Here is a 56,707-nt window from a genome sequence, read left to right on the forward strand (position 1 = left end):
TACGGGCTGTCTTTATCCAGCGCTTCACGAAACCAGGCGTGCTGAGTTGAGGTGTGGTTAAACACCATATCGAGAATAATACGGATACCGCGCGCTTTTGCCTGCGCTACCAGTTCGTCAAAGTCTGCAAGCGTACCGTAGGACGGATCGACAGACATGTAATCTGCGACGTCGTAGCCGTTATCAACCTGCGGCGAAATATAGAACGGCGTCAGCCAGATGGCATCAACCCCCAGCTTTTGCAGATAGTCGAGACGCTGCGTTACGCCGCGTAAATCGCCGGTGCCGCTGCCGGTGGTGTCCTGAAAACTCTTGGGGTAAACCTGATAGATAACGCCGTTTTGCCACCAGTGGGGAATATTCATGGTTGTTTCCTGGAAATACGTTGGGGCGCAACTGCGCCCCGAAGAAAAGTTAGACAATTTGTAATGTACCCAGACGGTATTTACGCTGGTAAACAAATGAGGTCAGTACCATTGGAATAACAATCGCAATGACCATCGCCATACCAAAGACCTGCCAGTAAGTCGGCTGGATAGAGAGGATGCCCGGCAAGCCGCCGACGCCAATCCCATTCGCCAACACGCCGTTCAGGCCGCAAAGCAGTCCGGCGAGACCGGAGCCGATCATCGCGCATAGCATCGGGAAGCGGTATTTCAGGTTGATCCCGTACATTGCCGGTTCAGTTACCCCGAGATAAGCGGAGATTGCGGCAGGAACGGAGATTTCACGTTCGTTGTGTTTACGACTGGAGATAATGATCCCGACCACCGCAGAGGCCTGGGCGATATTCGACAGTGCGATCAGCGGCCATACCGGCGTACCGCCCATGCTCTGAATCATCTGCATGTCGATAGCCAGCGTGGTCTGATGCACGCCGGTGATCACCAGCGGTGCGTACAGGAAGCCGAACAGCGCCGCGCCGATCGGGGCAAAGCTGCCGGTCAGCAGATGCCGGACCGCAAACGCGACACCGTCGCCGATCATGCGGCCAAACGGACCGATAAAGGCGTGCGCAAGGAATACCGCAAGGATCAGCGAGCACACCGGGACGATCACCAGATACAGATAATCCGGCACGATGCGTTTCATGCGCGTTTCAATAAATCCGAGCGCCAGTCCGGCCAGCAGTGCCGGAATAACCTGCGCCTGATAGCCGACTTTCTCAATGCTGAACAGGCCGAAGTTCCACACTTCAGGCACCTGCTGGCCGAGCAGATAGGCGTTCATTAACTGCGGAGAAACCAGGGTCACTCCCAGTACAATTCCGAGGATCGGCGTACCGCCCATTTTTTTCACCGCCGACCAGCAGATCCCGACCGGCAGATAGAAGAAGATCGCTTCGCCAATCAGCCACAGGAAGTCATAAAGGGTTTTCAGCGAAGGATGCATCTGCGCCAGCGTCTGCCCGTTGCTCATGGGCAGATCGCCGATCACGTTACGGAAACCTAAGATCAGGCCGCCGCTAATCAGCGCAGGCAGCAGCGGAAAGAAGATCTCCGCAAAATGAGAAATGAGCTGTTCGTGCCATTTCATATTCTGTCGCGCGGCCTTTTTCGCCTGCTCTTTGTCGGCGCTGGCCTGCCCGGTTGTCGCCAACAGCGCCTGGTAGTAATCGCCCACCTCGGTGCCAATCACCACCTGAAACTGTCCGGCGTTGGTGAAGCAGCCTTTGACCATCGGCAATTGTTCGATCTCTTTCGGCCTGGCATTCGCAGGCTGATTCAGCACAAAACGCAGGCGAGTAATGCAGTGACTCACCGTGGCGATATTGTCGCGCCCGCCTACCAGCTCAATCAGCCGGTCGATGTCTGCTTGTTTTATTTTGCTCATGATGATGTGTGTTCCCCGTAGACCGGAAAAGACGCTGTAGCGTCGTCATTCGGCAACTCTCTCGTTGTTGGCGCCAGAGTATATCGTCGATGAAATTTTAAAAATGGGAACGTTCCCGAAACGCAGCGAAGATCACAAATTAACGCTCAGAAAGCGATCAGGAGAGGGCGGAAGGTATAACGATTTGTCGTGGTTCGCTACGGCCGTTGATCTGCTCGATCAGCTGTGAGGCAGCTTGCCGTCCGGCTTCAGCGTATCCTGGATCGACGGTGATAATTTCCGGATGGAGGAATTTCATCAGCGGCGTGCTGCCCACGCTCGCCAGCTGCAGGTTCTCTATTCGCTGCTCCTGCAAATATTTACTGACCCCAAGGGCGAGGGTATCCGTCGCGCAGACTAAAGCGGTGGTTTCTGGGGTGATGACGTTGGCGGCCTGCTCATAGCCCTGCTTCATGGCCAGACCCGGCAGCGCGGCGACGGGGTGCAGTTTGTGTTTCTTACAGAACGCCAGGTAGGCTTCATGGCGGCGCTTACCGGTGGTTACGTCGCTATGAGGAACGCCAAGAAAGCTGATCTGGCGATGCTCGCGATCGTATAAACGCTGCATCAGGGTGCGAATGGCGCCCTCATCGTCATAGCAGACCGAGGCAAAGCCTTTCGCATCTCTTGCCAGCAGCACCAGCGAATCCTGCCAGGAGGCGAGCATGGATTCAGTAATGCCGGTAAAACCAAACAGCACCACGCCGTCAATATTGCGGCGTCTGAGCATGCCGAGGTGCTCCTCAACCAGCTCGGGCGAGAACTGGCTTTCCATCATGATCGGGTCGTAGCCCTGCTCATAAAAGACCGGTAGCATGGTTTGCACCGCGAGATTTTCCGAAAGCGAGTCCAGACGCGTGACGATAATCGCCACCACCTTATCACTTTGACCGCGCATGGCGCGTGCGGAGCGGGAAGGGGAAAAACCGTGCTGGTTCATCACCGCTTCAACGCGTTCGCGCGTGCGTTCGCTCACGCCGCTTTCATTGTTAAGCACACGGGAAACGGTCGATTTTCCCACGCCGCTTAAGCGGGCGATGTCTTTAATTGTCAGCCGGTTTTGCATCCTGTTTTCCCGTGTTGCGTGTGAAGTTATGCCAAATAGAGAATAACTTTACTCAAGCGCGGTGCAATGGGCAAAGTCTGGTATACGTTTGGTTTAGTTTCCATGGTTTATCATATCGCCATAATTGCCACAAACCTTATGGTTTTCTGCGTATAATCCGCAGCGCAAATCATTCACTTACCGGAGGCTATATGGATCCCGATCCCACCCCTCTCCCGAGACGGAGAAACAACCCTTTCCGGTAAGCCTGTCTTTCACTGTCTTACCGGAACAGTAAGACAGTGACGTTCTGACGTCCCTGTTGTGATTTAATAATTGCCATCAGGCAAGGCCTTGCCACGCCTGAAGGATTTACTGCGCCTGTTTATACTGGTGCAGAGGGACTGCCTATGTTCAAAAATATGACTCGCCAGTTGTTTGCCCGACTAAACCGCCATTTACCGCATCGTCTGGTGCATCGCGATCCGTTGCCTAATGCCCAGACCGTTGCCAGCACGCCGATCCCGCCATCGCTGAGCGAACATTGCCTGAAAATGGCCCTGATGGACGAAGAAGCGCTGTGGAAAACGTTCGGCACGCACCCGGAAGGGTTGAACGCCGCGGAAGTGGAAAACGCTCGCGAATTACATGGCGAGAACCAGTTGCCGGCGCAGAAGCCGTCGCCATGGTGGGTGCATCTGTGGGTCTGCTACCGTAACCCGTTTAACATTCTGCTGACCATCCTCGGTGCGATTTCCTATGCCACCGAAGATCTGTTTGCCGCTGGCGTCATCGCGCTGATGGTCGTCATCTCTACGCTGCTGAATTTTGTGCAGGAGGCGCGTTCCACCAAAGCGGCAGATGCGCTGAAAGCGATGGTCAGCAACACCGCCACGGTACTGCGCGTTATTAACGAGAAAGGGGAGAATGGCTGGGTTGAACTGCCGATCGACCAGTTGGTTCCCGGCGATATTATCAAGCTGGCGGCAGGAGATATGATCCCGGCCGATCTGCGCGTGGTGCAGGCGCGTGACCTGTTCGTGGCCCAGGCTTCGCTGACCGGTGAATCGCTGCCGGTGGAGAAAGTTGCAACCAGCCGCGACCCGCAGCAAAGCAACCCGCTGGAATGCGATACCCTGTGCTTTATGGGCACCAACGTGGTGAGCGGCACGGCACAGGCCATCGTGATTTCAACCGGAGCTAATACCTGGTTTGGGCAACTGGCGGGCCGCGTCAGCGAGCAGGAAAGCGAGCAAAATGCATTCCAGAAAGGGATCAGCCGCGTCAGCATGCTGCTGATCCGCTTTATGCTGGTGATGGCGCCCATTGTGCTCATCATCAACGGCTATACCAAAGGCGACTGGTGGGAAGCGGCGCTGTTTGCCCTGTCTGTGGCAGTGGGACTGACCCCGGAAATGCTGCCAATGATCGTCACCTCGACGCTGGCGCGCGGGGCGGTGAAGCTGTCAAAACAAAAGGTCATCGTCAAACACCTCGACGCCATCCAAAACTTTGGCGCAATGGATATCCTGTGCACTGATAAAACCGGTACCCTGACTCAGGATAAAATTGTGCTAGAGAATCACACGGATATCTCAGGAAAGCCCAGCGAACACGTCCTGCATTCTGCGTGGCTGAACAGCCATTATCAGACCGGGCTGAAGAATCTGCTGGATACGGCGGTGCTGGAGGGGGTGGACGAAGAATATGCCCGCCAGCTCTCAACCCGCTGGCAGAAAATCGATGAGATCCCGTTTGATTTCGAACGCCGCCGCATGTCGGTGGTGGTCGCAGAAGAAACCGATGTGCATCAACTGGTATGTAAAGGCGCGTTGCAGGAGATCCTCAGCGTCTGCACCCAGGTGCGCCACAACGGCGAGATTGTCCCCCTGGATGAGGGCATGCTGCGTCGGGTGAAACGCGTCACGGACACGCTGAACCGCCAGGGGCTGCGCGTGGTAGCGGTGGCGACGAAGTACCTGCCTGCGCGTGAGGGCGATTACCAGCGTATTGATGAGTCGGATCTGATCCTCGAAGGCTATATCGCGTTCCTCGATCCGCCGAAAGAGACCACTGCGCCGGCGCTGAAAGCGCTGAAAGCCAGCGGTATTACGGTGAAAATCCTCACTGGCGATAGCGAGCTGGTGGCGGCGAAAGTGTGTCATGAAGTGGGGCTGGATGCGGGCGATGTGGTTATCGGCAGCAGCATTGAGGGGTTAAGTGACGATGAGCTGGCCCGACTTGCCCAGCGTACCACGCTGTTTGCTCGTCTGACGCCGATGCATAAAGAGCGCATTGTCACGCTGCTCAAGCGCGAAGGTCATGTGGTCGGCTTTATGGGCGATGGCATTAACGACGCCCCGGCGCTGCGCGCTGCGGACATCGGTATCTCCGTTGACGGCGCGGTTGATATTGCGCGTGAAGCTGCTGATATCATCCTGCTGGAAAAGAGTCTGATGGTGCTGGAAGAAGGGGTGATCGAAGGACGCCGTACTTTTTCTAACATGCTGAAGTACATTAAAATGACGGCCAGTTCTAACTTCGGTAACGTGTTTAGCGTGCTGGTGGCGAGCGCCTTCTTACCGTTCCTGCCGATGTTGCCGCTGCACTTACTGATCCAGAACCTGCTGTACGATGTATCCCAGGTGGCGATTCCGTTTGATAATGTCGACGAAGAGCAGATCAAAAAGCCGCAGCGCTGGAATCCCGCTGAATTAGGCCGCTTTATGATCTTCTTTGGACCGATCAGCTCGATCTTCGACATTCTGACATTTTGCCTGATGTGGTTCGTGTTCCATGCTAATACGCCAGAGCATCAGACATTGTTCCAGTCTGGCTGGTTCGTGGTGGGCTTGCTGTCACAAACGCTGATTGTGCATATGATCCGAACCCGTCGCGTGCCGTTCATCCAAAGCCGCGCCGCATGGCCGTTGATGCTAATGACGCTGGTGGTAATGGTGGTGGGCATTGCATTACCGTTCTCGCCGCTGGCCAGCTATCTGCAGTTGCAGGCGCTGCCGCTGAGCTACTTCCCGTGGCTGGTTGCGATTCTGGCGGGTTACATGACATTAACCCAGCTTGTGAAAGGTTTTTATAGCCGCCGCTACGGCTGGCAGTAATCCTCAACTTCTCTTCTGCAGGATGGTGTTAATACCATCCTGCATTTCTCTTTTTCATTCGAAAGATATTCTCCGGAAATATTGGTGTTTTATTTTTATTGAAATACCAACGCGGGCAATTAGTATCAAATCCCCTTCTTTGCGTTGCTTTTTTATCAATAAAACGATCTGCGTTGCAAAAATGAAACAGTGTGCTAAAAATTATAAGCATCTGCGATTTTTTGTGAACACAGTCATCGAAATAAATTGTTACACCAGTTAGTCTGCGCAGGTAACGTCGTTAAGAAAGTTTCTCGCTGCCCGTTTTTAATTCCGGCAGTCATTTGCTCTGCAAGCTATTCCTGTTAATGGATATTATGAACTTCTGGAGAAGGACAAATGAAACTGACAAAAAACCTGTTAAGTCTGTGTATTGGCGCGTCTGTATTACTGGCGAGTCATGCCACGCTGGCACAAACCTTTCGCGCCGCAGATGTGCATCCGGCTGATTACCCGAACGTTGTTGCCGTCAAACATATGGGGGAGAAACTTAGCGCCGCGACCGACGGTCGTCTGGAGATTAAAACATTTCCCGGTGGCGTGTTAGGTGATGAAAAACAGATGATTGAACAGGCGCAATTGGGCGCTATCGATATTATTCGCGTTTCAATGACGCCGGTTGCCGCCATTCTCCCTGAAATTAACGTCTTTACCCTGCCGTATATTTTTCGTGATGAAGACCACCTGCATAAGGTTCTCGACGGCATGATCGGTCAGGAGATTGGCGACCGTCTGACGGCCAACACCAAATCGCGGCTGGTGTTCCTCGGCTGGATGGATGCCGGAACGCGCAATCTAATCACCAAAAATCCGGTGGTGAAACCGGAAGATTTACACGGTATGAAAATCCGCGTTCAAGGAAGTCCGATAGCGCTGGATACCCTGAAAGCGATGGGCGCTAACGCCGTTGTGATGGGCGTCAGTGAAGTATTTAGCGGCATGCAGACCGGTGTTATTGATGGCACGGAAAATAATCCGCCAACGTTTGTTGCGCATAACTATTTGCCGGTCGTGAAAAACTATACCTGGAGCAAACACTTTATTATTCCTGAGCTTTTTCTGTTCTCGAAAGCTAAATGGGATAAGTTGAAAAAAGAAGACCAGGATCTCATTATTAAACTCGCTAAAGAAGCCCAGGTAGAGCAACGCAAACTTTGGCAGGATTATAATGCGAAATCGCTGGAGACCATGAAAGCCAATGGCGTTCAGTTCCACGATATTGATACGGACTATTTCTATAAAGCCACGCAGTCAGTGCGGGATAATTACGGTAAAGACCACCAGGATTTGATCAAACGTATTCAGGATGTGAAGTAATTCATCAGGTGGAGGATATCAACCCTCCGCCTGAATCTTTTGATTAATTCGAGGTGATGATTATGGGTGAATGCTATTCATCGGTAATGGATTTTCTTTATCGAGTGTCAATGTGGATTGCCGGTATCGCATTATTGGTCATGGTCGCCATTATCCCTATTGGCATATTCGCGCGTTATGTTCTGAATAACGCCCTGTCATGGCCAGAACCCGTCGCCATTCTTTGTATGGTGACATTCACCTTTATTGGCGCGGCGGTAAGCTATCGTGCAGGCTCGCATATCGCGGTGAGCATGGTGACTGACCGTCTGGGTGATGCTTCCCGCCGTTATTGTTCGGTAATCGCAGACGTTATGCTGGTGGCGATAAGCTTGTTTATCCTCTGGTACGGAACCAATCTCTGTCTTGAACTGTGGGACCAGCCCGTGGCGGAATTCCCGCTTTTAAGCGCCGGGCAAAACTATCTTCCGTTGCCGATTGGCTCTGCCATAACGCTGCTGTTTATCGCAGAAAAGATTTTCCGTGGTCCGCAGTACCAACGTCCCGTTGTCATGCTGGGATCGACCAGCTAGTTACCGCCCCCATTTTAGAAAGGAAAGCAGATGGATGCATTTATTCTCGTCTTTACGCTCGGCATTATGCTGGCGATTGGGGTACCGGTAGCGTACGCGGTTGGCATTAGCGCCATCATTGGGGCCTGGTATATAGATATTCCGCTGGAAGCAGTAATGATCCAACTGACCAGCGGGGTGAATAAGTTTTCGCTGCTGGCGATCCCATTCTTTATTCTGGCCGGGGCTATTATGGCCGAAGGAGGAATTGCGCGGCGACTGGTGAACTTTGCCTATATTTTCGTTGGCTTTATTCGCGGTGGGCTGTCGCTGGTAAACATTGTGGCATCGACCTTTTTTGGCGCCATTTCCGGATCGTCCGTGGCCGATACCGCGTCCATCGGTTCGGTAATGATCCCAGAGATGGATAAAAAAGGCTATCCGCGCGACTTTGCCGCGGCGGTCACTGCCAGCGGCTCGGTACAGGCGATCCTCACACCGCCCAGTCATAACTCAGTTATCTACTCGCTGGCAACGGGGGGGACGGTGTCGATTGCCGCGCTGTTCATCGCCGGGATCCTGCCGGGCCTGCTGTTAAGCTTCAGCCTGATGGTCATGTGCGTGGCTTTCGCGCACAAACGCGGTTATCCAAAAGGGGAACGCGTACCGTTTCGCCAGGCGCTGAAGATTTTCGTCGATACGCTGTGGGGATTGATGACGGTTGTGATCATCATGGGCGGCATCCTGTCAGGTATCTTTACCGCGACGGAGTCTGCGGCGATTGCCTGCCTGTGGGCCTTCTTTGTCACCATGTTTATCTATCGTGACTATAAATGGTCTGAGCTGCCGAAGCTGATGTTCCGCACGGTGAAAACGGTCACTATTGTCATGATCCTGATAGGCTTTGCCGCTGCGTTCGGTGCCGTCATGACCTATATGCAGTTGCCGATGCGTATCACTGAAGCCTTCACCAGCATCTCGGACAACAAATACGTCATTCTGATGTGCATTAACATCATGCTGCTGCTGATCGGTACGCTGATGGATATGGCGCCGCTGATTCTGATTTTGACGCCGGTTCTGCTGCCGGTGACCAACGCGCTCGGTATTGATCCGGTCCATTTTGGCATGATCATGCTGGTGAACTTAGGGATCGGCCTGATTACGCCGCCGGTAGGGTCGGTGCTGTTTGTGGCCAGTGCGGTGAGTAAGCAGAAAATAGAGCAGGTGGTAAAGGCGATGTTGCCATTCTACCTTGTGCTATTCCTGGTGCTGATGCTCGTGACGTACATTCCGGCGATTTCGCTGTTCCTGCCGAAACTGTTTGGTGTGATGTGATAAATGCCCGGTGGCGCTCGCGCTTACCGGGCCTGTAAACTACCCGTGCGTTGGCCGGACGAGGCGAAGCCGCCATCCGGCGCAAGGAGACTTAGCGACGAACGGCGATCGCTTCAATCTCGATTTTCACGTCTTTCGGCAGACGGGCAACTTCTACGCAAGAACGCGCAGGGAAAGTCGCGTTGTGCTCGGTGAAGAATGCTTCGTAGGTCGCGTTTACGGTTGCGAAATCGTTCAGGTCTTTAACGAAAACGGTCGTTTTTACGATGTCGCCCACTTTCAGGCCTGCTGCTTCAACGATAGCTTTTACGTTTTCCAGCGACTGACGTGCCTGAGCGGACACGTCTTCCGCTACGGCACCGGTTTTCGGATCGACCGGGATCTGACCGGAAGTGATTACCATGCTACCCAGGTCAACGCCCTGAACGTATGGGCCGATTGCTGCTGGTGCATTTTCCGTCGCGATAGTCTTGCTCATGATTTCTCCTGAATTACAGCGGTAGTAGAATGTTCCCGGCCATTATAGAGAGGCCACATTTCATAACCAACCCCAATTAGTTGGCCAGCACCACATAATGCGAAAACTCTTTTTCACAGTATTTGCATTTGAGTGCGATGTCATCAGCGCGCTTTTTCACTGCAAAACTGGAAGATACTGGTTCAGCATGGCTGATGCAGTTGCTGTTCGGGCAAACCAGCACGTTGTCGATACGATCAGGCAGGCTCGGGCGCGATTTACCCACGACATCATAATCGTCAATGCGGTTTACCGTTGCCTGCGGGGCATACAGAGAGAGCTGGTTTACCTGCTCGTCGGTCAGGAACGTATTTTCAATCTTTATCAGATCCTTACGGCCCATCTCGCCAGACGGCAGGTTCAGACCGATGGTGATGCGTTGGTCGGTTTCCGTCAGTTTGAACAGCGTCAGCAGCTTAAAACCAACCTGCGCGGGAATATGGTCAATCACGGTGCCACGTTTGATGGCTTCAACCTGCAGTTTGTTATCGTGTGTCATCTCTTTTTCTCCCTTACAGTGCCAGTTCGCTATTCAGTACCAGTGCCAGTAACGCCTGGCGGGCGAAGATGCCGTTGCCAGCCTGCTGAAAATACCAGGCGTGCGGCGTCTTATCGACGTCGGTGGTGATTTCATCGATGCGCGGCAGTGGATGCAGCACCTTCATGTTCGCTCTGGCGCCGTTCAAATCGCTGGCGCGCAGGACAAACTGTGCTTTCACGTTGGCGTATTCGGACGGGTCCAGACGCTCTTTCTGTACGCGGGTCATGTAGAGGATATCGACCTCCGCCATCACCTCTTCGATAGTGCCGTGCAGGCTCCAGGCGATACCTTTTTCGTTCAGCATATCCAGAATGTATTGCGGCATGGCCAGCGCGTCCGGGGCGATGAAGTAGAAGCGGTTACCTTCGAACTTCGCCAGCGCCTGGGTCAGGGAGTGGACGGTACGGCCATATTTCAGGTCACCCACCATGGCGATTTGCAGATTGTCCAGGCGACCCTGAGTTTCCTGAATGGTAAACAGGTCCAGCAGCGTTTGGGTGGGATGCTGGTTGGAGCCGTCGCCAGCGTTCAGTACCGGAACGTTGCCGGAGAACTCCGTTGCCAGACGTGCGGCGCCTTCCTGCGGATGACGCATGACGATGGCGTCGACATAGGTGCTGATGACGGAAATGGTATCGGCCAGGGTTTCGCCTTTTTTGCCCAGCGACGTGTTGCTGCTGTCAGAAAAACCCACCACGCTGGCGCCCAGGCGGTGCATGGAGGTTTCAAAGGATAAACGGGTACGGGTTGACGCCTCAAAGAAGCAGCTGGCGATCACCTTATGCTTTAACAGCTCCGGCTGCGGGTTAGCTTTTAATTTCGCCGCCGTCGCGAGGACCAGATTGAGGTCGTCGCGGCTGAGGTCGTTTATGGAAATGATGTGTTTTTGATAGAGCGGGTTAGCCATGTTTATCTCCTGACGCCTGGGCAAAAAAAAAGCCCCTCAATTGAGGGGCTCGGAATGGGTGATCAACGGAAAGAAAAACGGCAGGCCAGCGTCCTTTTTCAGACGCGGTAAGACAAAATGTCGTACACACTGAACCATACATCCTCCCGGCAAATTGTCCGCGATTATACTCAGCTCCGTTATGGGATCAAGCGGAAAATGCACAATTTATTCACCGCAAACGGTTCTTATGAATTTTAATTCATTTTAAATAGATAGTTAATCTGTTTGTGCACTAGCCCCGTGCGCTGCACTACTCGCGGCGCAACCCAGACAATACTGCTGCCAGCGATGACCCCCAGAATCTCTGGTAACGCGTGGTAATCGAGGATTCTGGCAACGGCACGGCCATAACCTGCTGCCGTGTGAATGAGGATAAACTCGCTATTATGTTCCACGCTGACCACCATTTCAGCAATCGATCGGGCAGCATCGGGAGCGGGTCGTGATTGCGGATTTACAGAATAAATTTTTTGCCCTTTTGTATTTCTTATTTTTATAGCCCCGAGCAGTTTCAGCAGACGGGATACCGTTGACTGGCTAATTCCGGTAAAACCATGCTGTTGGAGATCGCGGCGAAGCGCTTCCTGGGACAGGTAGCTTTTTTCAGTAATCAGGCGCTGACAAATCGCCAGTTGTTTCTGCTCTTTGGTCGAGTAATCATCGAATTCCTTCATAAATACACCCTAAATTTATCATTTGTATCAATGTGATGGCGAAATTCACCACATTTGCAGTATCAATAACGGCTCAAACGGGCGGTTGTGCAGAAAAACGAGAGTGCGCTCAAAAAAGCCGTCGGGATCCGACGGCTAAAAGGGCTACAACATCGCGCCGATACTCAGAACGGCCATGTTCAGTAACGTCAAAATGAGCAGGAGCGGGGCGACCCATTTCAGGTATCGCACGTAAGGAACGCGGGCGATGGCCAGCCCGCCCATCACAACTGCTGAGGTGGGCGTAATCAGATTCACAATGCCGGAAGCGGATTGATACGCGGTGACGACCAGATCCCTGGGGACATGCGCGAAGTCGGCCAGCGGGGCCATAATGGGCATGGTGAGGACCGCCAGACCCGAAGAGGAAGGGACCAGGAAGGAGAGCAAAACTTCCAGCCAGTAGGTCACATTGATGAAAATGGTGGTGGAAAGTCCGGAGACGACATTTTCCGCACTGTGCAGGATAGTATGGGTGATCATGCCGTTATCCATCACCACTACGATGCCGCGTGCAATACCGATAATTAGCGCGACGCCAAGCAGGTCACGTGCCCCGTCAATGAATGTGCCAGTAAATTCCTCCTCACTCATGCGGGCGATGACGCCGACGATAATCGCAGATGCCAGAAAAACCCCGGAAATTTCTGCCATCCACCAACCGAGCACCGCCACCCCATAGATCATAACCGCAAAGGCAGCGGCGAAAATCAGCAGGATCCATTTACGCGTTGTTGTGAATTCAAGATTGGTATTGGCGCGACTACCGAGAAAATGGACGCGGTTTTCCTCCATTTTATCTGCCACGATGGAAAGTTCAGGATGGCTGCGAACTTTCCGTGCATAGCGCATGACCCACACCACGCAGATAACATAGCCGACGACCAGCAGCAGAATGCGCATCAGCATTCCCTGGGTGAAGGGGATCCCGGCGGCGTTAGCCGCGATAACCGTTGCGAAAGGGTTGATTGTCGAGCCGAGTGTGCCAATGCCTGCGCCGAGCAGAACGGTGGCGGCGGCAACCAACGGATCAAAGCGTGCGGCCATCATTACCGGAACCAGCAATGTGTAGAATGGGAGTGATTCCTCCGCCATCCCGTAAATCGTACCTCCGGCGGCGAAAAGTCCCATCAGAATGGGGATCATCCACTCCTCTTTACCGTTCAACCTGACCGTCACGCGCTCGATACCTGCGTCGATGGCGCCTGTTTTATTTACTACGCCGAGAAACCCACCAATAATCAGGACAAACAACGCCACATCAATTGCGCCTGCGGTATAGGTTTCGTGGTTGTAAAGACCGTCAATCGGGGCCAGCAGTACAGCGGTAAAACCTTGCGGGTGCGCTTCTGTGGGGGCATAAGTCCCGGCAACCGGCACTTCTTTACCCAGGGTCGCATTCATCGCCATCTGGTATTTCCCTGCCGGGACTATCCAGGTCATAACCGCGACGAGCGCAATGAGAATAAACAGGATGGTATATGCACTGGGAAATTTGAATTTGCCCATGATGTTCTCCGGATAGCTTGGGCATATGCCGTCAGGCGACATATGCCCGCTGGGGTTAGTCGCCGAGGGTCGCTACCATTACCGCTTTAATGGTATGCATCCGGTTCTCTGCTTCGTCGAAGACGATTGAATGCGCTGACTCAAAAACCTCTTCCGTGACTTCAAGCCCTTTCAGGCCGTAGGCCATTTCAATTTCACGTCCAACTTTTGTGTGCTCGTTATGGAAGGCGGGCAGACAGTGCATAAATTTCACATTGGGGTTACCGGTTGCGTTGATGACCCGTTGGTTAATCTGATAGGGCGTCATCAGACTTACGCGTTCTGCCCAGGCTTCTTTGGGTTCGCCCATAGAGACCCAGACATCGGTGTAAAGGAAATCGACGTCGTATACGCCTTCCTCGACATCCTCTGTGAGCGTAATACGCGCGCCCGTCACGCCGGCGATTTCACGGCATTCGGCAACTAATGTCTCGTCCGGCCAGAAGGATTTAGGGGCGACGAGGCGGATGTCCATCCCCATTTTCGCCGCGCCTACCATCAGCGAATTACCCATGTTATTGCGGGCGTCACCGAGGTAGGCGAAGCTCAGTTCAGGTAAGGTTTTGCCCGGCGCGTGTTCCAGCATGGTCATCAGATCCGCGAGGATCTGCGTAGGGTGAAATTCATTGGTCAGTCCATTCCATACCGGAACCCCGGCAAATTGCCCCAGTTCCTCGACAATGTCCTGACCGTATCCGCGGTACTCAATGCCGTCGTACATGCGGCCTAGCACGCGGGCGGTATCTTTCATCGATTCTTTGTGACCGATCTGCGATCCGCTTGGGCCGAGATAGGTCACCTGTGCGCCCTGATCGAAAGCGCCGACTTCAAAGGCGCAGCGGGTGCGGGTTGAGGTTTTTTCGAAGATCAGCGCGATATTTTTACCCACCAGCGTCTGTCTTTCGCGCCCGGCCTTTTTTGCCGTTTTTAACTCGATAGCCAGATCGATCAGGTACTGGATTTCCGTCGGGGTGTAGTCCAGCAGTTTGAGAAAATTGCGATTCTTCAGGTTAACAGTCATGAAAATGTCCTTATGTAGGCCGGATAAGGCGCAGGCGCCGTCCGGCAAAAAAGCCCTAAGCGTTAGCCTCGGTGGTTTCGAGCCGAATGAGCGTGCCTTTGTCTCCGGCGAGGATGGCCGAACCGTCAGCCAATGAGCCGATGCCTGCTATTGCGTGACAGCGAGAGACAAATTCCGCGCAGGCGGTGACTTTGGGGCCCATTGAACCGGCGTCGAATTGCATTTCACCGAGCAGTTCCGGCGTAACCTGGGTCAGCGGGCGCTGAGTAGGTTTGCCCCAGTCGAGGTACACGGCATCAGCGTCAGTCAGGATCAGCAGCGCATCGGCGTTGATTTGGCTGGCGAGCAGGGCAGCGGAGAGATCTTTGTCGATCACCGCTTCAATACCGTGGTAGCCATCGGCTTTTTCCACCACCGGTACACCGCCGCCGCCGTTGCAGATAACCAAATGATCGCGGGCGATCAGTGTGCGAATAGCGTCACTTTCAACGATACGTTTGGGTTGTGGAGAGGGCACAACGCGGCGGAACGCTTGACCATCAGCTTTGAAAACCCAGCCTTTTTCCGCCTGCAGGGTGCTGGCCTGGGGGGCATCGTAAATCGGCCCGATATATTTAGTGGGATTGCTGAAAGCCGGATCGTGAGCATCGACTTCAACCTGAGTCAGCAGCACACTAATTTCACGCTGTGGAAGCTGGTTTTTCAGCGCCTGTTGCAGCATATAGCCAATCATTCCCTGACTTTCCGCGCCGAGAATGTCGAGCGGATAGGGGGTGACGCTGGCATACGCGCTGTTTTGCAACGCCAAAAGTCCAACCTGAGGGCCATTGCCGTGTACCAGGATCACGCGCCACTGCTGCGTGAGCTGAGCGATAGTTTTTGCTGCCAGCTCAATATTCTTGCGTTGGATGTCAGCTTCCAGCGGCTCGCCGCGTTTAAGTAATGCATTGCCGCCCAGAGCCACAACCAGGGTAGGTTTGTTTTCCATGACTTTTCCTTAAATACCGTCGCGTTCCAGTGGGCAGCTCATGCAGCGTGCGCCGCCGCGTCCGCGTCCAAGTTCGTCGCCAGGAATGGGTAAAACGGTGATGCCGGCTTTGTCGTATTTCTCGTTGGTCCAGATGTTGCGCTCGTAGCCCACGACTACACCGGGGCGAAGCGTCAGGACGTTGTTGGCGTCATTCCACTGTTCACGTTCGGCTTCGAAGGCATCGCCACCGGTGGTGATCAGGCGAATTTGGTCGAGGCCCAGCGCTTTCTCGAGAGCATGGAGCAGCGTATTTTCCGGCGTCCTTTTCAGGCCGCCGCGCCCGTCTGGTGTCAGGGTCCAGCACTGCACATCAGGGCGCACGACTTCCGGGTAGACGGAGAAGGTATCGATATCGATGTGGGTCATTACGGTATCGAGATGCATGCAGGAGCGATGTTTAGGCAGTTCGACCGCAATGACGCGTTCTGCCTGGCGATGGCTGAATAGCGACTGGGCAAGGAACTCGATTCCTTGCGGCGTTGTGCGTTCCGACATACCGATGAGGACCGCGCCGCGACCAATGACCAGCACATCTCCACCTTCTAATGTGGCGTGGTCGTAATTAATATTTTCATCGCCGAAATATTTAATAAATTCACCATCGGCAAATTGGGGGTGCCAACGGTAGATCGCCCGCAGGTTATTGGTTTCTCTTTGTCGCGCGGTTTTAGCCATTGGGTTAATGGACACACCGTTATATATCCAGCATGAGGTGTCGCGGGTAAATAAGTGGTTTGGTAATGGCTTCATAATGAAATCATTAATATCGTGAGTATCGACCACCATATTTTTGATTGAGGCAGGAATTTCTCCGTAGGTTAGCCCACCGCTTAAATGCCGGGCGAGTTCCCGATGCTGCATATCTGCAAGCCAGGCGCGAATATCCGTGGCGAAAGCGGGGCCAAGGCGATAATCAGAAATTTGTGTATCCAGTAGCCAGCTTTTGGCATCTGGGATATCCAGGGTTTGTGTCAATAAATCAGTCAGTAACAGAACCTCAATTCCCTGTTCACGCAACGTGTTGGCGAATATGTCATGCTCTTCTCCTGCACGTTCTACCGAAAGAACATCATCAAAAAGCAGTTCCTGACAATTTGATGGCGTCAGCCTTTTTAGGCTGAGGTTAGGGCGGTGTAGCATCACGCTACGTAATTGACCGATTTCAGAACCGACATAATGCTTTTCCATCATTATTCCTTTAATACTATTTTAAAAAATAAAGAGGAGATGCCTGCAAATAATATTTATCGCAGTCATGATTTTTCAGCTGATTTCAGAATCTATATTTAGATCTTATTTGATGAGGAAACGTGATTTATTTCACAGTCAGGTCGATATTTGACTTTTGATGTTTAATTTATGATATGGCTCGGAGAATTAATAAAATAAAAATGCGAATAATTGAATTACTACGCGGGAATATGTCTTGTTATTTATTGGTGTTAATTTTATGTACACTTTTAGAGTGTTGCAATATAAGTAATTTATTGATTTATTTGTTCTTTTTTCTGCATGGTGAATTATTATGCGAATATATGATTTTATTATTTGCGCGGTAAAGTTTATTTCAAAATAAATATGACGATGAAGAAGGATAACGAAGGAGAGGTGAACTGTGACCGATAGCTGGTTTTTCTAATAAAACTTTCAATAACAGTAGGTTGCTGATGGGGTTGAAAAAGGGTAGCCGAAAGTTATGCAAAGTTTATGCATAACCTGTTGCTGAGAGTTAGCAATTATTTAACATCATCAGCGATAAACATGCGTTGACGCAAAATATCGGCAAATAGCAGTGGTATGGCAGAGCGTTTTTTCGTATAACAACTAAAATGAAACGATGTTTTAATTAAGGGGTTTGAGATGATTGTCGGCAATATTCACAACCTGGATGCCTGGCTGCCGGAAGAGCTACGTCAGGCGATTGAACACATTAAAGCGCATGTGACGGATGCGACGGAAAAAGGTAAGCACGACATCGACGGCGATCGTCTGTTTTATCTGATTGCTGAAGATATGACGGAGCCGTTTGCGCAGCGCCGCGCCGAATATCACGCCCGCTATCTGGATATTCAGATCCTGCTCAAAGGCCAGGAAGGAATGACTTTCAGCACCCAGCCTGCAGGCGCGCCGGAAACTGACTGGCTGGCTGACAAAGATATCGCCTTCGTGGCGGAAGGGGTACAGGAGAAAACGGTCGTGCTGAATGAAGGTGATTTCGTGGTGTTCTATCCGGGCGAAGTGCATAAACCGCTGTGCGCGGTCGGTGCCCCAGCGATGGTACGCAAAGCCGTAGTGAAAATGCGGGTGGAATAAGCGTATTTGCCGGGGGCGGCTTCACCTTGCCCGGCCTACGGGAGCGCGGTTGTAGGCCGGATAAGATGCTTAGCATCACCATCCGGCATTCTTTTCATCCATGCTCTCACTTCACTAATGTCGCCACCATCACCGCTTTGATGGTGTGCATCCGGTTTTCCGCCTGATCAAATACGATGCTGGCGGGTGATTCAAAGACCTCATCGGTCACTTCCATACCGCCGTGCAGACCATATTCCTGCGCCATTTGTTTGCCAAGCGTGGTTTGATCGTCATGAAACGCGGGCAGGCAGTGCAGGAACTTCACCTGCGGATTGCCGCTCAACGCCATCATCGCGCTATTAACCTGATACTTACGCAGTAGCGCAATACGTTCGGCCCACTTCTCTTTCGCTTCACCCATTGATACCCAGACGTCGGTATAGATAAAGTCCGCGTCTTTCACGCCCGTGGCGACATCTTCGGTCAGCGTAATATTGCCGCCGTTTTTCAGCGCTTGCGCTTTGCACTCCGCGACCAGGCTTTCTTGCGGCCAGCAGGCCTGCGGCGCGACCAGACGCAGATCCAGCCCGGTTAACGCGGCGGCTTCCAGCATGGAATTGCCCATGTTGTTGCGGGCATCGCCGGTGTAGACCAGCGTCATCTCATTAAACGCTTTCCCCGGCAGGTGTTCCTGCATTGTGAGCAAGTCGGCCAGCAGCTGGGTAGGGTGAAACTCGTTGGTTAATCCGTTCCATACCGGAACGCCGGCATATTCCGCCAGCGTCTCGACAATATCCTGACCGTGGCCCCGATACTGAATACCGTCGTACATACGACCGAGCACGCGGGCGGTATCTTTGATCGACTCTTTATGACCAATCTGACTGCCGCTCGATCCGAGATACGTTACGCGCGCGCCCTGATCGTATGCGGCAACTTCGAAAGAGCAACGGGTACGGGTTGAGTCTTTTTCGAAGATGAGCGCGATGTTCTTACCGGTGAGTTTAGCGACCTCAGTACCGTTTTTCTTCTCCGCCTTCAGCTGTGCGGCGAGCTTGAGCAGTGATGTGAGTTCAGAGGAGGTGAAATCAAGCAGTTTCAAAAAATGTTTCTGATAAAACGTAGACATGGTTCCCTCACATGGCTTAGGCCATTTATTGAATTAAAATTCAATTTATATGGATGTTTATTCATTTGCAACCTTGTTTAACAAATCTTTCCTGGAAAGGTGGAGGCAATGTCAGCGGTATGTGACAATAAGAGTATCGGCAGGACATTATGAGGAACGAGCCATGGCAAACCCGGAACTACTGGAAGAACAGCGTGAAGAAACGCGCTTGATCATTGAAGAGCTACTCGAAGATGGCAGCGATCCAGACGCGCTGTACACCATTGAGCATCACCTTTCCGCGGATGACTTTGAAACCCTGGAAAAAGCGGCTGTAGAAGCCTTCAAGCTGGGTTATGAAGTGACCGAGCCGGAAGAGCTGGAAGTGGAAGAAGGCGACACGGTTATTTGCTGTGACATCCTGAGCGAATGTGCTCTGAATGCCGAGTTGATTGACGCTCAGGTTGAGCAACTGATGAACCTGGCTGAAAAATATGATGTGGAATACGACGGTTGGGGCACCTATTTTGAAGACCCGAACGGCGAAGAAGGTGAAGACGGCGACGATGAAGATCTCGTCGACGAAGATGATGACGGCGTGCGTCACTAAGTCATCTGCTGACCTACGGTGGCATTTGCTGCCGTAGGCCAAGGACTACGTATGGATTACCTGCAAATACTCTCCCCAATCCACAACTTCCTGCACTGTAAAACGCCTCAGGCCTGGCTTGATAAAGCGCGAGATCCGGCGAATCTTCCACTGTTACTGACCGATCATCTCGTCTGTGAGCTGAAAGCGGCGCAAACGGCCATGCTGCTGGTGCGTAAGTATGTCGCAGATAAACAGGGATCGCAGGCGCTGCTGGACTGGCTGAAACCCTATGAGGCGTATGCTTTCAGAGAAGGGGATGAACCGGATTTTATTGCGCTGAATAAACAGATAAGCAAAAGCGTGATGCCGCAAACCGACGACCCGTGGGGACGCAAGCTTATCGACAGTATGGTTTTGCTGATCAAAGAAGAGCTGCACCACTTCTGGCAGGTGCGTGAGGCGATGATGAGCCGCAACATTCCCTACGTCAAAATTACCGCCAGCCGTTATGCCAAAGGCATGCTCAAAGAGGTGCGCACCCACGAGCCACTAACGCTAATCGATAAACTGATTTGCGGGGCTTACATTGAGGCGCGTTCCTGTGAACGGTTCGCCGCGCTGGCGCCGTACCTGGATGAGGATTTACAGGCGTTTTACCTGTCGCTACTGCGATCCGAAGCGCGGCACTATCAGGACTATCTGGCGCTGGCGCAGCAGGTTTCGGCTGATGATATCAGTAGCCGGGTGCGGTTCTTTGGCGAAGTCGAAGCCGCGCTGATTACCTCTCCCGACGATGAATTCCGTTTTCACAGCGGCGTACCGGCTTAGCACCCTTCTGAGACGCGCGGTGCCTATCGCCGCGCGGTTTAATCCTTCCTGTTTCTGTTAGCAAAATCTGGTGGCTGGAAATCACTCGCTGCTGCCGTGATAATCAAAAGACGCGAAGGGGAAATATATCCCCATAACCGAGACGATTTGGCAAAAGGATGGTTAATGAACTGGGCACACGTATTGTTGGCAGGTTATATCGGGGCGGTGATTGCTATCGTCGTCGGCATGTTTCGCAAAAAAGGCTGGTTGGGCAAGATTTCCGGCGCGGTAATTTTTGTGGTAGCAATTATCGCGTGGAATCTGTTTGATGTGCACTACCTGATCCCCCGTGAAAGCCCGGATTATGGTCTGACTGAAAAGCAGCAGTTTGAAAAGGCGATGCTCTCTAATCCGGCGTTTCAGGTCATTAAGGAGCAGGAACCTGAACTGACACAAAAAATTATCAGCCAGGCAGCGCAGATGAAGAAAGCAGGGAGCAGTGAACAGCAGGTCATCGACGCGATACAGCCGCAAATTCTTCAGCTACAAATGGCAAGATTGCAGCAGGCGCCAGATGCCAACGTCATTGAATATATGAAAATTAACCTTGAGCAGATCGCTGCTGTGGCCAAAATAGGTGATGACGAATGCTTCCGCTTTCTGTTTCCGGCGGTAAAAGGTGGGATTAACCCGGCGCGTCTTGTTCCGCGTGAGATCATGGATCGTCGTATGGCGAGTGATATGAGCATGATGTATGCCTCACACGGCCCAAAAAAACATACGGTCACGGCAGAAGAGAAGCAGCTGGCGTTGCAGGATCTGCAAGCAATAAGCCCTGGGCTGGTACAGCGCTACGGGGATGATATTCAGATCATGGCCGATCCGACGAAAGCGATCGGCAAAGAGAAGATTGCTTGTGAGATAGTACAGGATCTCTGGTCACAGGTGCTGAAGCTGCCAACCGCTCGCGCGGCTGGCGTAATTCGCCTGATGCTTTCAACTGAGATGCAGTAAGGCCGACATGGCCCCTCGGCGTGAAGTCAGAGGGGCTTTAACATCCGCACTTCGCAATCCACGTGCCCGGTACAGCCGAGCGCTTCGCTGATATGCTCAAAGCCTAAATGTTCATACAGGCGGATAGCCTCGGTCAGAAACGCCGTGGTCTCCAGATAGCACTGCTTAAACCCCTGCTCGCGGGCGTGATCCAGCGCCATTAGCGCCAGCTTTTTCGCCAGCCCCTGACCGCGTGCGCTCGACAGAAAGTACATCTTTTGCAGCTCGCAAATGTCCGGTTCGCTACAGCCTAACGGCGCGACGCCGCCGCCGCCCACTACCTGACCATTCTGCTCAACCACCCAGTAGGCCGCGCCCGGCTGGCTGTAAACCTGGAACAGCTCATCCAGATTCGGATCGGCCACCGTGTAACCTTTATCGGCGGTCAGGCCGTGTTCGGCAGAGACCTCGCGGATGACGTGGGCGATAGCGGCGTTATCGTCGGCGGTAATGCGGCGTAGCGTCGCAGAAACAGGGGTAATGACACTCATAGCGAACTCATGACATAAACGTGGAACATATGCAGTTAATACCACTGCGGTGAGGGGAAGCGCAAGCGAGGATAATTCAATAAAAAGCCTCTGAGCGAGGACGCCAGAGGCTTTTTAATCGTCAGTAGTGTCGGATGCGTTACGCTTATCCGACCTACGTTGACGGTGCTGTAGGCCGGATAAGCGCAGCGCCATCCGGCAAACAGCTTTACAGCGCGGCGATGACCGCCTGCTGCTCAATCAGCTTCGCTTTTGCTTCTGCGTAACCGTCCAGCTTCTCACGCTCTTTAGCGATGACCGCTTCCGGTGCGCGAGCGACAAACCCTTCGTTGGAAAGCTTGCCTTCGATACGGGCAATCTCACCTTCGATTTTCGTCACTTCTTTCGCCAGACGCGCCAGTTCATCTTCTTTGTTGATGAGGCCCGCCATCGGGATCAGCAGCTCGGCGCCGTCGATGATTTTGGTCACCGAAACCGGACCTTTGTCATCGGCTGGCAGCACGGTGATGCTTTCCAGACGTGCCAGGTTCAGCAGGAAGCTGCGGTTGTCGTTCACACGACGCTCCGCATCGGAGCTCGCACCGCGCAGCAACAGCTCCAGCGGTTTGCCCGGTGCGATGTTCATTTCCGCACGGATGTTACGTACGGCAACGATCGCCTGTTTCAGCCATTCGGTATCAGCAAGCGCGGCTTCATCAACCTGTGCAGCGTTATATTCCGGGAACGGCTGCAGCATGATGGTATCTGCGGTGTTGCCGCAAATCACTTTCACGCGCTGCCAGATGGTCTCGGTGATGAACGGAATAATCGGGTGCGCCAGGCGCAGCAGACCTTCCAGCACGGTAACCAGCGTATTGCGGGTGCCGCGCAGTTCAGACTCGGAACCACCGGTCATTACCGGCTTGGTCAGTTCCAAATACCAGTCGCAGAACTGGTTCCAGGTGAACTCGTACAGGATGCCCGCGGCGATGTCGAAGCGGAAGTTATCCAGCGCTTCGCGGTACGCTTTAACGGTCTGGTTGAATTCAGCGAGGATCCAGCGGTCCGCCAGCGACAGGGTCATTTCGCCGCCGTTGAAGCCGCAATCATTTCCTTCGGTGTTCATCAGCACGAAGCGGCTGGCGTTCCACAGCTTGTTACAGAAGTTACGGTAACCTTCCAGACGCTTCATATCCCAGTTGATGTCGCGACCGGTAGAGGCCAGCGCCGCCAGGGTGAAACGCAGGGCGTCGGTACCGTGTGGCTCAATGCCGTCCGGGAACTGCTTCTCGGTACGTTTGGCAATCTTTTCTGCCAGTTGCGGCTGCATCATGTTGCCGGTACGTTTCTCCAGCAGGTCCGCCAGCGAGATACCGTCGACCATATCCAGCGGGTCAATCACGTTACCCTTGGATTTGGACATCTTCTGGCCTTCGTCGTCGCGGATAAGACCGGTCATGTAGACGGTCTTAAACGGTACCTGCGGCTTGCCGTTTTCATCTTTGATGAAGTGCATGGTCATCATGATCATGCGGGCAATCCAGAAGAAGATGATGTCGAAGCCGGAAACCATCACGCTGGTTGGGTGGAACTGACGCAGCGCGTCGGTGTTTTCCGGCCAGCCGAGGGTAGAGAAGGTCCACAGCGCGGAGGAGAACCAGGTATCGAGAACGTCTTCGTCCTGACGCAGCGCAACGTCGGCGCCGAGGTTGTTTTCCTGACGCACTTCGTCTTCTGTACGGCCAACGTAGACGTTGCTGTCGTTGTCATACCATGCCGGGATACGGTGACCCCACCACAGCTGACGGGAAATACACCAGTCCTGAATGTCGCGCATCCAGGAGAAATACATGTTTTCGTACTGTTTTGGTACGAACTGAATGTCGCCGTTCTCAACCGCTTCTACCGCCGGTTTCGCCAGCACGTCGGCACGGACGTACCACTGGTCGGTCAGCATCGGTTCGATAACTACGCCGCCACGGTCACCGTAAGGTACGGTCAGATCGTGCGGTTTAATTTCTTCCAGCAGGCCCAGCGCGTCAACGGCTGCGACGATCGCTTTACGCGCGGCAAAGCGTTCCAGCTTCTGGAATTCAGCCGGGATAGCGTTGGAGTAAACGTCAGACTCTTCGCCTTTGGTGTCGTACACTTCTGCGGTTTCGCGGATGTCGCCATCAAAGGTTAGAATGTTGATCATCGGCAGGCCGTGACGTTTCCCGACTTCGTAGTCGTTAAAGTCGTGCGCAGGCGTGATCTTCACGCAGCCGGTGCCTTTTTCCATATCGGCGTGTTCATCGCCCACGATCGGAATACGGCGGTCAACCAGCGGCAGAATAACGAACTTGCCGATCAGATCTTTATAACGCGGATCTTCCGGGTTCACGGCCACGCCGGTATCGCCCAGAATAGTTTCCGGACGGGTGGTGGCGACGACAAGGTAATCTTTACCGTCTGCAGTTTTCGCGCCGTCGGCCAGCGGATAGCGGATGTGCCACATGGAGCCTTTAGACTCGCGGTTTTCCACTTCCAGGTCAGAGATGGCGGTGCGCAGTTTCGGGTCCCAGTTCACCAGGCGCTTGCCACGGTAAATCAGGTCTTCTTTGTACAGGCGAACGAAAACTTCTTTCACGGCATTGGAAAGGCCTTCGTCCATGGTGAAGCGCTCGCGCTCCCAGTCAACGGAGTTGCCGAGACGGCGCATCTGACGGGTAATGGTGCCGCCGGATTCCGCTTTCCACTGCCAGATTTTGTCGATAAACGCTTCGCGACCGTAGTCGTGACGGGTTTTACCTTCTTCAGCGGCAATCTTACGCTCAACCACCATCTGGGTGGCGATACCCGCGTGATCGGTACCGGCCTGCCACAGAGTGTTTTTACCCTGCATGCGCTGGTAGCGGATCATGGTATCCATGATGGTTTGCTGGAAAGCATGACCCATATGCAAACTGCCGGTGACGTTCGGCGGCGGGATCATGATGCAGAAGGACTCTTTGCTTTCATCGCCGTTAGGTTTGAAATAGCCCTGCTTTTCCCAGTGCTCGTAAAGCGGCTGTTCGATATCTTGTGGGTTGTATGTCTTTTCCATTATTTCCAGGTTGCCGTATTCAGGTTAAAACCAGCCACGCGGTAAGCTTTGTAGCGATCGCGTGCCGATTGTTTCAAAGAATCTTCGTAAGGAACGAAGTCTATCACTTCTGTGAAAGCGGTGGCAAAATCTGCAAAGCCAACGCGCAAACTGATCAGCAGGTCGCGCGGGCTGCTGTTGCGTTTCTCCGGCCAGGCTATTTCTACCGGCGCGCCGCCTCTGGGGCCTTCACCCGCCAGATTATGTGGAACAAAGCTTTCTGCCGGTCTTGCCCACAGGGCTTCATCCAGTCGAAGAGCCTGCTTTTCGTTTTCACAGGCGATCAGCACGCGCTTGCCAGCCCGCCAACGTTCTGCGGCAATTTCACACACCAGTTGCTCAACGGCGCTTAAGCCATCTTGTTGTGTGTCGTTGTCCAGAAGATAGAACGTCGCATTCTTCATATATGGGGCTTCTTGTGGTGGATTTAAATGCGTTGCCATGAGCACACCGTAGGCCTGATAAGGCGCAATAGCGCCGCCATCAGGCGTTTTGCCGGATGGCGCTGCGCTTATCCGGCCTACGGGGCAATCTCAAACTTACTCTTCGCCGTTAAAACCGGCGCGATTGAGCAGGAACTGCGACAACAGCGCCACCGGACGACCGGTTGCGCCTTTGGCTTTCCCTGAACGCCATGCGGTACCGGCGATGTCCAGGTGCGCCCAGTTGTACTTACGGGTAAAGCGTGACAGGAAGCAGCCTGCGGTAATGGCTCCGCCAGGACGTCCGCCGATGTTCGCCATATCCGCAAAGTTGGACTCTAACTGCTCCTGGTATTCATCACCCAGCGGCAAACGCCATGCGCGGTCGCCAGCCTGCTCGGACGCGCCGATCAGCTCATGCGCCAGCGGATTGTGGTTCGACATCAGGCCGGTGATATGATGGCCCAGCGCAATCACGCAGGCGCCGGTCAGGGTTGCAACGTCAATCACCGCCTCCGGCTCAAAGCGCTCGACGTAAGTTAACACGTCGCACAGCACCAGACGGCCTTCGGCGTCGGTGTTGAGCACTTCAACGGTCTGCCCGGACATGGTGGTCAGCACATCGCCTGGGCGATACGCGCGACCACCCGGCATGTTTTCGCAACCCGCCAGCACGCCGACGACGTTGATTGGCAACTGAAGCTCAGCCACCATGCGCATCACGCCGTATACCGCTGCCGCACCGCACATGTCGTACTTCATCTCATCCATGCCTTCGGCAGGTTTGATGGAGATACCACCGGAGTCGAAGGTTAACCCTTTACCGACCAGCACAATCGGACGCGCGTCTTCGGACGGATTACCTTTGTACTCGATGACCGACATCAGCGACTCGTTCTGCGAGCCGTGACCGACGGCCAGATAAGAGTGCATGCCCAGCTCTTTCATCTGCTGTTCGCCGATCACGCGGGTCACAACATTTTTGCTGTAGCTGTCTGCCAGCTGGCGCGCCTGAGAGGCCAGGTAGGCGGCGTTACAGATGTTTGGCGGCATGTTGCCGAGATCTTTTGCCGCTTTAATACCGGCGGCGATCGCCAGACCGTGCTGGATAGCACGCTCACCGCTGGTCAATTCGCGGCGGGTCGGTACGTTGAAGACCATTTTACGCAGCGGGCGACGCGGCTCGCTTTTGTTGGTCTTCAGTTGATCAAAGCTGTATAGCGTTTCCTGTGCCGTCTCAACGGCCTGGCGCACTTTCCAGTAGTTGTTGCGCCCTTTGACGTGCAGCTCAGTCAGGAAGCAGACGGCTTCCATTGAGCCAGTATCATTCAGCGTATTGATGGTTTTCTGAATGACCTGCTTGTACTGGCGCTCATCAAGTTCGCGCTCTTTGCCACACCCAATGAGGAGAATTCGCTCAGACAGAACGTTAGGAACATGGTGCAGCAACAGGGTTTGACCCGGTTTGCCTTCCAGTTCACCACGACGCAGCAGTGCGCTGATGTACCCGTCGCTGATCTTGTCGAGCTGCTCTGCAATCGGAGAGAGGCGGCGTGGTTCAAAGACACCCACGACGATGCACGCACTCCGCTGTTTCTCCGGGCTACCGCTTTTTACACTGAACTCCATGCACTACGCTCCTGAATCTTAAAGACAACGGCGGTGGCTACGGATAGAATTGCAAGCTTTCGTAACTCATACCCGCTGTTGCGGTGACTTCGTGTTAATCTTAACGTTATTACGGCATTGGCACGTCAGAACAATTTCTGAGAGGTGGATCCGTTGAGTATAATGATCTTAGCGACGATTTCGACGACTCAAGAGAATAAATGACGTTTAAGCCATGAAACAAGCTAAATTCCGGCAAAAGACGGGTTTTTACGGGCGTATTTAAAGTGATAATCATAAGATATCTGGTTCGGGAAACGCTCAAAAGCCAACTTGCGATCCTATTCATCCTGCTTTTGATCTTCTTTTGTCAAAAGCTGGTCAGGATCCTTGGTGCGGCGGTTGACGGTGATATCCCGGCGAATCTGGTGCTCTCGCTGCTGGGGCTGGGCGTGCCAGAAATGGCGCAACTTATCTTGCCCTTAAGCCTGTTCCTCGGGCTGCTGATGACGCTGGGCAAACTGTATACCGAAAGTGAAATTACGGTCATGCACGCCTGTGGGCTGAGCAAGGCTGTATTAGTGAAAGCGGCGATGGTGCTGGCGCTGTTTACCAGTATTATTGCGGCGGTCAACGTGATGTGGGCTGGACCGTGGTCCTCCAGACATCAGGACGAAGTGCTGGCGGAGGCGAAAGCGAACCCCGGTATGGCGGCGCTCGCTCAGGGCCAGTTCCAACAGGCGACTAACGGCGGTTCGGTGCTGTTTATCGAAAGCGTTGATGGCAGCAACTTCAACGATGTGTTCCTCGCGCAAATCCGCCCGAAAGGTAACGCCCGTCCTTCGGTGGTGGTAGCGGATTCCGGACATCTTACCCAGACGCGCGATGGCTCTCAGATCGTGACGCTTAACCAGGGTACGCGCTTTGAAGGGACCGCGCTGCTGCGCGATTTCCGCATTACTGACTTCCAGGATTATCAGGCGATTATCGGTCATCAGGCCGTGGCGCTGGATCCAAACGATACCGACCAGATGAACATGCGTACGCTGTGGACGACCGATACCGATCGCGCCCGCGCGGAGCTGACCTGGCGTATCACGTTAGTATTCACCGTATTTATGATGGCGCTGATGGTCGTACCGCTGAGCGTGGTGAACCCGCGTCAGGGTCGCGTACTGTCGATGCTGCCAGCCATGCTGCTCTATTTGCTGTTCTTCCTGGTGCAGACATCGCTGAAGTCGAACGGCGGTAAAGGTAAGCTGGATCCGGTATTCTGGATGTGGACGGTTAACCTGGCGTATCTGGCGCTGGCGATTGTGCTTAACCTCTGGGATACGGTTCCGATGCGCCGCTTGCGTGCCCGTTTTATGCGTAAAGGAGCGGTATAATGCAGCCTTTTGGTGTACTTGACCGCTATATCGGTAAAACCATTTTCACCACCATCATGATGACGTTGTTCATGTTGGTGTCGCTCTCCGGGATCATCAAGTTTGTCGACCAGCTGAAAAAAGCCGGGCAGGGGAGCTACGATGCGATGGGCGCGGGGCTGTATACCCTGCTCAGCGCGCCGAAAGATATCCAGATCTTCTTCCCGATGGCGGCGCTGCTGGGTGCTTTGTTGGGTCTGGGCATGCTGGCCCAGCGCAGCGAACTGGTGGTGATGCAGGCTTCCGGTTTTACCCGTATGCAGGTGGCGTTGTCGGTGATGAAAACCGCGATTCCGCTGGTGCTGTTGACGATGGCCATCGGTGAATGGGTGGCGCCGCAGGGTGAACAGATGGCGCGTAACTACCGTGCGCAGCAGATGTACGGCGGCTCGTTGCTCTCCACCCAGCAGGGGTTGTGGGCGAAAGATGGCGACAGCTTTGTCTACATCGAGCGGGTGAAAGGCGACGCCGAATTAGGCGGGATTAGCATCTACTCCTTTAACGACAAACGCCGTCTGCAGTCCGTTCGCTATGCCGCAAGCGCGACGTTTGACCCGGAACAAAAGGTCTGGCGTCTGGCGCAGGTGGATGAATCCAACCTGACCGATCCGAAGCAAATCACCGGATCGCAAACGGTGAGCGGTACCTGGAAAACCAACCTTACGCCCGACAAGCTCGGCGTCGTGGCGTTGGATCCTGATGCGCTGTCGATTAGCGGTCTGCATAACTACGTGAAGTACCTGAAGTCGAGCGGCCAGGACGCCGGACGCTATCAGCTCAATATGTGGAGCAAAGTCTTCCAGCCGCTGTCTGTGGCGGTCATGATGCTGATGGCGCTGTCGTTTATCTTTGGTCCGCTGCGTAGCGTCCCGATGGGCGTGCGCGTGGTGACAGGGATTAGCTTTGGCTTTGTGTTCTATGTGCTGGACCAAATCTTTGGCCCGCTGACGCTGGTGTACGGCATTCCGCCGATTATCGGTGCGCTGTTGCCAAGCGCCAGCTTCTTCTTGATTAGCCTGTGGCTGATGCTGCGTAAGTCGTAATATCTACCCCTCCCGCTGTGCGGGAGGGGCTTCCTGTTAACGTTTTCTCCCGCCCATCAAACTTCCCAACATACCGCGGATTATCTGATTGGTGACCTGGCGCGCCGCGCTTTTAGCCACGCTCTGTACTACGCCATCGCGCTTGCCGCCACGTGGTCCGGTGCTGCCAAACAGAATATCCTTCAACCCGCCGAGAATACCGCTGTCCACCTCAACCGCTTTACCGTTGGCGGGAGGCGTATTTTGCTGCTCGGTGCTGGCCTGCACGCCTTGCTGCAAACGTTCATAGGCGGATTCACGGTCGACCTCTTCCTCATATTTGCCGTACAGCGAAGAGTGATTAATCAGCCCGTTGCGCTCGTCATCTGTCACCGGTCCCATCCGTGAGTACGGCGCAATGACCATCGCTCGCTCAACTACTGACGGGCTGCCTTTGGCGTCCAGAAACGACACCAGCGCCTCGCCGGTTCCCAGTTCCTGAATGGCTTTTTCGGTATCAAATGCCGGGTTGGCGCGCATGGTTTGCGCCGCGGTCTTCACCGCTTTCTGGTCTTTCGGCGTGAACGCGCGCAGGGCGTGCTGCACACGGTTGCCCAACTGGCCGAGCACGTTGTCCGGAATATCCGACGGGTTTTGCGAGACGAACCACACGCCGACCCCTTTCGAGCGAATCAGACGGATCACCTGCTCGATTTTATCCAGCAGCACCTGCGGGGCATCGTTGAACAGCAGGTGCGCTTCATCGAAGAAGAACACCAGTTTTGGCTTCTCCAGATCGCCCGCTTCCGGCAATTGTTCGTACAGTTCGGAGAGCATCCACAGCAGGCTGGCAGCGTACAGTTTGGGCATCTGGTAGAGCTTCTCGGCGCTGAGGATGTTGATCATCCCTTTGCCGCTGGCGTCGGTACGCATCCAGTCTTTGATGTCCAGCATCGGTTCGCCAAAAAAGTGCGCCGCACCCTGTTGCTCCAGCGACAGCAGTCCGCGCTGGATAGCCCCGACCGAGGCGCTACTGATATTGCCGTACTGATTCTGAAAGGATTTGGCGTTATCGCCAATATACTGAGTGATGGCCCGCAGGTCTTTGAAATCGAGCAGCAACAGACCCTGGTCATCGGCAATGCGGAAGATAATATCCAGTACGCCGGACTGCACATCGTTGAGGTTCAGCAAACGGGCCAGCAGCAGCGGACCGAGGTCAGATACCGTGGCCCGCACGGGGTGACCTTTTTCGCCGAAGATATCCCACACCGTGACCGGATTAGCATGCGGTTGCCAGTCGGTAATGCCGATGTTTTTCAGGCGGGCGAGCAGCTTTTCAGAGGCTTGTCCTTCCTCGGCTACGCCGGTTAAGTCACCTTTCACATCGGCCATAAATACCGGCACGCCAATCTCGGACAACGATTCGGCCAGCTTCTGTAGCGTGACGGTTTTACCGGTCCCGGTCGCGCCGGTAATCAGCCCGTGACGGTTGGCCATGCCTGGCAATAAAAACAGTTCGGTGTCCGGCGTGCGGGCAATTAGCAGGGGTGCGCTCATTGAGATTTCCTCCATTTATCCTGCCTGGAGTATAGGCAATGTCCATCAAAGAGAATATGCGATGGCGAGAGAAAATGAGTTAAAGCGTATTGCCGTGGTAAATCTGATACCCCAAATCCACGGTGTTGTGATTATGGTCGTTGTTCTTGATTTTGCTCAGCAGCATCTGTGCCGCCATACGGCCAATGTCGAAACGCGGAGTGATCACGCTGGCGAGGCTGGGGATCATCTGCCGGCCCATTTCCAGCCCGTGAAAACCAGCAATCGAGATCTGCTCCGGAACGGCCAGCTCGCGTTCGCGGCACAGCAGCAGTGCGCCCATCGCGATGTCGTCGTTGGTACAAAATACGCCGTCTAAATCCGGATGCGCGGTGAGCGCGTCCCGCATCATCTGGGTGCCAAGATGAATAGAGGAAATAGATCGCGGATTGACGCGCAGCGGCGTCAGACCCCGACGCGTCATGGCATCGCAATAGCCGCGATAGCGCTGTTCATCGCGGACATCATCTTTTGAACCAAGGTAGAGGATTTTGCGGCGCTGGCGTTTGTCCAGCATGGTGCTGACCATATCAAACGCCGCCTGACGGTTATCGAACCCTACTTCCATGTCCAGACGATCGCCCTGAATATCCATCAGTTCTACTACCGGTATGTTGGCTGAACGCAGAAATTTAACCGTGCGCAGAGTGTGATATTTCTCGGACAGGATAATGCCGTCGATATTATACGACAGCAGATTGATCACCGACTCTTCCTCGGATTCCCGGTCATAATTGTAGTTGGCGATCAGCGTCTGATAATTATGGTCGGAGGTGACCGATTCAATACCGGCCAGAATGTCGGCGAACAGTTGGTTTTGAAACGAGGGGATCAGCACGCCGAGCGTATAGCTTTGCGCGTTCAGTAGCATCGCGGGCGCGCGGTTAGGGATGTAATTAATCTCCTCCATAATCTGCGCAATGCGTTCACCGGTTTCCTTTGCGACCTTTTTCGGCGAGCGAATGTAGCGGCTCACCGTCATTTTGGTCACGCCCGCCAGCGTGGCGATGTCTTGCAAAGAAATTCTGTGGTTCCTCATCTTCTCTCCAGTACCGGGGAGCGCTGACCTGTGCTCCCCGGTGATGACCGTTTTAATGCAGGATGGCGTTCAGCGCCAGAACGCCCAGCAGACCCATAATGGAAATCAGCGTTTCCATCACCGTCCAGGTGCGCAACGTTTCCCCCACGCTGAGATTAAAATAGCCTTTAAACAGCCAGAATCCCGGATCGTTAACGTGGGAGGCAATCACGCTGCCCGCGCCGGTAGCCAGCACCATCAGCGCCGGGTCGGCGTGGGTGACGTTAATAATCGGCAGCACCACGCCTGCGGTAGTGATCGCCGCCACGGTGGCTGAACCGAGCGCGATGCGCAGCAACGCGGCTACCGTCCAGCACATCAGCAGCGGAGAAAGCGACGTGCCGGTCATCAGGTGCGAGATGTATTGCCCCACGCCGCTGTCGACCAGAACCTGCTTAAACGCGCCGCCCCCGGCGATGATGAACACAATCATCGCGATCGCGCCGATAGAGTCGCCAATGATATCCATAATTTGCTCGATCGTCCGTCCGTTACGTCGACCAAGGGTAAAAATGGCGAGCACGATAGCGATAAACAACGCGACCGCAGGGTTGCCGATAAACTCAAAGAACACCCGCACGCTGTTGGTTTTCGGCAGCGTAATTTCGCACACTGCGGCGACCGCCATCAGTATGACCGGGATTACCGCCGCAAAGATACTATTCCAGAACGACGGCATCTCTTCTTCAGTGAACAGATGCGGGTTGAATAACCCTTCCGGCGGCGCTTTCTCAAAGCGGGTCAGCAGCTTAGAAAACAGCGGCCCGGCAACAATCACCGTCGGGATAGTAATAATAAATCCGTACAGCAGGGTGGTGCCGAGATTGGCCTCGAAAATGGTGGCAATCGCGGTAGGCCCCGGATGCGGCGGCAGAAAACAGTGGGTCACGGACAATGCTGCCACCATTGGCACGCCAACATACAGTAGCGGCAGACCGGAAGAGGCCACCACCGTAAATACCAGCGGCAGCAGCAGAACAAAGCCGACTTCGAAGAACATCGCCAGACCGACCACCAGACCGGTGATCACCAGCGCCCACTGCACGCGTTTTTTACCGAACGTGCCAATCAGCGTGGTGGCGATGCGCTGAGCCGCGCCGGTATCGGAAATCAGCTTACCGAGCATCGCGCCGAACCCGAGGATCATCGCCAGCCCGCCGAGCGTCCCGCCGATCCCATTTTGTATTGAGTGCAGAACGGCCTGGGCATCCATCCCTTCGGCAAAACCGACGACCGCCGCCACCAGGACCAGAGCAATAAAGCCGTTAACTTTAAAGCCAATCATCAGGACCAGGAGCAGCGCGACGCCTGCCGCAATTATTATTAATGGCATAATCGTTTCTCTTATATCCCCGTCATACTTCAAGTTGCAGGTGTGTTGGCTACAGCTCGAATTATTTAGGGGGGAGCCAAAAATGCAGCGCCTGGGCGCTGCGTGATGTTGCGTTGTGTGGTATCAGACGGCGACCAGCATGCCGCCATCGACAAACAACAGGTGACCGTTTACAAAATCGGATGCTTTAGAAGAGAGAAATACCGCCGCGCCGATCAGCTCCTGCGGATCGCCCCAGCGCGCGGCTGGCGTACGTTTGCACAACCAGGAGGTGAAAGCTTCATCCTCGACCAGCGCTTTGGTCATTTCGGTTTTGAAGTAGCCCGGCGCGATACCGTTGACCTGGATATTATGGCGTGCCAGCTCAACGCACATCCCGCGGGTGAGCATTTTTACCGCGCCTTTGGAGGCGGCGTACGGCGTGATGGTGTCGCGGCCCAGTTCGCTCTGCATGGAACAGATGTTGATGACCTTCCCGGCCTGGCGTTCCACCATGCGACGCGTTACCGCCTGCGAGACCAGGAATACCGCCGTCTGGTTAACGGCAATCACATCGTTCCAGTCCTGTTCCGGGAACTCGGTAAACGGATGGCGACGCTGGATACCGGCGTTATTCACCAGCACATCAATTTGGCCAATGCCTTTTTCGATATGCTCGATGGCGGCATCAATGTCCTGTTTATGCGTAACATTGAACGGCGCGGCAACGGCGCGGATCCCTTCCTGCTGCAGTTTGGCGACGGCGGACTCCGCACGCTCTGGCGTAATATCATTGACGATAATCTGCGCGCCATATTTACCCAGCCCGGTCGCCAGTAAATAACCAATACCCTGAGCCGAACCGGTGATCAGAATGTTTTTGCCGTCCAGTGAAAAAAGATCGTTCATCATGTTATTCCTTATTTTGTTTCTGCAAAAACGAGCTGGACTTTCGCCGCCTGGGTTTTATCCCCGGCGAAGATCAGCGCCTGTTCAAGCTCGGTAAACGGATATTCGGCGCTGAGTAACGGCAGCGGATCGATAACGTTATTCGCCAGCCACGACACCGCGGTGTTGAACTCGGTGGTAAAGCGGAACGAGCCTTTGAGCGCGATCTCTTTGCCGATCAGCATCATCATCGGGAAGTCCGGCACCGCGCCGCCCATGCCGACCTGCACCATCACGCCTTTTGCGCGGGTGACTTCCAGACAGGTGGTGATTGAGGATGGATGGCCGGAGACTTCGAAGCTGACGTCGAAGTAGCCTTTCTCTTTTTTCCACTCGTCGAGCGAGTCCTGTTGCGGGTTAATCAGCGTGTCAGCCCCCATCTGCTGGGCAAGCGACAGCGAGCGCGGGCTGATATCAGCACAGACAATCTCTGCTGCGCCGAGCGTTTTCACCGCGCTGACGATCAGACAGCCGATAGGACCGACGCCGGAGATAAACACGCGCTTGCCCTGCAGGTCGCCCGCTTCATGCGCGGCGTGGATCGCTACCGCCAGCGGTTCGGCAAAGGCCATGACTTTTTCATCAGCCTCTTGCGGGTAAGGGATGCACTGCGCAGTATCGACGGTTTTAAACCGGGTAAAACCGCCGTCGACGTGGGGAAAATACATGGCGCTGCCAAAAAAGCGCATTTCCGTGCACTGGTTTTCTTCGTGCTGCAAACAGTATTTACAGTGGCCACACGGTTTCGACGGATTAATAGCCACCGACTGACCTTCATGTAATTCTTTTGAATCGCTGTGCACCACTTTACCAATAACTTCATGGCCTAAAATCATCGGCGCTTTAACGGTAAAATTACCGACTTTCCCTTCCTGGTAATAATGTAAATCGGAACCGCAAATACCGCCGCGGGTAATTTGTACTAATGTTCCTTTATTATCCCATTCAATATTTTGGTCGGTTATGGCAACAGTTTTCTTACCCGCAACAACGCAGGATTGGGTTTTGACTTGCATAAATGCCTCACTGGTCAGGTAGTAACCTCGGCAGCATTTAAACGGTTTTGATTGTTATTATTTGTGACGCAGGTCACGCTGGAAAATTGTTACACTACAATGTTACGCATAACGTGATGCGCCTTGTAAATCTACGCAGTCGCGGCGAAAAAAGGTGAATTCTGCAATGTGGAAGGCGTAGTATCGCGCCATGGAATATGAATCTGGAGTTTTTCGATGGCCGGGGAAAGTTATATTTTGATGGGCGTTTCGGGTAGCGGTAAATCTTTAATTGGCAGTAAAGTTGCCGCAGTGTTATCGGCTAAATTTATTGATGGCGACGATCTCCATCCGGCCAAAAATATTGATAAAATGTCTGAAGGTATTCCATTAACCGATGAAGACCGACTGCCGTGGTTAGCACGATTAAATGACGCCTCATACAGTTTATATAAAAAGAATGAGACCGGGTTTATTGTTTGCTCGTCATTAAAAAAACAGTATCGCGATATATTGCGTCAGGGCAGCCCGAATGTGCATTTCCTGTGGCTGGACGGCGACTACGAGACCATTCTGGCGCGCATGCAGCGTCGGGCAGGGCATTTTATGCCGGTGGGATTACTCAAAAGCCAGTTCGACGCGCTGGAGTGTCCGCAGGAGGATGAACGCGATATTGCCCGCATCGACGTTAACCATGACATCGAGCATGTGACGGAACAGTGCCGCCAGGCGGTGCTCGCGTTTCGTAACGGGCAATAGGCCCAGCCCCTTGCGGGACTGAGCCCGGCATCAGAAGTCGGCTTTCAGCACCACGCGGTAGCGGGCCTTGCCGTCACGCACGTGCTGGATAGCGTCGTTAATTTGCGACATCGGGTACAGCTCGGTGGTAGGCGACACCTTGCTGCGACCGGCAAACTTCATCAGCTTGCGCAGTTCGAACGGCGTACCGGTCGCCGAACCGGAGATGCTGCGATCGCCAGCTATCAAAGTGAACGCCGGCACCGGCAGCGGCTTCAGCACCGCGCCGACGGTATGGAAGTTACCGCCGTAGGCCAGCGCTTCAAAATAGGGCTGCCAGTCGAGATCGACGTTAACCGTGTTAATAATGAGATCGAACTGGCCCGCCAGCGCTTTTAGCGCATCCGGATCGCGGCTGTTGATCACCTTATCCGCTCCCATCGCCAGCACTTCCTGCTCTTTCGCTGGATTGGAGCTGAACGCGGTGACTTCGCAACCCATCGCGTGTAACAACTTAATGGCGATATGCCCCAGGCCGCCGATGCCGATCACCCCAACGCGGCTGGTGGCGGTGATATGGTGCATCAGCAGCGGTTTGAACACCGTGATGCCGCCGCACAGCAAGGGACCGGCCGCCGCCAGGTCGATGCTCTCCGGCAAGGGGATCACCCACTGCCAGTCGGCCCGCAGCTTCTCGGCAAAGCCGCCGCGATTAAGAATCGTGGGCACGGAACCTTCCAGGCAGTTAATCTGATTACCGCTGATACAGGCGTCGCAATGCCCGCAGCTGCGCGCCGTCCAGCCAATCCCAACGCGCTGACCAACCTTCAGACCCTTATCTTGCGCCGCGCTGCCGAGCGCCGCCACGCGACCAATCACCTCATGCCCGGCAACCAGCGGATACTGAGAGAATCCCCATTCGTTGTCGATCATCGACAAATCGGAATGGCAGATACCGCAGTAATCGACCTGGACTTCGACATCTTCCGGCTTAAGCTCGCCCGCATCATATTCATAGAGTTCGAGTTCGCTGCCCGCCGCTTTTGCAGCGTAGCTTTTTATCATCGACATCGTGTTTCCCTCAGTGTGGTGTTGAACTGGAAGTGTAGAGCATGGGGAAACGGGACGCTTCGCAGAAGGGGGGATTAAGGTGGGGGCAAACTGTGATGATGGTTACAGGTAAGAAAGGTAATGCTGAAATTTTCAACACTTAGCGAGCCGGACACACGCTGGCACTTGCATGGTGGCGCACGACAGGTATAATCCACAACGTTTTCCGCATCCCTTCCGTGCCGGAGTGGCGAAATCGGTAGACGCAGTTGATTCAAAATCAACCGTAGAAATACGTGCCGGTTCGAGTCCGGCCTTCGGCACCAAGTGATGCAATAATTAGCTACCTAAGGGTGGCTTTTTTTGTGTCCATTTTCGTCCAAATTCGTCCATATCCGTCTGTAATTCAAAGATAATTTATTTTTCGATAATAACCATTTTTATTTTGTGGTCTTTCCGTGTTGGTCATTTTTCATCCATTGACATCCACGCGATTTGGGGGCCAAATTGGGGGCTTAGACGTAGTTCGATAATAGTGAGGCCCCCAAATGGCACTAACAGATCGCGCTATAGTCCACGCCAAGCCTTGTGGCAAGCCGTATAAGCTCAGTGACTCGCATGGACTTTACCTGCTGGTTAACCCTAACGGTTCAAAACGCTGGTACATCAAGTACCGCTTTGTAAACAAAGAGAAAAAGCTCGCTTTAGGCCCTTATCCGCTTTTGACGCTTGCACAGGCAAGACGCATGCGTGAAGAGGCCCAATTACTGCTGATTTCCGGCATCGATCCGAGCGCACACCGAAAGGCTGAACGTCTTGCGATAACGCCGGAACATACGTTTGAGTCTGTGGCTCGCGAATGGGTCACCAGCAACGTTAACTGGTCGGTGGAACATAAGAAGCGGGTGCTGCGTTATTTTGATCTTTACGTCTTTCCCACGAACGGCAGTTTCGACATCACCAAAATGAAGGTCAAAGATCTGCTGGTGCCCATCAAGGAGGTGGAGAAAGCGGGCAAACTGGATGTTGCTTCCCGGCTTCAGCAGCGCACTGCCTGCGTGATGCGCTACGCCGTCCAGAACGGCATTATCGATCATAACCCCGCATCGGATTTAACCGGCGCGGTCTCTACGCCCAAAGTTCGTCACCACCCGGCGCTGGATCTGAATCTTATCCCTGATTTCCTGGAAAGAATCGATGATTACAAAGGCCGTCAACTGACTCAACTGGCGGTAAAGCTGGCTCTGCTGCTGTTTATCCGTTCCAGCGAACTGCGCTTTGCCCGCTGGGATGAAATTGACCTGCGTAACGCCATGTGGACAATCCCCGCCGAGCGTGAGCCGATCCCCGGCGTTAAATATTCAGCGCGTGGGGCGAAGATGCACTCCCCACACTTGGTCCCATTGTCACGTCAGGCCATCGAACTGCTGCACGAGGTGCGGCAGCATTGCCGACCGGGAACTGAACTGGTATTCCCCGGCGATCATAACTACCGCAAACCGATGAGCGAAAACACCATCAACAAAGCGCTGCGGGTGATGGGCTACGACACCCAGAAAGACGTCTGCGGCCACGGTTTTCGCACTATGGCCTGTAGCGCGCTGGTAGAGTCAGGCCTGTGGTCAAGCGATGCGGTAGAGCGCCAGATGAGCCATCAGGAGCGCAAGCGCGTGCGTGCGGCGTATATCCACAAGGCGCAGCATCTCGAAGAACGTCGGGAGATGATGCAGTGGTGGGCCGATTATCTGGATGCAAACCGGTTCAGGCATGTGGTGCCGTATGGCTTCAAAAAATCGCAGGGAGGCGCACTCGACCATATGAGCTTCCAGGAGCGCAATGACCGGCAGCTAGAGGAGCTGAAAGCCAGAATACTGGCCGACTCGGAATGGCTGACAGCGTCTGAGTTATCGGCAAAAGCGGGTTTCCGTTCTGCCGATCCTGAGGCTGGCCCGAAAGGCTGGAAAGCCGCCGGGAAGATATTCTCGCTGAAGGTCGATGGTGAGGATTTGTATCCGGATTATGTTCTGGATGAGAAAATGCGGCCTCTCAAGGTTGTCAGGCTGATTCTCTCGCTGTTCAAAGAACGCAAAACGCCCTGGGGACTGGCTATCTGGTTCGGTTCGGCAAACCGTAGGTTGAGAGGTGGGAGGCCGAAAGATTTGTTGGTATCAAAGTCAGAGTTGGTACTGCTGGCAGCGCAGGATGAGGTGGAGTCGGGGGAGTAGGTTGTGGGATAAGGTAGAGATTAAGTTGGGGGATGATGCTCCAGTGGCATTACGAACGAGGTTCTTTAGCAGCATTTACGAAGCAAAAGGTATTGATGCCCATATACATTTAGAGCATTAATCGCCTAGTTAGACGGCTCTGCACTGTGATGGCAATGCTAAAAACTGAGTGAAAATCAAAGTTTGAATTTTATCTCATTCAGTGGTACTGTGTATTTATACAGTAATGAAAAAATTTAACCTCTTGTAGGTCCTTGGTTTTATGGAATAATAAAATCAATTAATTTACAGGAGTTTTCTTATGCAATTGTTCGCCTTACGTGTGTTAATGAGACCACGCGACCCTGATCTTTTTTCAAAGGGATCTGTTCAAAAAGACATTGTGCATTTTGAAAATGCCATAGTATTCAGCGCGCAAAAGTTACATCTGACATCATCAACACCATCCGTTCATAAGAAAACCAGCTACACCCTGAAGCTGAGTATAAAACCCACTGAAGGCGTCATGGCTGGGGTTATATCAAAACAGCAAAAAATTAAAGGACATGATAAGGATTTTCGCGAATTCGATGTAGACAATTATCCACCTATCGTATGGATCTGGGATAGAGAAGAGCAAGTGTTATTGGTCGAGAAGAAAACAGCGGTATTTAAGGATGCGCATCAAGTTGCTAAGGCATTTGAAGATCTTGCCAACAACGACTATTTGGCCCAATTGGGGCTAAGAGTATTTATCGAAGCTTGCCTTGAAATGGAAGATTTTTGGTCTGAATATCATAGACTTCAGTTTATTGATAAAGTTAGTTTTACGTTGATTACTCCGAATATTTTCGGAAGTAGCAAGCAGGCCTTAACTGACGATTTGCGAAAGCTTGAGGCAGATACTAATGCAAACGCTGTAACCACAACATTTGAAAACACAGATGGTAATTTAAAGCTTAAAGGTTCTCATTGGGCATCTGTTTTTGTTGATTGGGTAAAAGATGGTGGTGGTTCTTGGTTAATTAAAGGTCGAAAAACACTCAAATCAAAACCTACAACTGTATCCAGTAATCAAACGGCCAAGATAGTCCTTATCGAAGGTGAGATTTCAGAAATTCAGTTAGATGGTTACTCACCGAGTGATATCAAAGAAATCATAGCATTACATCAAAAAAGGTACACATACAAAAATGAAGAATCTAGGCGTCTGGATTAAAGCTATAGCGCTATTCATATTATGCTTAGCGTTATCGTCAACCGATAAACAGGTTTATACCCTGCTTGAGCAGGCATCGGCAGGGGTGATCGGCTCAATTCTTGGAGGGATTACTGCAGGGATCTCTGTAATTTTTGGCATTCTGGCGGTCATCAATAAGGGGCAAAAACGCTCAAGTTTTACAAGTTACTTGGGATGTTTAGAAGCTGATCTGAAATTACTTGTGATCTGTTTAGGCGCAACAATTTTTTTGCCGTACCTTCGAAATTATGACTTACCTCTAATAAATTATCCCAAGCATGAGTTGATTCCTTCTAAGGATAAGTTATTTACTGCGGCAGAGCTGTTTGCCGTAGTGCTGTCTCTCAATCTCATTGTTGAAGTGATAAGTTGCATGATTTTAGTAGTTAAACAAAGTCTGAAAACGGAAAATTGATAAGGTTTTTTTAATGGTTTTATTTGTAGTTACTTGAATTTTAATGATAAAAATATGGTTGGTTTATCACTAACTACGATTTTTGTGGCCGATCATGATTTTATACAGTACCTTTAACAAAGTCTTTTGCATGTATATATAAGTATATGGATACGAAAATAGAGTTTCATAAGACTTCAAATGATATCTCTTTTTAAGAACATATAGTTATCCCCTAAAGCGTATATACGGAAAATATCTGTCATGGGGGATAAAATGAACGTTACTTCACACAAAATGTTGGCTCAGGCAGTGAGGAATGCTCGCAAGCAATGTAAGCTGACTCAACGCGAAACTGCAGAAAGTATAGGCATGAAACAATCAACGGTTTCAGAGTTTGAGAATCATCCTGAGGGGATCCGCATAGGTACGCTCTTTAAGCTGCTTGCCGCTCTGGACCTTAAGCTTCAGGTCGTAAGCCGTAGGGGCGAACATAAATCGTCTGATAGCTGGGACCAGCAGTGGTGAACTGTGGAACCAATAAGCTTTACTGATTCAATTCCTGCACCAACCTGGTATTGATATACAGCTTTTCGCGACCAACGCTCATTTCTTCCAGCACGCCTATATCTACCAACTGTTTGAGGTAAGCTGATGCCGTCTGGCGTTTAGCGATACCTCGTTCAACAAGGTTATCGATCCGGCAATACGGTTGCGCATAGAGCACCTGGATGAGTTCATAGGTATAAATTTTTGGTAGCTTCTCACGTACATACTCGGTCGTTTCTGCCATCAATGCCCGAACGACCGCAATCTTGTCAGTCGTCCATCGGGACGTGTTTTCTACGGCCTCCAACATAAATAATATCCACGATTCCCAGTCTCCTTCTTCTGTTACCCTACGCAAGAGCATGTAGTAATCACTACGTCTCTCCAGAATAAAGCGGGACAGGTACAGGATAGGCAGTGAAAGTAATTCATTTTGAATCAGGTAAAGAATATTCAGGATACGACCTGTTCGTCCATTCCCGTCCGGAAAAGGGTGGATGCACTCAAACTGATAGTGCGCAATAGCCATTTTCACTAATGGATCTAAATCATCATCGCCATGTATGAACTGCTCCCAGTTCGCCAATAAGTTACGGATGGTATCTTCACCCACCGGGGGTGTATACACCACGCTGTTATTCTGATCGCGCAGTACCGTGCCCGGTGTTTTTCTTATATCGGTCTGAACTGCGCGTAATTTGGTACAGATAGCGATTGCGGTGTTTGTGCAAAGTGGATAGGTCTCAAGATGGGTATAACCATCATAAAGCGCCGTACGATAGCGCAATGCTTCTTTGGTTGCTGGATCTGCTCCGTCTGCACGATCAGCATACTGAAAGAGCTGATCGCTGGTCGTTACGATATTCTCAATGCGTGAGGAATCTTTCGCTTCCAGCATCGGGATAATGTTAATCAACAATCCTTGATCGGGGATCAACTCACCCGCCGTTTTCAGCTCTGCAATTGCCGCGCGCGCATTTATACACGCTTTTAGTACATTGCGTGTTTCTATCTGCTGCAGATCAGGCGGCAGTTTTGGCAGATCGTTGTAAGGGGCTTCGGGATTCCAGTTCATATGTTTATAAAAACCGATTTCATCGACATATAGACATCATATGTCGATGCTATAAGCATGTCACGGCATCATGTTTAAAAAATCGTGTTTTATCGACATATCGCCGCAACGTGTCGATGGCATAAACATGTTTTGGCTATATGTGTAAAAAAATGCTTTTTATCGACATATCCTCAGATGCTTGGCGCAGACTATCTGGATTTGCCTGGGAAGAGACTTCACTACCTGAGATGTATTGACCTTTAAATGAGGTCTCTCGGCAACCTTGCAACTGCAAAAAATGCCCCTATTTCATGGCTAATTAACCGCTAAATTCTAGCCATGGAGGAAACTACCGATGTCATCCCGGACACACCGCCAGCTCGTAAGCGTTGAAGTGATGTGGCCTGCTCAGACGCTACCGCTTCCTCTGCAACAGGTAGTCGAAGCATTGAATCAGGGCGAAACGCCCGATCAGATTATTATCCGCATGAACCAACGGGGTCTGCTGGCGTGGCGTGAGGATGCATCTGTGCAGGATACACACGATATCTTTCTGGTACGGCTGGACAATAAGCATGAGGCGCGGTTCCTCTGTCGCTACGTTACGCTACCGCTGCACTGATATTTTATTTTATAGTTCCGTTTCGCCAATATATAGCTCCCTTTTTACACATGGAAGCCTTAATATGCTATAAACTACAGAGTTGGTAGATGTCGTTTCAGGGATGATGGATTGTAAATGAAGAAGAAACTGCCAGATCTTATACCAAGGGAATGTATTATTGCAGCTATGCGTGCCTATGATGAGGGAATCACTCATCCGTTTAGTGAGTCTCGGTTATATGACGTGGTATTTGAAGGCCGGGGCTACCCACCGAAAGCAATAATAGGCATCGCGGTGTTAAATATTACCGGTGTTATGCTTAAACCCGAAAATTTTAATGGCGGTCTAAATTCTAAATGCTTTAGGTTACTAATTGATCAAGGGTTTGAGATTGTTCAGAAAGAAGAAGATAATGAACAGCCTGCCATCACCATTTTTCCTGATGAATTACCGCCGCAGAACGTATTTACTGAAGGTGCCGCTACGCAGGTAACGGTTAACCGCTATGAACGCGACCATAAGGCCCGGCAGGCCGCATTAGCCTTGCATGGTTGCCTATGCAAAGTATGCGGCATTGATATGATGAGGGTGTATGGTGAGATAGCAAAAGGTTTTATCCATATACACCACCTGATTCCGCTATCAGACATTAAAGATAATTACTCTCTGGATCCCAAAAAAGATCTTATTCCCGTCTGCCCTAATTGCCACGCCATGTTGCACCGGCGTAATCCGCCTTTTTCGCCTGAAGAACTGAAATCAATTATTGAATATCATGCGGCTCTTTAGGTATTACAGCCCATTCGCTGTGGCTCGGTGGAAGAGAGTATTTTGATATAAATTGCTATTCGCGCAGCAACTTCAGCCACGGATTATTCGCCGGCACTTTCTCCCCAAACACCAGCCCCAGATCTTCCATCAGAAACCCTTTCAAATGACTACTTTTCTTTTGTGGCGCGCGAACCTCGCAGGTCCAGATAAAACTGTCATCATTACAGCGCAGGGCCAGCCCTGACTCCTGAAACATTCGCTGTGCCAGCTTCCAGCCGTCGCCGGTGTCTCCAGTGGTTTCTGATGCGTATATCTTAAAGATCCCCGGTGAAATCAAGAAAAGATGGTTTTCCACCACATGTACCTTGCCGTTCCGGGTATTCACCGTGGCTGAAGGGCTGGTGTGGTTCTTCAGCCACTGCAGGAAATTATTATTGTCACCAAGTCTCGGGTCGTCTGCTATCTCCGGTAGCGGTTGAGTGGGGGCGCTAAGTTCAGGGACGGGTTCAGCTTCGCTTACCGGCGTCACATCACCGACAAAACAGGCGGGACGTTGTTCGCCTGGCTCCCATATTGCAGACGGTGTCAGGCGCAGCAGCGTCAGCGGTTCAACGGGCGACCAGCCCTTATCCGATCGGATAATGCAGCGCCAGATCGCTTTATCCTCATTGGCAACGATAAGCTGATGCGTCAGCAGTTCGTCAAACAGGCGGTTATTGTTTTCCGGCACGCTAGATACGCCATGCTGGAGCAGCCAGGCGCGAACCCGGTCGGCGGTGGTTTTGCTGATAAGCCACAGCGCATCCTCCGTCAGCCAGCCATCGGATCCGCATTCGGGGTTATTGAGTCGGTACTCGTTTTGTACCAGTGAGCGTAAGGCAGTGAGAAGCTGCTGGGGGAAGGAAGAGGGCTTTTGCGCCAGCGCGGTTTTGATATTGCCGCCGAGGTATCGGGCGACAGAGGCTTTATCTGCCTGCTGCACCAGTTCAGCCAGCGCGCCAGCCCGTTCGTAGTGTCCGGTGAGCTGATAAATCAGGGACGCAAAAGCCGCCGGGTATCCGGCCAGCCAGTCCAGTAATGGCGAGGGTATCAACTGATTAATCAACATTGCGCCAGCCGCCGGATGCAGATGATAGTCGCGACCGTGGCTCTGGTACTGCCAGCGATAAGGCAGTGCCAGATTACCTTGCCACGGATGCCAGCGGGTGCCATCACGTTGATGAATCTCCATATCCACGACGATTTTTCCCGTATCGTGCAGCAATGCCGCGCAGACTACTGCGACCGTCCATGCGCTGGCCTGCCGGGCCTGTTCTTCCGCACCCGCTTCCGGTGGCAGAAGATAACCCAGGCGCAGTCGGATGGCGTTGCAGGCAACCTCCAGCGAATGATCCAGTAGTCCACCGGGAATGGAATGATGATGACTTTGTGAGGCGGGTAGCAGTTGTACTAGAACGGCGAGGCGATTAATCGCCGTGAGGATCCAGCTATCGAACAGTGTATCCGGCAGCGGGGTCAGTTGCCGTAACTGCTGCAAACAGGATTGGCGTAACGGTGCCGTCAGCAACTGTTCTGCGGATAGTGGCGCAAACCAACCCTCCGGCAGCGCTGCGTCTGGCGCAGGTGGCTGGGTCTGGGATGGTCTTTGTAGCCACTTCAGCATATTTCCCCTTTTCGGGCAGGCCCCTTTGCCCTTGTCGCCCTTCCTTTGCAGTTTCGCCCTTTGAGCCTTTTACATTTTTATTAGTAAAAACTGTATGCTCTCATGCGCATATCTGGCGTTGTATTTATGATTGAGGAGTAAAAAGTGACCGACGTTTCGTCGGCCACTTTAAAACTACCACCAGGCATAAAACATCAGCCTGTCTCGCTCAAAATCAAACGTCTCCAGCGTCTCTTTCACCCAGAGGGTGACGGCGCGAACGTCTTTCCAGTAGTGTTCTCCATAGTCGGTATATCCATAGAAAAAGCCGTCAATCGTGGGATAAACCGCACCGCAGTTATCCGGCGTCAGGCTTTGCAGGTCGCTCAGAAGCGCCTGCAAGTGTGCTTTTGTGACTTCTAACAGCACCTGGTTGCGCACCAGCCCAACGTGTTTATCCACCCATTTGAGTAACGGGTTTACCTTGCGGAAATAACCCACTCTGGCGTACTGGCTTTCATCGGGCGCGTTTTTTGCCCGTTCGAAAAAGAAGAGATCGAGTCCCATATATCACTCCAGAAAAAAGGGGAGCAATTCCCCGGCGGGGAAAACTCCCGTTCGGGTGGGCTGTCAGGCGCTAAGCTGACAGGGTTGTGGTACCGCGTTGAGCAGCCATTCACTGGCGTGGCGCGCCATACCGCTGGCGCGGATCACTGTCCGCTTGTCCTGGCGCAGGATATCCAGCCAATAGCCGATATAGCTGGCGTGCTGGAGCCTGCCTCGAATGCCGCAATGGGCACACAGGAAGGCGCTACCCATCTCCGCCACTAATTCTTCAGCGGCGTAGAGTGCTTCGGTGCGTTCTGCTCCGGCAATACCGGGGCGGTTGAGGCGTGAAGCGTGACCAGTAGCGTGCGTCAGTTCATGCAGTAGCGTGGCGTAGTACGCCTCGCTGCTTTCAAACTGCTGCGGGTGCGGCATCATCACCAGGTCAGTCGCGGGTTTGTAATACGCTTTCGACTGGCGGCGATGGCGCAGCGTTACGCCGCTATTCATCGCAATGGCTTCGGCCATCTCCACAGGCTCTGCGGGCCGGGTAAACGGCTCGGACAGCGACTGCGGCAGGCCGTCGCACTGCGACAGGTTAAACAGCCGAAATTCACGAATGATCCCGAAATTCCGCACTTTCGGCTCGCCGTCTTTATCCAGCAACGGCTGGCCGAGTGCATCGGTCTCTTCCTGTGTGCGCGGCAGATACAACACCGCCAGAGAGGATTTTTCCCCCCGGCGTACCTGCCCGCCGAGCGCGCTGACCTGGTGGAACGTCAGCCAGCGGTCGCTGGCAAAACTCTGCTTGTCGGCGCTGTTCCACAGCAGTGGCACGTTAATGCCGTGATACGGACGACCGGATAACGCATTGATCGGGAACGGCGGCTCGCCATCGCGCCACGGGCGGATCCACGGCACATTGCCGTTTTCCAGCTCAGCAATAATCTGGTCGGTGACTTTCTGGTAGATATCGTTGCTTCTGTCCATTGTGCGATCCTCATGGAAGAAGCCGGAGCTGCCTCCGTCCGGAAGCGACTCCGGCGGGGAGAGGTTATGCCTGTTCAGCCATCGAGACCTGCACGTAGTGGCCGTGATAGTTGAGCGACAGCGGTAATGCGACAGGGACTTTCATATCGCCCTGCGGCGGCTGGCAGTAGATCGTAAAGGTGACTTTCTTGCGGGACGTCCCGGCGGTACGCAGGGTCAGCAGTACGGCGAGCAACAGATTGCCCAGCCGTTCTTCCACCTGCTGCGGGTCGGCGGGAAATTCCACAGCGGATTGCCAGACATCAGGGGCGATAACCACCGGCATTAACGACGGTTTTTTATCGAAAAGCGACATGGTGTTTCTCCTGTAAATGAGCAGGGAATACCCTTCGCAGGGCATTTCCCTGCGGGATGGAATAGTACGGGTATCCTGCGCATCTGCGCCGTTCGCACCTTCCGGATACATGGCGAACTTACTGCATGGCTGGCGGTAGTGTTTTCTGTGCGGGTGATAAAAGGGAGGGGAAAATCATTACCGGGACTGAAGAGTTTTGTCGTTCCTGAAATGTGAACGCAGGCAGATTGATGCGCACACATCGCTCAAAAAATGATCTTTTTCAGGCGGATACTGAAATCAGAAAAGCATATGACCTTGAACAGTAATCACCATGACTGGAGGGATATGCTAATGAACCGACAAGATATAAACGCATTAAAGAATTTTGATTTTCTGGCGCGCAGTTTTGCCCGTATGCACGCCCTGGGCCAGCCAGTGGATATCGATGCCGTGACCGGCAATATGAGTGATGAACAGCAAGCATGGTTCCGGGAGAGATACGACCACTACCGAAAGCAGGCTGAGCGGGCGAGAGTGATAGAACTGCGGTGATATAACGAACAACGGGCTTAACGGCCCGTTGCGTATTTTCAGGCTTTGAAAATCTGTTTACGGTGCCAGCCAACATACTGTTCAGCAGGCCACTGCGTTTTGTCATAAGGGAGGAATAACTGCTGGCCGTCCCGGTGCCAGAACAGATGGTCTACCACCGGACTACGACTGACGCCGCCGGAGATGCGGATGGTCATACTCTCATCCAGCCCGAATGCCCCCATATCAAACGCGTCATGGTGTAATGTACAGAGCGCCAGGCCATTATTTACCACGCACGGACCACCATATGCTTTCCAGTGAATATGCGCCGCTTCAATACCAACCAGCGCACCATCCAGCCGGAGATCGTAACCGCAGAACGCGCACCGTGAGTGGTAAGCGCGAAGAACGATATCCCTGAAACGTGGATCGCGGTTCCTGGAGCGATCGATAAAATCGAATCCCAACTGGTTGGCAAGGATCCGCTGAATACTTTCCGGGAAGCGATCGATGAGGATCTTCTGGGCCAACTGGTCGATCATCTCAGGGTGGGCCAGCAATTGTTGGTAAGCCGCCTCATCGAAGCCGCCCGCCACCTGGTTATCAATCAGTTCTTTCTTTGTCGGCTGAGTATTGCCCTTACGCGGTTTGCAACCTTCCGCGTGAGCGATCTCCCAGAATCCATCTGTTCGCAGCCGCCAGAACGGCATATTGGGGTAATCGGTGCGCCGTTTAGGGCCAAACTCTTTCAGCAGGCGAGTAAGCGGTTCGTGGATCTCCAGGCCATAGTTAAACAGGCGTGAATGGCCTGCTTTGTACTGCGACAGTACATACAACAGCAGTAGCGGTTTATGCGGCGCGCATACGTCACCCTGACGCCAGACAGAGACGTTAGAGATGGCGGATTGCAGCATTTCAGGAGAGATCATAAGAATGAACCGGGTAACAGGCTGATGTTATTGCGATCATGCTCGCAAAATGCCGGTGACTCAAGCCCCGTTCATCACACCGTCAGTACGAAATCTTCAGGGAATGCGTGTTTTACTGACGATCATCTTCCCGACTTGTTCGCCAGCGCTGCGGATATCGCCGACCGCGCTGCCCATCACCCCGGCGACTGCTGCGCCGACCCTTACGCCTGCCCACGTCAGCGCACCCAGCCAGAATGCGGGTAACACCAGGAACATCACGCCCATAATAATATTCACAATCAGATCGTCGGAGGTGTTTTGCAGGCCCCAGAGGTTGAAGTACGAGTGGGTATCGCTGTCGTACATCATCTGCATCAGCCAGTTATCCAGCCAGCGGGCCAGTTCCCACCAGAAGGTAAGGAAGGACAGGGCGAATTGCACAAAGCTCAGCGTGATCACGGTCTTCAGATCCCATGCGGAGAACAGCAGGATCACCGGGATACAGATCACCAGCGCCATTTCGAGGAACGCCTGCACCATCGGTAGCGCCTGGCGGACATTATCAAAAGCCGGAAACAGGGCGTAGCTGGAAAGTCCCGCGCCGATGATCCCGCCCACACGACTCAGCAACTGCGTCTGGCTTAAATTATCCCCCGCACTCCCACCAAACCCGTTGTACACCAGCCCGCCCTGCGACACCTGCATATTGCGCGGGCTCACCAGTGAGCGCAGTACCGCCTCTTCATACTCCTCTTTCGACTGCCCCAGTTTTTGTAGTTGCAGCCAGAGCGTGGTATCGACCTGCTTCAGTAGCCGATTTTTCAGCCCCGTATCGCCATCGGCCCACCAGTCCCGGCATGTTGGATAGCCACCGCCACCCGTATCACTCAGACCGTCGTCGCGGCTGGCGTCATAAGGCCAGGCGGCGCGCGGTGAACGGGAGTGATCGTGGTCGTAATAGCCCGGCGTGGCGAGGTAAAAAGACGATCCCACCCAGTCCACTTCTCGGCTCTGTTCCTCGCTGATATCGCTGCCCAGCCTTTTGAGGCGTGTGCGCGACGGCCCATAGCAGTCATTAACGAAATCCTGTAACTCCTGCGCCAGCGCCGGATCGGCGATCCGGGTGTGCTGCACTTCAAAGCGCAGTTGGCGCAGGTCCGGCTTGCAGGGGAGCACCGCGACGGCGGCGCTGGTGATTCCTTTGCCCAGTGCATGCGTGAAGTACCACCACACCGGAACGGAAGCACTCTGGCCGCTAAGTTCGTTGATCAGCGGTGCATAGCCGGAATCACCGGGCTGTACTACCGACCAGCCGCACTGCTTTGTGCGCTGGCTGTCGTAGGTGAGGGTATTGATATCGACATTGAGGAACGGCACGCCCGCAAAGAGGATCACCAGCAGGGCGCTGTAGAGCGAGTGCTCCACCCAGACGACCAGCAGGCGGGCGACGTTGCCTTCATCCGCCCCCTGGCCGCGCGCTTTAAGCCACAGGGCAACCAGTTTTGCCAGCAGGGGCAGGGCGAATAGCCCGGTGGCGGTCAGCGTCTGCCACACGCCGTTGTTCACCAGCCAGCCGAGCAGGGTGAGCACGTACTCGAAATAGCTGTTGGCGGTCATCGCGGGCTGTCCGGCTGTGGATTATTGAGATTGTGCAGGCGGCGATCGCTATCGTCCGGCACTTCCACCGCCTGACCCTGAAGCTGGTCGCGCTGCTGTTTGCGTTGCAGGATAAGGCTTGCGGTATTGCGCGTCAGCGCCTGGCGGAAATCGAGTTCCAGCTTTAACTGACTCAGTTCTTCATCCAGTTGGGCGGTGGTTTTGCTCAGGCTCCCCTGCGCCTCTTTGACGTTGGCGATATTGGGCTCGCGCATGCCCGCGAGCAACGTGCGCCGGGCTAGCAGCGCCTGCTCGGTGACGCGGGCCAGCGCCAGTTCTCCCGCCAGCCGTTCGGTGAGGACGGCAACATCCGGATCGTCGCGCAGCGCCTCGACCACGCCGCGGGTTAGCTGCATGGATCCGCCGGAGGCTTTCGCCAAATTGTCGAAGCCAGGTTTCTGGCTGCCGTTAACCAGATCCGTCAGAAGGGGCAGGATCTTCGCCTTTTCTTCGTCGATCAGCGGATGCAGGCCGATCCCCGCCTGTGCGCCGGAACTCGCATCCGGATCGTCGGTGACCAGCGCGACGCTGATAGTCTGCTCGCCAACCACGCGGGTCATCCATCCGGCGGCCTCTTCAGGGGATGTCCAGGTGCTACAAAGTTCTCCGTCGCATTCGGAGGAGGCAAGAGACATGGTGCTGGTGGCAGGCTGCTGGTTGAGGATATTCCAGCCTGCGGCGGTGGCGTCATGCACCACCTTAATCGGCGGCTGGCCTTTGCCGCCGCGCTTTTCGCCGCCCACCCAGCGCTTACCCTTTTCGGCGGCCTCTTTTGCCGCTTTCTGGTCGGTGCGGATGGCGTCATTATCGCTGGCGGCGAGGGACTGGTAATTCTCCGCTTTGGCTCCCGAAAACCAGGCGGAATCTGTCGCTAAATCGGTCATCTTCTCCGCCATTTTCTGGCAGTTCAGCAGCGACTTATCAAAATCCAGCCGTCCCTGTAGCACGCCGTTGGTCAGCAGATCATAAAGCTGCGGATTGGCGCGCTGGATAATCATCGCGGGCAGGCTGGCGACCGCCCCGGTGGCACTCTGGATAACGTTGCCCATCAGCTGCTGGAAGCCGTCGGTGATGCCGTTTAGCTGGTTGCGTACCGTGGTGTCGATGTCAAAATTGCCGCACATCATATCGGCATTCCAGCCAATGCCCACGCTAAGCGGTGAAGGGCTACGGCGTACCGGAGGCGGCATGACGGCTTCACCGCCGCCAATCTGGTAGTAAAGCAGGTCGTCAACTGCGCCTCGCGTGCGGAAGCTGTAGTCGTCTGCCGCCACGCAAACCCAGGCGAAAAACAGTAAGACCAGGCAAAGCGCTCTCATCATCGCCTCCGTTAACCCGTACTGCCGAGGAAGGTTTGCCCCCGGCGCGGACAGCATTTATAGGGCCGCCACAGCGTCCAGGCGTACGCGCCATTCTCCGCCAGTTTGTCGGCGTAGGTGTCGGTGGCGCTGCCATCCGGGAACACCGAACAGGCGGCGGATTTTTTCGGGGTGAGCATCTGCCAGCGATGGTTATCGCTGTCGCCTTCGATAACCGGGGAGGGCGGCCAGTACCCGGCGCGGGATGAGGCCGTCAGCGGGGTGTAGATATGCGGTTGCCCGGTACGGGTCACCAGATCGGCCACGCGCTGGGCGATAACGGCGGCGGCTTTATAGTCGTGCGTCTGGCTGATGGCTCCGGCACGGGGATAGATATTGCCCCACATATCACCGTTTTGACCGACTTCCCGCATGCCAGGCGTCAGCGCCTCCGGGTATGTCATTTCCGGCACACCGCTGCGCCATGCCAGCGCATCCAGTTGACTCAGAAAGTACGGTTGAAAAGGCTGCGATAACGGCGAGCAGATATAACCAAACTGGGTGAAAAACGTCGCCAGTTCATCGCCTGCCGGGAAGCCGATGGCATCGGCATTCTTAAAGCGGATCTTACTGTGCTGGTTTGCGGCGCGGGGATGAGTATCACCGCCGCCTTCTGCAATGCCGGGTAACGCCGGACTGAGCAGCGACATCTCCGTCCACGGATTTTGCCCGGTGTTGCTGTAGGCCGATACCACCAGGTCCGGACGGAAATGGCTGACCTTCACCGACGTGCGTACCGAGCAACCGAGCGGCGTGCAATAGAGCCAGTAGCACAGGCCGACCACCCGATAGTTCACGCAGTCCGGCGATAGGGCGGAAGCGGCGATTTCCGGCGTGGTAATGGCTCTGAGCGGGAAAGCGGCGCACAGCATCAGGGGCAACAGAAGAGAAAAGCGGTCTGGCATAACGCCTCCAGCAACAGAGTTTTCTTCTGCCGGGTGTAGCGCAATGCCCATAAGATCACTGCTGAAAACTGGAGCCCGCCCGTGAAAATTGTTGAGTCTGGCATCAACTTTTGTTGGGCTTTCTGGTGCTATTCTGTGGTTCAGGCCGGGCTACGAAAGTGGTTCCGGCCTGTTTTTTTCTTCATTTTTTATTGTGTTTAAGGAGCAAGACCTATGCCAGTAAAACGAAAACATCTGACCCGCCATGAAGTGGGACAGATACTGCTTGCAGCGGACAGAGGGATCCATTTTGAGCGGGATTACTGCCTGATTCAGATGTGTTTTTTACACGGTCTGCGGGTCAGTGAACTGTGTGGGATGCGCCTGTCGGATATCGATTTGGTCGGGCGTTCGGTCTATGTCCGACGGCTTAAAAACAGTCTCTCAACGCAGCATCCGCTGTTTGATGCCGAATTGCCCGCGTTGATGCGCTGGCTGAAGGTGCGCCGCCGCTGGCGGGAGGCAGACAGCGACTGGCTTTTTCTGTCGCAGAAAGGAGGCCCGCTGTCGCGTCACCAGGTCAGGTTATTGCTCAGACGTTACGGCGAACTGGGCGGTGTCAGTATTTCCGCATATCCCCATATGCTGAGGCACGGATGCGGCTACGCGCTGGCGGACCTGGGGCGTGATACGCGTCTGATACAGGATTATCTGGGGCACCGGAACATCCGGCATACGGTGATTTATACGGCGACAAATACGCAGAGATTTATGAATGTCTGGGGGAATATGAGAGAAAACCACACAATTAGTGCCAGAATGTAAAGTAGTATCAGAAAAATTTAGCAAAGTGTCAAAATTTTTCTGAGACCCCTTTTGATAACGGATTATCTCTCTGTTTTTAAATAATTATTCCGATCTAATGCAGCTTAACACACCTTTGGTACCCTGCTGGCAACGTGCGTGAGTCGTCCACGTTGCCAGTTTTCATTTGCTCACCGCCTTACTGTTTTATGCCATTCCGCAAGCTCTGCTCCTCTCTCGATGGCATTTTATTTCTCATTCTCTTCTTCCACATCATTTTCTCCTGAACTCACCACTCTGGCACTAACGGGAAAGTCTAATGCAGATTTTTTCACCGCCAGAGTGATGCGGGGCCGAGTCCCGAATGTTCTTTCATCAAGGAGAAACACATGAAAAAAACGATGTTAAGCGCGTGTTTTATGCTGGCGGCGGCTAATGCCATGGCCGCCGACGGCACCATCCATTTCACCGGTAGCATTACCGACCAGACCTGCAAGATCGACACTGGCTCCCAGAATCTACCGGTGAACCTCGGCAATGTTGCCCAAACCGCCCTTAACGGGGCGAAGGGGATGAGAGCGGCGCCAACGCAATTTACCATCAACGTGAGCGAGTGCCCGGAAACGGTCACTGGTGCAAATGTGAAATTTGACGGGACATCCGATAACAACGACCAGAGCCTGCTGGCGCTGGACAGTGGCACGGGCATCGCCACCGGGGTTGGGATCCAGATCGCAGATAAAAACGGCACGGCCATCCCACTGCACTCCGCTTCATCCGACTACACCCTCGCAGAAGGCGCAAATGCGCTCGACTTTGTCGCCCGCTATGTCTCCACAGGACCGGCGGTCACCACCGGTACAGCAAACGGTACCTCTGAGTTCACCATCATTTACAAATAACGCTGTGCCGTCGCGGGGCGCATTCTCCTCCTCCTACCCATGCGCCGCCGCATAACAGGGAGCGTTTCGCAGGGATGCGGTTTTTTCGTCCGGAGATAACAAGATGAACAGGTATGCAGACATTTTGCTGGCGCTATTGCTGGCCGTATTTACCGTGCAGGCGCAGGCCGGGATTGTCATTGGCGGGACACGGATCATTTATAACGGCGACAAAAAAGAGACCTCCGCTTCTATACGTAACCCCGACAGATCCGGCGTCTGGCTGGTGCAGAGCTGGGTAGACAGCGGGATGAAGGGAAGTAAAACGCCGTTTATCGTCACGCCGCCGTTGTTTCGTATTAATCCAGGCGAAGAGAACATCCTGCGCATTGTGCGCACTGGAGGGAGCCTGCCTGAAGACCGGGAATCGGTGTTCTGGCTGAACGTGAAGTCCATTCCCGCCACCGACGACAGCGTGCCGCATGACAACGTTCTGCAGGTGGTGGTGAAATCCCGCCTGAAACTCTTTTACCGCCCGGCGGGGCTGGAAGGACTGCCGGAGACGGCTTACCACCATCTGTCGGTCTCCCGTAGCGGCAATCGTCTTACGGTCAGCAATCCCACGTCTTACTACGTCACTTTGTTCACCTTAAAGGTGGACGGGCAGGAGATCAAAGAGGCCGATATGGTGCCGCCGAAAGGCAGCGTCAGCTTCACACTGCCATCGGCCACGGCGTCCACAGTGACCTGGCAGTCGATCAGTGATTACGGCGGCGTCAGTCAGACCGAAAGCCGTAAGCTCTGAAGGAGGGAATATGAATAAGCCGAATTCCCGACTGATGATCTTCCTGCTGGCGCTGTTGCTGATTATGGTGCTGCTATTGGGTTATCTGCGTCATGCGGAAGCTCGCGAGACCTTCAATACCCACGCGCTGGAGCTGGACAGTCCGGGCCAGGCGGTCGTTGACTTATCCGCCTTTTCCGAAGCCGATTGTCAGCTACCGGGCACTTACCGGGTGACGGTGTACGTCAACGGCGAGCAGCAGGGCGAGGCGCAGGATATTGCCTTTGTTGCCGGGGCAGATAAAAAACTCACCGCGCAGTTAACTCCCGCAATGCTGAAAGCCTGGGGCGTGAACACCGCCGCGTTTCCTGCGCTTTTCACACTGCCAGCGGACAAACCGCTGGAGGATATTGGCCGCTATATCCCGATGGCTTCCAGCGAACTGCGTTTCAGTAAACTGCAACTGAATCTCAGTATCCCGCAGGCGGCGATGAGCGCCACCGCGCGCGGCTGGGTGGATCCGTCCGAATGGGACGAGGGCGTACCTGCCGCGCTGCTGAACTATAACCTCAGCGGCAGCAATACCTGGCGCGACGGGGAAAATGGATCCGATGATAACTACTACGCCAACCTGCAGAGCGGCCTGAACCTGGGCGCGTGGCGGCTGCGCAACTATTCCACCTGGAATTACGACGAGGACAATGGCAGCCATTGGGATTCGGTGAACACGTATCTTCAGCGGGATATCCAGCGCCTGCAGGGGCAGCTCACGCTCGGCGACAGCTATACGCCTTCCGATATCTTTGACAGCGTGCAGTTTCGCGGCGCGCAACTGGCGTCTGATGACAATATGCTGCCGGACAGCCTGCGCGGTTTTGCCCCGATCATCCGCGGTATTGCGCAGTCGAACGCCCAGGTCACCATTAAGCAGAACGGCTACACCATCTACCAGAGCTACGTCTCGCCGGGGGCCTTCGCCATCAGCGATCTCTACCCGACCTCGGGCAGCGGTGACCTGGAGGTGACGATTAAAGAGGCCGATGGCAGCGAGCGAACCTTCGTCCAGCCGTTCTCGGCGGTGCCGATTATGCAGCGTGAAGGCCGTCTGAAATATGCCCTCACCGCCGGGAAATACCGCAGCGGCAACAGCGACAGCGATGAGCCGGAGTTCGGCCAGATAACAGCGATTTACGGCCTGCCGCATGCCATCACGATTTATGGCGGCACGTTGTACTCGGAGGACTATCAGTCCGGGGCGGCAGGGCTGGGGTTTGGTCTCGGCGAGCTGGGTTCGGTCTCCGCGGATATCA

General features: G+C 53.6%; 58 protein-coding genes, 1 tRNA gene and 1 pseudogene (2 of these 60 only partly in view). 26 read left to right on the forward strand and 34 right to left on the reverse strand.

The genetic code is table 11. The annotated features are described in order from the left end of the window. The 3 genes from treC to treR all read right to left on the reverse strand — a co-directional run. Nucleotides 1–365, reverse strand: the 5' portion of a protein-coding gene (gene treC / locus OGV94_RS19395; RefSeq protein ID WP_286524026.1) for an alpha,alpha-phosphotrehalase. It extends 1,288 nt beyond the left edge of the window; 365 of the gene's 1,653 nt are visible here — the first part of the coding sequence; the start codon lies at nt 363–365; the stop codon falls past the left edge of the window. A 49-nt stretch (nt 366–414) separates the two neighbouring features. Further along, a complete protein-coding gene (gene treB, locus OGV94_RS19400) occupies nt 415–1,833 on the reverse strand; it encodes a PTS trehalose transporter subunit IIBC (RefSeq protein WP_043018236.1) in 1,419 nt (472 codons plus the stop codon). A gap of 157 nt (nt 1,834–1,990) precedes the next feature. Beyond that, nucleotides 1,991–2,938: a trehalose operon repressor TreR gene (gene treR / locus OGV94_RS19405; protein ID WP_043018237.1), complete on the reverse strand. Its 948-nt coding sequence runs from the start codon at nt 2,936–2,938 to the stop codon at nt 1,991–1,993. Between the two features lie 191 nt (nt 2,939–3,129). Here treR and mgtL point away from each other — a divergent pair, with 191 nt between their 5' ends. The 5 genes from mgtL (at nt 3,130) to OGV94_RS19425 (ending at nt 9,281) form a co-directional block, all read left to right on the forward strand. Continuing rightward, on the forward strand, nt 3,130–3,183 hold the full coding sequence (mgtL, locus tag OGV94_RS25130) for a mgtA regulatory leader peptide MgtL (RefSeq protein ID WP_191229402.1): 54 nt from the start codon (nt 3,130–3,132) through the stop codon (nt 3,181–3,183). Between the two features lie 144 nt (nt 3,184–3,327). Continuing rightward, entirely contained in the window at nt 3,328–6,036 is a 2,709-nt protein-coding gene (gene mgtA, locus OGV94_RS19410; RefSeq protein WP_502874139.1) for a magnesium-translocating P-type ATPase, read from the forward strand. A 378-nt stretch (nt 6,037–6,414) separates the two neighbouring features. After that, nucleotides 6,415–7,392: a TRAP transporter substrate-binding protein gene (locus OGV94_RS19415; RefSeq protein WP_043018239.1), complete on the forward strand. Its 978-nt coding sequence runs from the start codon at nt 6,415–6,417 to the stop codon at nt 7,390–7,392. 62 nt (nt 7,393–7,454) lie between these two features. Beyond that, entirely contained in the window at nt 7,455–7,964 is a 510-nt protein-coding gene (locus OGV94_RS19420) for a TRAP transporter small permease (protein ID WP_043018240.1), read from the forward strand. Between the two features lie 30 nt (nt 7,965–7,994). Beyond that, entirely contained in the window at nt 7,995–9,281 is a 1,287-nt protein-coding gene (locus tag OGV94_RS19425; RefSeq protein ID WP_003839607.1) for a TRAP transporter large permease, read from the forward strand. 91 nt (nt 9,282–9,372) lie between these two features. Here the strand turns inward: OGV94_RS19425 and ridA are convergent, their stop codons facing one another. The 5 genes from ridA to pyrL form a co-directional block, all read right to left on the reverse strand. Then, nucleotides 9,373–9,759 carry a 2-iminobutanoate/2-iminopropanoate deaminase gene (gene ridA / locus OGV94_RS19430; protein WP_000047544.1) on the reverse strand — a complete coding sequence of 129 codons (387 nt, stop codon included), beginning with the start codon at nt 9,757–9,759 and terminating at the stop codon, nt 9,373–9,375. Between the two features lie 76 nt (nt 9,760–9,835). Beyond that, nucleotides 9,836–10,297, reverse strand: a complete 462-nt coding sequence (pyrI, locus tag OGV94_RS19435) for an aspartate carbamoyltransferase regulatory subunit (protein ID WP_043018241.1) — start codon at nt 10,295–10,297, stop codon at nt 9,836–9,838. A gap of 13 nt (nt 10,298–10,310) precedes the next feature. After that, on the reverse strand, nt 10,311–11,246 hold the full coding sequence (pyrB, locus tag OGV94_RS19440; protein ID WP_016151493.1) for an aspartate carbamoyltransferase: 936 nt from the start codon (nt 11,244–11,246) through the stop codon (nt 10,311–10,313). 2 nt (nt 11,247–11,248) lie between these two features. Next, nucleotides 11,249–11,302 carry a pyrBI operon leader peptide gene (locus tag OGV94_RS25135; RefSeq protein ID WP_106875647.1) on the reverse strand — a complete coding sequence of 18 codons (54 nt, stop codon included), beginning with the start codon at nt 11,300–11,302 and terminating at the stop codon, nt 11,249–11,251. Further along, on the reverse strand, nt 11,283–11,384 hold the full coding sequence (gene pyrL / locus OGV94_RS19445; protein WP_003025819.1) for a pyr operon leader peptide: 102 nt from the start codon (nt 11,382–11,384) through the stop codon (nt 11,283–11,285). The genes OGV94_RS25135 and pyrL overlap by 20 nt, the downstream gene beginning before the upstream one ends. Between pyrL and OGV94_RS19450 the strand changes: the two genes are divergently transcribed. Beyond that, nucleotides 11,364–11,486, forward strand: a complete 123-nt coding sequence (locus OGV94_RS19450; RefSeq protein WP_085951582.1) for a hypothetical protein — start codon at nt 11,364–11,366, stop codon at nt 11,484–11,486. The genes pyrL and OGV94_RS19450 overlap by 21 nt on opposite strands. Here OGV94_RS19450 and OGV94_RS19455 read toward each other — a convergent pair. From OGV94_RS19455 to arcA, 5 genes are all read right to left on the reverse strand, one after another. Continuing rightward, nucleotides 11,483–11,962 (reverse strand): arginine repressor, encoded by a 480-nt coding sequence (locus OGV94_RS19455; protein ID WP_043018242.1) that lies wholly within the window; start codon nt 11,960–11,962, stop codon nt 11,483–11,485. The two genes, OGV94_RS19450 and OGV94_RS19455, sit on opposite strands and share 4 nt — an antisense overlap. Before the next feature lie 144 nt (nt 11,963–12,106). Then, nucleotides 12,107–13,510: a YfcC family protein gene (locus tag OGV94_RS19460; RefSeq protein WP_043018243.1), complete on the reverse strand. Its 1,404-nt coding sequence runs from the start codon at nt 13,508–13,510 to the stop codon at nt 12,107–12,109. 55 nt (nt 13,511–13,565) lie between these two features. Beyond that, a complete protein-coding gene (argF, locus tag OGV94_RS19465; protein ID WP_286524029.1) occupies nt 13,566–14,570 on the reverse strand; it encodes an ornithine carbamoyltransferase in 1,005 nt (334 codons plus the stop codon). A 55-nt stretch (nt 14,571–14,625) separates the two neighbouring features. After that, nucleotides 14,626–15,558 (reverse strand): carbamate kinase, encoded by a 933-nt coding sequence (arcC, locus tag OGV94_RS19470; protein ID WP_181230844.1) that lies wholly within the window; start codon nt 15,556–15,558, stop codon nt 14,626–14,628. Nucleotides 15,559–15,567: 9 nt separating this feature from the next. Beyond that, nucleotides 15,568–16,788 (reverse strand): arginine deiminase, encoded by a 1,221-nt coding sequence (gene arcA, locus OGV94_RS19475; protein ID WP_043018246.1) that lies wholly within the window; start codon nt 16,786–16,788, stop codon nt 15,568–15,570. Nucleotides 16,789–17,460: 672 nt separating this feature from the next. Between arcA and OGV94_RS19480 the strand changes: the two genes are divergently transcribed. Continuing rightward, complete coding sequence (locus OGV94_RS19480; RefSeq protein WP_043018247.1) at nt 17,461–17,913, forward strand: YhcH/YjgK/YiaL family protein; 453 nt, start codon at nt 17,461–17,463, stop codon at nt 17,911–17,913. Between the two features lie 106 nt (nt 17,914–18,019). Here the strand turns inward: OGV94_RS19480 and argF (OGV94_RS19485) are convergent, their stop codons facing one another. Beyond that, on the reverse strand, nt 18,020–19,024 hold the full coding sequence (gene argF / locus OGV94_RS19485) for an ornithine carbamoyltransferase (protein WP_100193893.1): 1,005 nt from the start codon (nt 19,022–19,024) through the stop codon (nt 18,020–18,022). After that, complete coding sequence (argL, locus tag OGV94_RS25245; RefSeq protein WP_370867251.1) at nt 18,994–19,089, reverse strand: putative translational regulatory protein ArgL; 96 nt, start codon at nt 19,087–19,089, stop codon at nt 18,994–18,996. Before argL ends, argF (OGV94_RS19485) begins: the two co-directional genes overlap by 31 nt. Before the next feature lie 98 nt (nt 19,090–19,187). Between argL and rraB the strand changes: the two genes are divergently transcribed. The 3 genes from rraB to OGV94_RS19500 all read left to right on the forward strand — a co-directional run bounded on the left by rraB (nt 19,188) and on the right by OGV94_RS19500 (nt 21,419). Further along, nucleotides 19,188–19,613 carry a ribonuclease E inhibitor RraB gene (gene rraB, locus OGV94_RS19490; protein ID WP_003025845.1) on the forward strand — a complete coding sequence of 142 codons (426 nt, stop codon included), beginning with the start codon at nt 19,188–19,190 and terminating at the stop codon, nt 19,611–19,613. Nucleotides 19,614–19,664: 51 nt separating this feature from the next. Beyond that, entirely contained in the window at nt 19,665–20,423 is a 759-nt protein-coding gene (gene miaE, locus OGV94_RS19495) for a tRNA isopentenyl-2-thiomethyl-A-37 hydroxylase MiaE (RefSeq protein WP_047406563.1), read from the forward strand. A gap of 165 nt (nt 20,424–20,588) precedes the next feature. Then, on the forward strand, nt 20,589–21,419 hold the full coding sequence (locus OGV94_RS19500) for a topoisomerase II (protein WP_286524035.1): 831 nt from the start codon (nt 20,589–20,591) through the stop codon (nt 21,417–21,419). A 26-nt stretch (nt 21,420–21,445) separates the two neighbouring features. Here OGV94_RS19500 and OGV94_RS19505 read toward each other — a convergent pair whose 3' ends face one another. The 4 genes from OGV94_RS19505 to pepA all read right to left on the reverse strand — a co-directional run bounded on the left by OGV94_RS19505 (nt 21,446) and on the right by pepA (nt 27,103). Further along, nucleotides 21,446–21,949: a GNAT family N-acetyltransferase gene (locus OGV94_RS19505; protein WP_075145277.1), complete on the reverse strand. Its 504-nt coding sequence runs from the start codon at nt 21,947–21,949 to the stop codon at nt 21,446–21,448. Between the two features lie 208 nt (nt 21,950–22,157). Continuing rightward, nucleotides 22,158–25,013, reverse strand: a complete 2,856-nt coding sequence (locus tag OGV94_RS19510; RefSeq protein ID WP_286524037.1) for a valine--tRNA ligase — start codon at nt 25,011–25,013, stop codon at nt 22,158–22,160. Beyond that, nucleotides 25,013–25,456, reverse strand: coding sequence for a DNA polymerase III subunit chi (gene holC / locus OGV94_RS19515; protein ID WP_003025862.1), 444 nt, complete (start codon nt 25,454–25,456; stop codon nt 25,013–25,015). The genes OGV94_RS19510 and holC overlap by 1 nt, the downstream gene beginning before the upstream one ends. A 135-nt stretch (nt 25,457–25,591) precedes the next feature. Then, a complete protein-coding gene (pepA, locus tag OGV94_RS19520; RefSeq protein WP_003025870.1) occupies nt 25,592–27,103 on the reverse strand; it encodes a leucyl aminopeptidase in 1,512 nt (503 codons plus the stop codon). Nucleotides 27,104–27,256: 153 nt separating this feature from the next. On the opposite strand from pepA, the gene OGV94_RS19525 reads away from it, so the two are divergent. From OGV94_RS19525 to lptG, 3 genes are all read left to right on the forward strand, one after another. After that, on the forward strand, nt 27,257–27,307 hold the full coding sequence (locus tag OGV94_RS19525; protein ID WP_212723231.1) for a hypothetical protein: 51 nt from the start codon (nt 27,257–27,259) through the stop codon (nt 27,305–27,307). A 62-nt stretch (nt 27,308–27,369) separates the two neighbouring features. Next, the gene (lptF, locus tag OGV94_RS19530) at nt 27,370–28,470 is read left to right on the forward strand and encodes an LPS export ABC transporter permease LptF (RefSeq protein WP_047406555.1); all 1,101 of its coding nucleotides are present in this window, start codon (nt 27,370–27,372) and stop codon (nt 28,468–28,470) included. Continuing rightward, on the forward strand, nt 28,470–29,552 hold the full coding sequence (gene lptG / locus OGV94_RS19535; protein WP_043018254.1) for an LPS export ABC transporter permease LptG: 1,083 nt from the start codon (nt 28,470–28,472) through the stop codon (nt 29,550–29,552). Before lptF ends, lptG begins: the two co-directional genes overlap by 1 nt. A gap of 36 nt (nt 29,553–29,588) precedes the next feature. Here lptG and OGV94_RS19540 read toward each other — a convergent pair whose 3' ends face one another. The 5 genes from OGV94_RS19540 to idnD all read right to left on the reverse strand — a co-directional run bounded on the left by OGV94_RS19540 (nt 29,589) and on the right by idnD (nt 35,484). Then, the gene (locus OGV94_RS19540; protein ID WP_193145917.1) at nt 29,589–31,091 is read right to left on the reverse strand and encodes a helicase HerA-like C-terminal domain-containing protein; all 1,503 of its coding nucleotides are present in this window, start codon (nt 31,089–31,091) and stop codon (nt 29,589–29,591) included. A gap of 79 nt (nt 31,092–31,170) precedes the next feature. After that, complete coding sequence (gene idnR, locus OGV94_RS19545) at nt 31,171–32,169, reverse strand: DNA-binding transcriptional regulator IdnR (protein WP_043018255.1); 999 nt, start codon at nt 32,167–32,169, stop codon at nt 31,171–31,173. Nucleotides 32,170–32,221: 52 nt separating this feature from the next. Further along, on the reverse strand, nt 32,222–33,541 hold the full coding sequence (idnT, locus tag OGV94_RS19550) for a gnt-II system L-idonate transporter (RefSeq protein WP_016155581.1): 1,320 nt from the start codon (nt 33,539–33,541) through the stop codon (nt 32,222–32,224). Between the two features lie 123 nt (nt 33,542–33,664). After that, nucleotides 33,665–34,429, reverse strand: a complete 765-nt coding sequence (idnO, locus tag OGV94_RS19555; protein ID WP_286513407.1) for a gluconate 5-dehydrogenase — start codon at nt 34,427–34,429, stop codon at nt 33,665–33,667. Nucleotides 34,430–34,440: 11 nt separating this feature from the next. Further along, nucleotides 34,441–35,484: an L-idonate 5-dehydrogenase gene (gene idnD, locus OGV94_RS19560; RefSeq protein WP_043018257.1), complete on the reverse strand. Its 1,044-nt coding sequence runs from the start codon at nt 35,482–35,484 to the stop codon at nt 34,441–34,443. A gap of 216 nt (nt 35,485–35,700) precedes the next feature. On the opposite strand from idnD, the gene idnK reads away from it, so the two are divergent. Further along, entirely contained in the window at nt 35,701–36,222 is a 522-nt protein-coding gene (gene idnK / locus OGV94_RS19565) for a gluconokinase (protein WP_043018258.1), read from the forward strand. Between the two features lie 30 nt (nt 36,223–36,252). Here the strand turns inward: idnK and ahr are convergent, their stop codons facing one another. Continuing rightward, nucleotides 36,253–37,272: an NADPH-dependent aldehyde reductase Ahr gene (ahr, locus tag OGV94_RS19570; protein WP_193145919.1), complete on the reverse strand. Its 1,020-nt coding sequence runs from the start codon at nt 37,270–37,272 to the stop codon at nt 36,253–36,255. Between the two features lie 220 nt (nt 37,273–37,492). On the opposite strand from ahr, the gene OGV94_RS19575 reads away from it, so the two are divergent. The 5 genes and pseudogenes from OGV94_RS19575 (at nt 37,493) to OGV94_RS19595 (ending at nt 41,617) form a co-directional block, all read left to right on the forward strand. Next, nucleotides 37,493–37,577, forward strand: a tRNA-Leu gene (locus OGV94_RS19575). 222 nt (nt 37,578–37,799) lie between these two features. After that, a pseudogene (locus OGV94_RS19580) lies at nt 37,800–39,047 on the forward strand (tyrosine-type recombinase/integrase); the annotation flags it as partial. A gap of 730 nt (nt 39,048–39,777) precedes the next feature. Beyond that, entirely contained in the window at nt 39,778–40,674 is an 897-nt protein-coding gene (locus OGV94_RS19585) for a hypothetical protein (RefSeq protein ID WP_045292370.1), read from the forward strand. Then, nucleotides 40,649–41,110 (forward strand): hypothetical protein, encoded by a 462-nt coding sequence (locus OGV94_RS19590; protein ID WP_286524041.1) that lies wholly within the window; start codon nt 40,649–40,651, stop codon nt 41,108–41,110. Before OGV94_RS19585 ends, OGV94_RS19590 begins: the two co-directional genes overlap by 26 nt. Before the next feature lie 276 nt (nt 41,111–41,386). Beyond that, nucleotides 41,387–41,617, forward strand: a complete 231-nt coding sequence (locus OGV94_RS19595) for a helix-turn-helix domain-containing protein (protein WP_286524537.1) — start codon at nt 41,387–41,389, stop codon at nt 41,615–41,617. A 19-nt stretch (nt 41,618–41,636) separates the two neighbouring features. Here OGV94_RS19595 and fic read toward each other — a convergent pair whose 3' ends face one another. Then, nucleotides 41,637–42,713, reverse strand: a complete 1,077-nt coding sequence (fic, locus tag OGV94_RS19600; RefSeq protein WP_286524046.1) for a protein adenylyltransferase Fic — start codon at nt 42,711–42,713, stop codon at nt 41,637–41,639. A gap of 337 nt (nt 42,714–43,050) precedes the next feature. Here fic and OGV94_RS19605 point away from each other — a divergent pair, with 337 nt between their 5' ends. Continuing rightward, on the forward strand, nt 43,051–43,317 hold the full coding sequence (locus tag OGV94_RS19605) for a hypothetical protein (protein WP_286524048.1): 267 nt from the start codon (nt 43,051–43,053) through the stop codon (nt 43,315–43,317). A 117-nt stretch (nt 43,318–43,434) separates the two neighbouring features. After that, on the forward strand, nt 43,435–44,088 hold the full coding sequence (locus tag OGV94_RS19610; protein WP_286524050.1) for an HNH endonuclease: 654 nt from the start codon (nt 43,435–43,437) through the stop codon (nt 44,086–44,088). A 55-nt stretch (nt 44,089–44,143) separates the two neighbouring features. On the opposite strand, the gene mobH is transcribed toward OGV94_RS19610, so the two are convergent. The 4 genes from mobH to OGV94_RS19630 form a co-directional block, all read right to left on the reverse strand. Next, complete coding sequence (gene mobH / locus OGV94_RS19615) at nt 44,144–45,733, reverse strand: MobH family relaxase (RefSeq protein ID WP_286524055.1); 1,590 nt, start codon at nt 45,731–45,733, stop codon at nt 44,144–44,146. Between the two features lie 174 nt (nt 45,734–45,907). Beyond that, nucleotides 45,908–46,279, reverse strand: coding sequence for a hypothetical protein (locus tag OGV94_RS19620; RefSeq protein ID WP_032942214.1), 372 nt, complete (start codon nt 46,277–46,279; stop codon nt 45,908–45,910). 63 nt (nt 46,280–46,342) lie between these two features. Then, the gene (locus OGV94_RS19625) at nt 46,343–47,248 is read right to left on the reverse strand and encodes an ArdC family protein (RefSeq protein WP_286524060.1); all 906 of its coding nucleotides are present in this window, start codon (nt 47,246–47,248) and stop codon (nt 46,343–46,345) included. A 64-nt stretch (nt 47,249–47,312) separates the two neighbouring features. Continuing rightward, nucleotides 47,313–47,603 carry a hypothetical protein gene (locus OGV94_RS19630; protein WP_014908067.1) on the reverse strand — a complete coding sequence of 97 codons (291 nt, stop codon included), beginning with the start codon at nt 47,601–47,603 and terminating at the stop codon, nt 47,313–47,315. Between the two features lie 333 nt (nt 47,604–47,936). Here OGV94_RS19630 and glgS point away from each other — a divergent pair, with 333 nt between their 5' ends. After that, nucleotides 47,937–48,137, forward strand: a complete 201-nt coding sequence (gene glgS / locus OGV94_RS19635; protein ID WP_001561269.1) for a cell surface composition regulator GlgS — start codon at nt 47,937–47,939, stop codon at nt 48,135–48,137. A 38-nt stretch (nt 48,138–48,175) separates the two neighbouring features. Here glgS and OGV94_RS19640 read toward each other — a convergent pair whose 3' ends face one another. From OGV94_RS19640 to OGV94_RS19655, 4 genes are all read right to left on the reverse strand, one after another. Continuing rightward, on the reverse strand, nt 48,176–49,048 hold the full coding sequence (locus OGV94_RS19640; protein ID WP_286524063.1) for a phosphorothioated DNA-binding restriction endonuclease: 873 nt from the start codon (nt 49,046–49,048) through the stop codon (nt 48,176–48,178). 96 nt (nt 49,049–49,144) lie between these two features. Next, complete coding sequence (locus OGV94_RS19645; protein WP_286524066.1) at nt 49,145–50,647, reverse strand: conjugal transfer protein TraG N-terminal domain-containing protein; 1,503 nt, start codon at nt 50,645–50,647, stop codon at nt 49,145–49,147. Continuing rightward, nucleotides 50,644–52,008, reverse strand: a complete 1,365-nt coding sequence (locus OGV94_RS19650; RefSeq protein WP_286524068.1) for an integrating conjugative element protein — start codon at nt 52,006–52,008, stop codon at nt 50,644–50,646. Before OGV94_RS19650 ends, OGV94_RS19645 begins: the two co-directional genes overlap by 4 nt. A gap of 8 nt (nt 52,009–52,016) precedes the next feature. Beyond that, nucleotides 52,017–52,949 (reverse strand): TIGR03756 family integrating conjugative element protein, encoded by a 933-nt coding sequence (locus OGV94_RS19655; RefSeq protein WP_286524071.1) that lies wholly within the window; start codon nt 52,947–52,949, stop codon nt 52,017–52,019. Nucleotides 52,950–53,162: 213 nt separating this feature from the next. On the opposite strand from OGV94_RS19655, the gene OGV94_RS19660 reads away from it, so the two are divergent. The 4 genes from OGV94_RS19660 to OGV94_RS19675 all read left to right on the forward strand — a co-directional run. After that, nucleotides 53,163–53,753, forward strand: coding sequence for a tyrosine-type DNA invertase (locus tag OGV94_RS19660; RefSeq protein ID WP_032718898.1), 591 nt, complete (start codon nt 53,163–53,165; stop codon nt 53,751–53,753). 368 nt (nt 53,754–54,121) lie between these two features. Then, nucleotides 54,122–54,634 carry a fimbrial protein gene (locus OGV94_RS19665; RefSeq protein WP_009654430.1) on the forward strand — a complete coding sequence of 171 codons (513 nt, stop codon included), beginning with the start codon at nt 54,122–54,124 and terminating at the stop codon, nt 54,632–54,634. Between the two features lie 103 nt (nt 54,635–54,737). Beyond that, the gene (locus OGV94_RS19670) at nt 54,738–55,418 is read left to right on the forward strand and encodes a fimbrial biogenesis chaperone (protein WP_286524074.1); all 681 of its coding nucleotides are present in this window, start codon (nt 54,738–54,740) and stop codon (nt 55,416–55,418) included. Nucleotides 55,419–55,428: 10 nt separating this feature from the next. Then, nucleotides 55,429–56,707, forward strand: the 5' portion of a protein-coding gene (locus OGV94_RS19675; protein WP_286524076.1) for a fimbria/pilus outer membrane usher protein. 1,229 nt of this gene lie beyond the right edge of the window; only the first 1,279 of its 2,508 coding nucleotides appear in the window; its start codon is at nt 55,429–55,431; its stop codon lies beyond the right edge, outside the window.

Origin of the sequence: Citrobacter sp. Ce006, assembly GCF_030336535.1 — a bacterium.
Taxonomy (GTDB): Bacteria; Pseudomonadota; Gammaproteobacteria; order Enterobacterales; family Enterobacteriaceae; genus Citrobacter; species Citrobacter europaeus.

Coding starts and splice junctions, on each gene's coding strand:
- treB (WP_043018236.1), bottom strand. CDS start 1,833: ATGAGCAAAATAAAACAAGCAGACATCGACCGGCTGATTGAGCTGGTA.
- treR (WP_043018237.1), bottom strand. CDS start 2,938: ATGCAAAACCGGCTGACAATTAAAGACATCGCCCGCTTAAGCGGCGTG.
- mgtA (WP_502874139.1), top strand. CDS start 3,328: ATGTTCAAAAATATGACTCGCCAGTTGTTTGCCCGACTAAACCGCCAT.
- OGV94_RS19415 (WP_043018239.1), top strand. CDS start 6,415: ATGAAACTGACAAAAAACCTGTTAAGTCTGTGTATTGGCGCGTCTGTA.
- OGV94_RS19420 (WP_043018240.1), top strand. CDS start 7,455: ATGGGTGAATGCTATTCATCGGTAATGGATTTTCTTTATCGAGTGTCA.
- OGV94_RS19425 (WP_003839607.1), top strand. CDS start 7,995: ATGGATGCATTTATTCTCGTCTTTACGCTCGGCATTATGCTGGCGATT.
- ridA (WP_000047544.1), bottom strand. CDS start 9,759: ATGAGCAAGACTATCGCGACGGAAAATGCACCAGCAGCAATCGGCCCA.
- pyrI (WP_043018241.1), bottom strand. CDS start 10,297: ATGACACACGATAACAAACTGCAGGTTGAAGCCATCAAACGTGGCACC.
- pyrB (WP_016151493.1), bottom strand. CDS start 11,246: ATGGCTAACCCGCTCTATCAAAAACACATCATTTCCATAAACGACCTC.
- OGV94_RS19450 (WP_085951582.1), top strand. CDS start 11,364: ATGTCGTACACACTGAACCATACATCCTCCCGGCAAATTGTCCGCGAT.
- pyrL (WP_003025819.1), bottom strand. CDS start 11,384: ATGGTTCAGTGTGTACGACATTTTGTCTTACCGCGTCTGAAAAAGGAC.
- OGV94_RS19455 (WP_043018242.1), bottom strand. CDS start 11,962: ATGAAGGAATTCGATGATTACTCGACCAAAGAGCAGAAACAACTGGCG.
- OGV94_RS19460 (WP_043018243.1), bottom strand. CDS start 13,510: ATGGGCAAATTCAAATTTCCCAGTGCATATACCATCCTGTTTATTCTC.
- argF (WP_286524029.1), bottom strand. CDS start 14,570: ATGACTGTTAACCTGAAGAATCGCAATTTTCTCAAACTGCTGGACTAC.
- arcC (WP_181230844.1), bottom strand. CDS start 15,558: ATGGAAAACAAACCTACCCTGGTTGTGGCTCTGGGCGGCAATGCATTA.
- arcA (WP_043018246.1), bottom strand. CDS start 16,788: ATGGAAAAGCATTATGTCGGTTCTGAAATCGGTCAATTACGTAGCGTG.
- OGV94_RS19480 (WP_043018247.1), top strand. CDS start 17,461: ATGATTGTCGGCAATATTCACAACCTGGATGCCTGGCTGCCGGAAGAG.
- argF (WP_100193893.1), bottom strand. CDS start 19,024: ATGTCTACGTTTTATCAGAAACATTTTTTGAAACTGCTTGATTTCACC.
- argL (WP_370867251.1), bottom strand. CDS start 19,089: ATGAATAAACATCCATATAAATTGAATTTTAATTCAATAAATGGCCTA.
- rraB (WP_003025845.1), top strand. CDS start 19,188: ATGGCAAACCCGGAACTACTGGAAGAACAGCGTGAAGAAACGCGCTTG.
- miaE (WP_047406563.1), top strand. CDS start 19,665: ATGGATTACCTGCAAATACTCTCCCCAATCCACAACTTCCTGCACTGT.
- OGV94_RS19500 (WP_286524035.1), top strand. CDS start 20,589: ATGAACTGGGCACACGTATTGTTGGCAGGTTATATCGGGGCGGTGATT.
- OGV94_RS19505 (WP_075145277.1), bottom strand. CDS start 21,949: ATGAGTGTCATTACCCCTGTTTCTGCGACGCTACGCCGCATTACCGCC.
- OGV94_RS19510 (WP_286524037.1), bottom strand. CDS start 25,013: ATGGAAAAGACATACAACCCACAAGATATCGAACAGCCGCTTTACGAG.
- holC (WP_003025862.1), bottom strand. CDS start 25,456: ATGAAGAATGCGACGTTCTATCTTCTGGACAACGACACACAACAAGAT.
- pepA (WP_003025870.1), bottom strand. CDS start 27,103: ATGGAGTTCAGTGTAAAAAGCGGTAGCCCGGAGAAACAGCGGAGTGCG.
- lptG (WP_043018254.1), top strand. CDS start 28,470: ATGCAGCCTTTTGGTGTACTTGACCGCTATATCGGTAAAACCATTTTC.
- OGV94_RS19540 (WP_193145917.1), bottom strand. CDS start 31,091: ATGAGCGCACCCCTGCTAATTGCCCGCACGCCGGACACCGAACTGTTT.
- idnR (WP_043018255.1), bottom strand. CDS start 32,169: ATGAGGAACCACAGAATTTCTTTGCAAGACATCGCCACGCTGGCGGGC.
- idnT (WP_016155581.1), bottom strand. CDS start 33,541: ATGCCATTAATAATAATTGCGGCAGGCGTCGCGCTGCTCCTGGTCCTG.
- idnO (WP_286513407.1), bottom strand. CDS start 34,429: ATGAACGATCTTTTTTCACTGGACGGCAAAAACATTCTGATCACCGGT.
- idnD (WP_043018257.1), bottom strand. CDS start 35,484: ATGCAAGTCAAAACCCAATCCTGCGTTGTTGCGGGTAAGAAAACTGTT.
- idnK (WP_043018258.1), top strand. CDS start 35,701: ATGGCCGGGGAAAGTTATATTTTGATGGGCGTTTCGGGTAGCGGTAAA.
- ahr (WP_193145919.1), bottom strand. CDS start 37,272: ATGTCGATGATAAAAAGCTACGCTGCAAAAGCGGCGGGCAGCGAACTC.
- OGV94_RS19585 (WP_045292370.1), top strand. CDS start 39,778: ATGCAATTGTTCGCCTTACGTGTGTTAATGAGACCACGCGACCCTGAT.
- OGV94_RS19590 (WP_286524041.1), top strand. CDS start 40,649: ATGAAGAATCTAGGCGTCTGGATTAAAGCTATAGCGCTATTCATATTA.
- OGV94_RS19595 (WP_286524537.1), top strand. CDS start 41,387: ATGTTGGCTCAGGCAGTGAGGAATGCTCGCAAGCAATGTAAGCTGACT.
- fic (WP_286524046.1), bottom strand. CDS start 42,713: ATGAACTGGAATCCCGAAGCCCCTTACAACGATCTGCCAAAACTGCCG.
- OGV94_RS19605 (WP_286524048.1), top strand. CDS start 43,051: ATGTCATCCCGGACACACCGCCAGCTCGTAAGCGTTGAAGTGATGTGG.
- OGV94_RS19610 (WP_286524050.1), top strand. CDS start 43,435: ATGAAGAAGAAACTGCCAGATCTTATACCAAGGGAATGTATTATTGCA.
- mobH (WP_286524055.1), bottom strand. CDS start 45,733: ATGCTGAAGTGGCTACAAAGACCATCCCAGACCCAGCCACCTGCGCCA.
- OGV94_RS19620 (WP_032942214.1), bottom strand. CDS start 46,279: ATGGGACTCGATCTCTTCTTTTTCGAACGGGCAAAAAACGCGCCCGAT.
- OGV94_RS19625 (WP_286524060.1), bottom strand. CDS start 47,248: ATGGACAGAAGCAACGATATCTACCAGAAAGTCACCGACCAGATTATT.
- OGV94_RS19630 (WP_014908067.1), bottom strand. CDS start 47,603: ATGTCGCTTTTCGATAAAAAACCGTCGTTAATGCCGGTGGTTATCGCC.
- glgS (WP_001561269.1), top strand. CDS start 47,937: ATGAACCGACAAGATATAAACGCATTAAAGAATTTTGATTTTCTGGCG.
- OGV94_RS19640 (WP_286524063.1), bottom strand. CDS start 49,048: ATGATCTCTCCTGAAATGCTGCAATCCGCCATCTCTAACGTCTCTGTC.
- OGV94_RS19645 (WP_286524066.1), bottom strand. CDS start 50,647: ATGACCGCCAACAGCTATTTCGAGTACGTGCTCACCCTGCTCGGCTGG.
- OGV94_RS19650 (WP_286524068.1), bottom strand. CDS start 52,008: ATGATGAGAGCGCTTTGCCTGGTCTTACTGTTTTTCGCCTGGGTTTGC.
- OGV94_RS19655 (WP_286524071.1), bottom strand. CDS start 52,949: ATGCCAGACCGCTTTTCTCTTCTGTTGCCCCTGATGCTGTGCGCCGCT.
- OGV94_RS19660 (WP_032718898.1), top strand. CDS start 53,163: ATGCCAGTAAAACGAAAACATCTGACCCGCCATGAAGTGGGACAGATA.
- OGV94_RS19665 (WP_009654430.1), top strand. CDS start 54,122: ATGAAAAAAACGATGTTAAGCGCGTGTTTTATGCTGGCGGCGGCTAAT.
- OGV94_RS19670 (WP_286524074.1), top strand. CDS start 54,738: ATGAACAGGTATGCAGACATTTTGCTGGCGCTATTGCTGGCCGTATTT.